Genomic DNA, 57,671 nt, shown 5'->3' with positions numbered 1-57,671 from the left:
GCCGGCGGCGGAATGACCGTGATCTCGACGCATCATCAACTCAACCTGGCCGATACCCCGGTGCAGCGGATCCGGCTGGGAGATTGACGGATGCAGCTCGGACAGGCATTCGTCGCCATGCTGGGGCGGGACCTCCGCCTGGCGATCCGCCAGCGCGGCGAACTGGCGCAACCACTGGTATTCTTCGCCGCCGTGGCGACGCTGTTCCCGCTCGCACTGGGTCCGAAAACCGAGCTGCTGGAGCGGATCGCACCGGGCATCATCTGGGTGGCGGCCCTGCTGGCGGCACTGCTGCCGATGGATCGCATGTTCCGCCCCGACTACGAGGACGGCACGCTCGAACAGATGCTGCTGTCGCCGCACCCGGCGAGTGTGCTGGCGCTGGCCAAGGTTGTGGCACACTGGCTGACTACCGGCGTACCGGTGATCCTGCTGGCGCCGCTGGTCGCACTGTTTCTGCAGTTGCCGATACAGGCGCTGCCGGCGTTGCTCGCGACACTGGCACTGGGCACACCACTGCTGTCGCTGATCGGGGCGATCGGTGTCGCCCTCACCGTCGGGCTGCGCTCGGGCGGCCCACTGCTGGCGCTGCTGCTGCTGCCGCTGTATGTGCCCGTGCTGATTTTCGCGGCGGGGGCGGTCGATCGGGCCGCGACCGGACTGCCGGTCGCCGGGCCGATCTACCTGTTGGCGGCGATGCTGGTACTCGCACTGACGCTGGCGCCGCTGGCGATCTCGGCGTCGCTGCGGATTTCGCTGTCGTAGGGGTGGAACGGGCGTTGTCGAAATATGGGCTGATCCCCATGCCTGCGGGGATCAATGGTCGCGGGCGCTCCCGCGCGGTACGGGCAAAAGTCGATTACCGATGAATCTGGTCTGGTTCCACAAACTCGGTTCGCCGAAATATTTCTATGCGCTCGCGTGGCGGCTGACGCCATGGCTCGGCGGGCTGTCAGTCATCCTGCTCGCCACCGGGCTCTACTGGGGACTGGTCATCGCGCCGCCCGATTACCAGCAGGGCGAGAGCTATCGCATCATCTTCGTGCATGTGCCCTCGGCCTGGATGTCGATGTTCACCTGGATGTTCATGGCCTGCTGCGGTCTGCTGGTGCTGGTGTGGCGCATGAAGGTGGCGGCCTCATTGATGCGCGCGGCGGCACCTCTGGGGGCCAGTTTTACCTTTCTTGCACTGGTAACCGGCTCGCTCTGGGGGAAACCGATGTGGGGCGCGTATTGGGTCTGGGACGCGCGGCTGACCTCGGAACTGATCCTGCTGTTCCTGTACCTCGGCTTCATGGCACTGCAGTCGGCGATCGAGCAGCGCGAGACGGCCGGCCGTGCCGGTGCGGTGCTGGCGCTGGTCGGGGTGATCAATATCCCGATCATTCACTATTCCGTGGAGTGGTGGAACACGCTCCACCAGGGCGCGACGGTCACCAAATTCGACAGCCCGTCGATGCCGATGGAAATGCTGCTGCCGCTGCTGGTGAGCGCGGCGGGATTCATGGCCTACTTCGCGGCAGTCGTGCTCAAACGCGCCCGCTGCGATATCCTAGAGACCGAAGCGGCCAGTGGGTGGGTGCGTGAATGGGTCACCCCGACCGCGACTGAACCCCGGAATCCCTGATGGATTGGCAGAGCTTCCTCGCAATGGGCGGCTACGCGGCCTTCGTGTGGCCGTCATATGCGCTCGTACTGATCGTGCTGATCGCCAACGCGATCATCCCCCACCGGCGTGAACGCGCGCTGCGCGAACGGATATCCCGCCGGGCCGCCGGAAACCGTCGATGACACCTCGCCGAAAGAAAAGACTGACACTGGTCGGACTGCTGGTACTCGGTGTCGGTGGCGCCACCTCGCTTCTGCTCGCCGCGTTCAGCGAGAACCTGGTGTATTTCCATACGCCGACCGAGGTCGCGGAAGGCAAGGCGCCGGCCGATCGCAAATTCCGTATCGGAGGTCTCGTGGCCGAAGACAGTGTGCGGCGCGACGATGACTCGCTCGGCGTCCGGTTCCGGATCACGGATACGGCCGAGGCGGTCATGGTGGAGTACGAGGGCGTACTCCCGGACCTTTTCCGGGAGGGCCAGGGCGTCGTCGCGGACGGTCGTCTGACCGCCGACAACGTATTCCGGGCCGAGCGCGTGCTGGCCAAGCATGACGAGAATTACATGCCGCCGGAGGCCGCCGAGGCACTCGAGCGGGCGAAGACCGGCTATGCCCCCGAATCCGGCACCACCGCGGAGCAGTAATGATCCCCGAACTCGGCAATATCGCCATCTCGCTCGCCCTGGGGCTCGCGCTGGTTCAGGCAACGCTGCCCCTGATCGGCGCCCACCGTGGCAAAGTGGCCTGGATGAACCTGGCCGGACCGGCCGCCTGCGCGCAGTTCGCCTTTGTGGCGTTCGCGTTCGCGGCCCTGTCCTGGAGCTTCTACGTCAGCGATTTCTCCGTCGCCTACGTCGCACAGAACTCGAACCGGATCCTGCCCTGGTATTATCGCCTCACCGCGGTCTGGGGCGGACATGAGGGCTCTATCCTGCTCTGGACCCTGGTCCTTGCCGGCTGGACGATGGCCGTGGCCCTGTGTTCGCGCAGTCTACCGCAGGTGCTCAGCGCCCGCGTGCTCGCGGTGATGGGCATGATCAGCGTCGGATTCCTGCTGTTCATGCTGCTGACTTCCAACCCCTTCGCCCGGCTGAATCCCGCGCCGATGGACGGCGCCGATCTCAATCCCCTGCTGCAGGACATCGGCATGATCATCCATCCGCCGATGCTCTACATGGGCTATGTCGGCATGTCGGTCGCGTTCGGCTTCGCGATCGCGGCGCTGCTCGGCGGTCGCCTCGACGCGGCCTGGGCGCGCTGGGCGCGGCCGTGGGTCGGTGTCGCGTGGGTGTTCCTCACCGCCGGCGTCGCACTCGGCAGCTGGTGGGCCTACTACGAGCTCGGCTGGGGCGGCTGGTGGTTCTGGGATCCGGTCGAGAACGCCTCCTTCATGCCGTGGCTCGTGGGTACCGCCCTCATCCATTCGCTGGCGGTGACGGAGAAACGCGGCGCATTCAAGAGCTGGACGGTGCTGCTCGCGATCACCGCATTTGCGCTGTCGCTGCTGGGGACGTTCATCGTGCGCTCCGGCGTGCTGACCTCGGTCCATGCGTTCGCCACGGATCCGACGCGCGGCGTGTTCATCCTTGGCTTCCTCGGAGTCGTCGTCGGTGGCAGCCTGCTGCTGTACGCGCTGCGAGGGCCGCAGACGCTGGGGGGCAGCCGCTTCGAGGGCGTATCGCGCGAGACCTTCCTGCTCGGCAACAATGTGATCCTGATCGTGAGCATGCTCACGGTCCTGCTGGGAACGCTCTACCCGCTGGTCGTGGAAACACTCGGCTTCGGCAAGCTCTCGGTGGGCCCGCCCTACTTCAATCTGGTGTTCGTGCCGCTGATGATCCTGCTCCTCGCGCTTGTCGGGGTCGGGTCGATGGTCCGCTGGAAGCGGGACAGCGTCGCTCGCCTGTGGGCCCATCTGCGCTACGCGCTGGTCGCCAGCGTGGTACTGGGTATCGCCATGGCCGCGATGGTCGGTGGCGGCAGTATCGAATGGGGTGTCGTGCTCGGCCTCGGACTGGCCGTCTGGGTCGTGCTCGGCAATGTCCAGGCGGTCCGGACGCAGCTATCGGGCCAACGCGGCACCTTCGCGGCATTACGGCGACTGCCGGCGGGGGTATACGGTATGACGCTCGCGCATATCGGCCTGGCCGTCACGGTGGTCGGAATCACCATTTCGAGCGCCTACAACATCGAGTCGCGGCTGCGGATGGAACCCGGGGATACCGCGACGCTTGCCGGCTACACGGTCCGTTTCGAGGGCGTAAAGCAGACCCAGGGACCGAATTACCGTGCCTCGACCGGCGACTTCGTCGTCACCCGCGACAACAGCACGGTCACGACCCTCAAGCCGGAAAAGCGCTTCTACGCCTCGGGCGGCCAGCCCATGACGGAAGCGGGCATCGACCCGGGTTTCACGCACGATCTGTATGCCTCGCTGGGTGAGCCACTCGACGACAATGGCGCCTGGAGCGTGCGGCTATACCACAAACCGTTCGTGCGCTGGATCTGGCTCGGCGCCGCGCTGATGTCGCTCGGCGGCGTGCTCGCCGTCACCGACCGGCGCTACCGCTCCCATCGGCGCCGCCAGGCCGACATGGCGGCGGCACAGCCAGCCGGGGCCTGATCCATGCTGCGCGCCCGGTATCTCATCCCGCTGGTGCTGTTCCTCGTGATCGCCGCATTCCTTGCGGTGGGACTCACGAAAGACCCCTCGCGGGTGCCGTCACCGCTGATCGGAAAACCGGTCCCGGATTTCGACCTGCCACGGCTCGAGGCCGACGCCGGGCGCATCGGGCCCGCGGAGTTGCAGGGCGAGGTGTGGCTGCTGAACATCTGGGCGACCTGGTGTGCCGGCTGCCGCGAGGAACATCATGTACTGATGGAAGCCGCCTCGCGTGACGGCGTCCGCATCCTCGGCCTCGACTACAAGGACGAGCGCGGGGCGGCATTGCGCTGGCTCGAGCAGCGCGGGGATCCGTATTTCGCCAGCGCCTTCGACCCCGAGGGTCGGGTCGGGATCGATCTCGGCGTGTATGGCGTACCCGAGACCTACGTGATCGACGCCGAGGGGATCATCCGCCACAAGACGATCGGCCCCGTGTCCATGGAAAAACTGAAGCGGGAAATCCTGCCCCTCGTGCGCCGCCTCCAGCGGGGAGAGACGTCATGACGGGTGTGTTACGGCCGATCCTGGCATTCGCCTTTGCGCTGTGCGCTGCCGGCCCGCTGATCGCCAGCGAGACGATCCGCGAATTCGACAACGCCGCGGAAGAAAACCGCTACCGCGACCTGCTGGAAGAGATCCGCTGTCTGGTCTGTCAGAACGAGTCACTGGCGAGTTCCGGCGCCGAGCTGGCCCAGGACCTGCGCAGCGAGGTATACCGACTGGTGGTGGTCGAAGACCGCTCGCGCGAAGAAGCGATCGAGTTCCTGACGGCCCGCTACGGCGATTTTGTGCTCTATCGCCCGCCGATGCAGCCGTCGACCTGGTTGCTGTGGTTCGGACCCGCGATCCTGCTGGTATTGGCTGGCGGCATTGCCGTCATGATCGTCCGCCAACGCACGGACTCACGCCCGCTGACCGCCGAGGAACACGAACGCGCCCGGCGCCTGCTCAGCTCCGATGACGACGGCCCGGAGACCTGATGACCGCATTTATCCTGATCGCGCTGATCATGACCGTGCTGGCGATCGGCGCTGTCGCGTGGCCCCTCCGGGCGCGGCGCGTCAGCGGCCGCCGGGATGACGAGTCCGGCCTCGATGTCTACCGCGAACGCGATGCCGAACTCGTGCGCGAATACGAGCGCGGCAATCTGAACGATGCCGAATTCGCCGAGGCCCGCGAGGAGCTTGAACGCGAACTGCTCGCGGTGGCTCCGGAGCGCAACGCTCGCGGGGCGACCATGGGCCATGACCGATCTTGGCCCACCCTGCTGGGCGTCGCCACCACGGTGCCCGTCGTTGCGGTAGCCGTTTATATGGCAACCGGCAGCCCGGGCCTGACCGATGGCGGCGAATCAGGGGGCCTGTCGCCAGCCCAGGTCGAGCGTTTCCGCAGCATGGGGCCAGAGCGCCGCATCGCCGAACTCGAGCCGGTGGTGGAGCGGCAGCCGCAGGCCACCCGCGCCTGGATCCTGCTTGCACAGGCGTACCGGGCCACCGAGCGCTATGGCGATGCGGTGAGTGCTTATGCGCGGGTCCAGTCCCAGGGGGAACCTGACCCATGGTTGATGGCACGCCAGGCCGAGGCGCTCCTGCTGGCAAACGGTCGGCGGTTCACGAGCAGCGTCGAGCGCCTGGTGCAACGCGCACTGGACCTGGACGAGCGTAACCCGCTGGCCCTGATGCTTGCCGGCCATGCGGCGATGGCGCGGGGCGATGACGCACAGGCCGTCAGCTACTGGCGCCGGCTCGCCGAGGATATGCCGGCCGACAGCGAGAACCGCGCGATGCTCGAACGCCTGATCGCCGAGGCGCGGGGCGGCGATCGTGGTGCTGGAGAACCATCAATGGCGTCGGCGCCGTCCGGCTCCAACGCCGAGAAGGCCGACGATGGGGGTGACGCTGCCGTTACGGTACGAGTATCGCTGGCGCCTTCGCTGGCGGATGCCGCTCCAGCCGGAACCACGGTGTTCATTTTCGCCCGCCCGGCCGATGCCAATGGTGGTGCACCGCTCGCCGTGCAGCGTACGACCGTCGATGCGCTGCCGGTCGAAATCACGCTCACCGACGCGCAGGCGATGACCCCGAATCAAACGCTCTCGCAGGCCAACCAGGTCCGGGTCACGGCACGCGCGTCGCTCCAGGGCGGTGTCATGGCGCAGAGCGGTGACCTCCAGGGCGAAAGCGGCACGGTCGAGATCGGGCCCGATGCGCGCGCGACCGTCACGATCGACCAGCGCATCCCCTGATGCTTGATCTAGGCTGAAACCCGCCGCAAGGCGGCATCCGGCCGGCGTTTGATGTCGCGAGGCTCAACCCCGGAACAGCCGTGCCGTCGCCTCGGGGTTCGACGGGAAATACCAGTGCAGGAAAGAGGCGGTGAGCGCGCCGTCGCGGAAGACGGCTTCCGCCGCACCCCGCCCGCGCGGGTTGGTCGCGTGCCCGGACGCCTCCGGCGCCTTTTCGAGCCGCGCGTGATGGAAGGTATGCCCACGCAGCGTTCCACCGGGCAAATCGAACGCCTGCATCCCCAAAGCAGTGAGACGCGGCTGCATCTCGGCCTCACCGGCGACCAGTCCGACCATTGGAGAGGCCGGTTCGTCGAGCGGCTGCAGCCGTTCGAGCAGCCAGAGCATGCCACCACATTCAGCGACGATCGGGCGCCCGCGCGCGTGGAATCCCCGCAGCGAGGCTTTCAGGGACTCGTTCGCCGACAGGGCCGCGGCGTGCAGTTCGGGATATCCCCCGGGCAGATAGACGGCATCCGTATCCGCCGGCAGGTCGGTATCGACAAGCGGCGAAAAGAACGCGAGCTCCGCTCCAAGCGCCTCGAGCAGATCGAGATTCGCGCGGTAGACGAAACAGAATGCGGCATCCCGGGCGACGGCGATGCGCACGCCATCCAGGTGTGTGGCGGCCGCCGGCTCCGGCTCCAGCGGGGGCGGGAAGTCCCCGGAAGCCAACTCCGCCGGCAATAACGGCTCGAGCTGCCCTGCCGCCCGCTCCAGTCTCGAGTCGAGATCTTCGAGTTCACTGGCCAGCACGAGGCCAAGATGCCGCGACGGCAGTTCGACCGCCTGGTCGCGCCGGAGCGCGCCCCACAGGGGAATTCCGGTCGGCATCGATTCGGCCAGGAAATCGCCATGACCGGCGCTGCCAGTCCGATTGGCGATCACGCCGGCGAGCCGTACGCCGTCGCGGAATTGATCGAGTCCGTGGACGATGGCGCCGAACGTCTGCGCCATCGCCGAGGCATCGATGACCGCCAGGATCGGGACGCCAAAACGCACGGCGAGATCCGCGCTCGACGGATTGCCGTCGAACAGACCCATGACACCCTCGATTACGATCAGATCGGCCGCGCCCGCCGCGGCCTGCAGGCGCCGGCGGCAGTCATCCTCGCCGCCCATCCACAGATCCAGCTGGTACACCGGTCGCCCGGTCGCGCATTCGAGGATCGTCGGATCGATGAAATCCGGCCCCGTCTTGAACGCCTGTACGCGCAACCCCCGGTTGCGCCATGCGCGCGCGAGTGCCGCGGTCACGGTGGTCTTGCCCTGCCCCGACGCGGGCGCCGTTACCAGTACTGCCGGGCACGAGCGGGCTCCGGGTTGGTTCATTCGACTTGCCCTTTCGTGATCGCCCCTCACGGGCCGTGCGGTAACGAAACGGCCCGACCCCGCACAATGCGGAGCCGGGCCGTGTTCTCGATTCCGTCCCGGCGGTACCGGGGCGCCGGAATCGCCTTACTTTTACTTACCGGGTTCGAAGACCTTTTCGGTACTGATCTCCCCGTCGCGGATCACCCAATGGGCGAACGTGCCGCTGACATCACCGTTGTCATCGAAGTTGATCGATCCCGAAGCACCGCTGTAGTTGATGTCCTCGCCATCGGCGAGCAGCTGCATGGCCTTTTTCCATTCCCCGGGCAGGATCTGCTCACCGGGCGGATTGGCGACATCGCGCAGGGCATCGCGTACGGCCTCGCCATCGTTGCGGCCGGCCGCCTGGGCCGCGAGTGCAAGCACCCAGGTCGCGTCATAGGCGGTATCGATGAACGGCTTCGGCGGCACCTCGCCGTACTCGCCCTCGTAAGTGCTCCGGAAGTGCTGCGCGGCGTCGGTATCGGTCAGCGCCTCCGGGGCGGTGCCGAAGCTGCCTTCGAGCAGGTCGGCGCCTACCGCATCGATGATCTCCGGCGCTTTCATGCCATCGGTGAACACGAAGCGGTCGAAATGCCCGCCCTGAAGGGCCTGGCGCAGGATGGTCACACCGCTTTCGGGATAACCGATCAGCACGAGTGCCTCGGCGCCGCCATCGGCGGCCTTCGACAGTTCGCCGCGATAGGAAGCATTGCCCTTCTCGTAGGCGATGCGCTCGTCCACCGTGCCGTCACGGCCCTCGAACGCGGCACTGAAGCTGTCCGCCAGCCCCTCGCCGTAGTCGTTGTTCACGTACAGGATCGAAACGTTGCTCAAGCCGTCCGCGGCCACGACCTCGGCCAGCGCCCGACCCTGGAAGGCATCCGAGGGCACGGTGCGGAACATGAAGTCGTTGTCATCGAGGCCCGTGATCACCGGCGAGGTCGAGGCCCCGGAAATCTGCGGAACCCCCTCCTTGCTGGTCACGCTCTGCGCGACCGGGATCGTCACGCCCGAGGAAAGCGCGCCCACGATGCCGGATACGCCATCGATGGAGACCAACTGCTTCGCGGCATCGATCCCCGACTGCGGGTTGGTCTGGGTATCGCCGAGCTCGATCTCCATGTCCTGGCCGTGAACGCCGCCCGCGGCGTTGATCTCCATCGCAGCCAGCTCGATACCGTTGAGCGAGGTCTGGCCGTAGGCCTGCAGATCGCCCGTCATCGGCATCAGCGCACCGAGTTTGAGCGGGCCATCGGCCGCCTGGACGGCCGTACCGCCAGCGACCATGAGGGCCGCGGCGGCCGCGATCGTCGCCGTGCGGCGCACGCCGCGCCGACGATGGGGGATGCTGATCGACATCGTGGACCTCCACAGTGTTGTTTTTGGTGGCTCGTCATTCTTGGCGGACCAGTGCCCGGGTGTCAACGTAAATGCCCGCCATTGCGGAGTCGGGCCGGCGCAGCCCCTTCCATTGCGACTTAAAGAGTACTAGAATCGTACTCAATTAGACGCAGTCTAAGACCGGGTCAAAGGGGGCACATGCTCAGAGTCAGCAAGCTTACCGATTATGCCACGGTGGTACTCGCCACGATGGCCCGCGATCCGGACCGGGTATACACGGCGGCGGACCTGTCGGAGCAGACGCGGCTCGGGCGGCCGACAGTCAGCAAACTGCTCAAGCAGTTCGTGCGCGCCGGCCTGCTGAAATCCTATCGCGGTGCCCACGGCGGCTACCTGCTCGCGGAGGCGCCCGAGGATATCAGCGCCACCCGCATCATCGACCTGGTCGAGGGGCCTATGGCGATGACCGAGTGCGGTCTCAGCGACCGCCACTGCGAGCTTGAAGACATATGTACCGTCGGCCATCACTGGCAGCGGATCAACCGGGCCATCCGGGCGGCCCTGGAAGAAATCAGCCTGGCGGATCTCGCGGCGCCGACCACGGTACCGCTGCAGCGCTTCGATCTGCGGCGGGCAGTTACCGGCGAACTCGAGATCAACCACTAGCAGCGGAGTCGATCGATCATGGCGGCAAATGTCGAAGAATTCGTCACCCAGCGGTACAAGCAGGGTTTCATTACCGATATCGAGACGGACACGGTCCCGCCGGGCCTGAACGAGGACGTCATCCGGCTGATCTCGCACAAGAAGGGCGAGCCGGATTTCATGCTGGAGTGGCGCCTGAAGGCGTACCGGCACTGGCTGACGATGACGGAGCCGAACTGGGCGCATGTGCATTATCCGCCCATCGATTTCCAGGATATTTCGTACTATTCGGCCCCGAAGTCGAAGGAACAGCAGAACGCGGAGGCCCCGCAGAGCCTGGACGAGGTCGATCCGAAGCTGCTGGAAACCTACGAGAAGCTCGGGATTCCGCTCCATGAGCAGGAAAAGCTCGCGGGCGTAGCCGTCGACGCGGTTTTTGACAGCGTGTCGGTCGCGACGACGTTCAAGGACAAGCTGGCCGAGGCCGGCGTGATCTTCTGCTCGATGTCCGAGGCCCTGCAGCACTACCCCGAACTGGTCGAGCAGTACATCGGCAGCGTGGTGCCGTACACCGACAACTTCTATGCGGGGCTCAATTCGGCGGTGTTCACTGACGGCTCGTTCGTGTACGTGCCCGAGGGCGTGACCTGCCCGATGGAGCTGTCGACCTACTTCCGGATCAACGAGGCCAAGACGGGCCAGTTCGAGCGCACGCTGATCATCGCCGAGAAGGGCTCCTACGTGAGCTACCTCGAAGGCTGCACCGCGCCGCAGCGCGACGAGAACCAGCTCCACGCCGCTGTGGTCGAGCTGATCGCGCATGAAGACGCGACCATCAAATACTCGACGGTGCAGAACTGGTATCCCGGCGACGAGGAAGGCAAAGGCGGCATCTACAACTTCGTGACCAAGCGCGGCGAGGCTCGTGGCGACCGATCGAAGATCACCTGGACCCAGGTCGAGACCGGCTCGGCGATCACGATGAAGTATCCGGGCTGCGTGTTGACCGGCAACGACTCGGTGGGCGAATTCTATTCGGTCGCCGTGACCAGCAATTACCAGCAGGCCGACACCGGCACCAAGATGATCCATGTCGGGCGGAACACGCGCAGCACGGTGGTCGCCAAGGGCATCTCCGCGATGCAGGGCGAGCAGTCGTACCGTGGCCTGGTGAAGATCCTGCCGAGCGCCACCGGCGCCCGCAACTACACGCAGTGCGACTCGATGCTGATCGGCGACAAGTGCGGCGCGCACACCTTCCCCTACATCGAGGTGAAGGAACCGGGCGCCGTGGTCGAGCACGAGGCGTCGACCTCCAAGGTCAGCGACGAGCAGCTGTTCTACTGCCGGCAGCGGGGCATCTCCGAAGAGGATGCGGTCAACCTGATCGTCAACGGCTTCTGCAAGGACGTGTTCCGCGAACTGCCCATGGAATTCGCGGTCGAGGCCCAGGCCCTGCTCGGCGTGACGCTGGAAGGTGCGGTCGGCTGAGCGGACGCCAACCCTTCGAATAGACCTGTAGGAGCGAGCTTGCTCGCGATAGTCGTTTCCGGAAGCCCAATCGCGAGCAAGCTCGCTCCTACAGCCGAAGAATTCTGAATTCGGGGCCAAGCCCCACTGGATCAAGGAGTCACAAGTTCCATGACTGAACCGATGCTGAAGATTACCAACCTGCACGCGAAGGCCGAGGACGCGGAAATCCTTCGCGGCCTGAACCTCGAGGTGAACGCCGGCGAGGTGCACGCGATCATGGGGCCGAACGGCTCCGGCAAGTCGACGCTGGCGCATATCCTGGCCGGGCGTGACGACTATGAAGTGACCGAGGGCTCGGTGACGTACAAGGGGCAGAACCTGCTGGAGATGGAACCGGAAGAGCGGGCCCACGAGGGCGTCTTTCTTGCGTTCCAGTACCCGGTCGAAATCCCGGGCGTGAACAACATCTATCTGCTCAAGTCCGCGGTGAATGCCAAGCGCAAGCACCGGGGGCTGGACGAGATCGACTCGGTCGATTTCCTCACCGACGTCAAGCAGAAGATGAAGCTCATGGGCATGGACGAGAGCTTCCTCAAGCGCTCCGTCAACGAGGGCTTCTCCGGCGGCGAGAAAAAGCGCAACGAGGTATTCCAGATGATGGTGCTGGAACCCGAACTGTGCGTCATGGATGAGACCGATTCGGGCCTCGACATCGATGCGCTCAAGATCGTCGCCCAGGGCGTCGAGAAGATGCGCAGTCCGGACCGGGCGATCGTGCTGGTCACGCACTACCAGCGCCTGCTCGACCACATCCAGCCCGACCGCGTCCATGTACTGGCGCGCGGACAGGTGCTGAAGTCCGGTGACAAGCAGCTCGCACATGAACTCGAAGAGCACGGATACGACTGGATCCGCAACGAGGAGGCCGAGTCCGCATGAAGGCCGTAGACGAAACCGCAACCCGACTGCTCGAACGTCTGCAGGGAGAGCGCCCGGGCGACTCCAGCGAGTGGGTCGCAGACCTGCGGCGGGACGCGGTGGCGCGTTTCGCCGAAATGGGCCTGCCGAATCAGCGCATCGAGGACTGGAAGTACACCAGCACCAAGGCGATCGCCAAGCGCGATTTCGCCCGCCCGGATGCGGCGGGCGCCACGGCCGACGCCGAGCGGATCGAAGCGCTGCGCATCCCGGATCTCGATGCGCATCGGCTCGTGTTCATCAACGGCCACTATGCCGCGGCGCTGTCCGACGGCGACATGGCCGACGACGCCGTGCGAGTGCGTAGCCTCGCACAGGTATTGGCCGAGGACCCGGACGCCCTGAAGGACCGGCTCGCCGACGCGGCGCCCACCCACTTCAGCGGCTTTACCGCGCTCAACACCGCCTTCGCGGAGGACGGCGCCGTCATCGAGGTCGCGGCCGACCGCCGGGTCGAGCGCCCGATCGAACTCCTGTTCGTCTCGACGCTGTGCGACGAACCGGTGGCGGCCCATCCGCGCATCCTGATCGATGCCGCCCATCACGGCGAGGCGACGATCATCGAGCACTATGTCGGCATGGACGATCCGCAGAACCTGACCAATGCCGTCACCGAGGCGCGCCTGGCCGAGGGCGCCCGGATCGCTCACTACCGGATCCAGCGCGAGAGCCGCAAGGGCTTCCATATCGGGAGCCTGCACGTGAACCAGGCCGGGAACAGCCGCCTGGAGCAGCACAACGTGCAGATCGGCGCCGCGCTGTGCCGCACCGATATCAACACGGCCCTGAACGCCGAAGGCGCGGAGACACTGTACAACGGCCTCTACCTCGTCAACGGCCGGCAACACGTTGATACGCACACGCGCATCAACCACAACCAGCCGAACACGACCAGCGAGGAGGCCTACCGCGGCATCCTCGACGGGTACGCCCGGGGCGTGTTCAACGGCCGCGTGTATGTGGCACCGCACGCGCAGAAGACGGCCGCGTATCAGTCGAATGACAACCTGCTGCTCTCCGGCAAAGCCGAGATCGACACCAAGCCGGAACTCGAGATCTACGCCGACGACGTGGTCTGCACGCACGGGGCGACGGTGGGCCAGCTCGACACGCGCGCCCTCTTCTATCTGCGCTCACGCGGCGTGGATCACGAGACCGCGCGTGGGCTGCTCCTCTACGCCTTCGCGGAAGCGACAATCGAGCGCATGAGCATCGAACCGCTGCGCGACTGGCTGCAGGGCTTCGTCATCGACGAACTGCCGCATGCGGAGCGTATCCAGGAATTCGTATGACCGCCGTCACCGATACCGCAACCGCCTCCGGGCCGCTCGATATCGAGCGGCTGCGGGACGACTTCCCCATCTTCCGTCAGGAGGTGGGCGGGCACCCGCTCGTGTATCTGGATAATGCGGCGACCTCGCAGAAGCCGACGGCGGTGATCGAGGCGATCGACCGCTACTACCGCGAGACGAATTCGAACATCCATCGCGGTGTGCATACCCTCGCCGAGCGCGCCACCGCGCAGTACGAGGATGCGCGCGCGAAAATCGCCGATTTCATCAATGCCGCGGAATCGCGTGAGCTCGTATTCACACGCGGCACCACCGAATCGGTCAATCTCGTGGCGCAGGCCTACCTGCGGCCGCTGCTGCAGCCGGGGGACGAGATCCTTCTCTCGGAGATGGAGCATCACTCCAACATCGTCCCGTGGCAGCTGGTGGCGGAGCAGACCGGGGCGACGCTCCGGGTGATTCCGTTCGATGACGACGGCGTACTGCAACTCGACGAGTTCGAGCGCCTCATCGGCCCACGGACGCGCCTGCTCGCGATCGGCCATGTCTCCAATGCGCTGGGCACCATCAACCCGGTGGGCGACATGATCGCGAGCGCCCACGCGCACGGTGTACCGGTACTGGTCGACGGGGCACAGTCCGTGCCGCATTTCGCCGTCGACGTGCAGGCGCTCGACGCCGACTTCTACTGCTTTTCCGGGCACAAGATGTTTGGTCCGACCGGCATCGGCGTCCTGTACGCGAAGGCCGATATCCTGGAGGCCATGCCCCCGTACCAGGGCGGCGGCGAGATGATCACCAAAGTCAGCTTCTCCGGCAGCGAGTTCCAGGTGATCCCGAACCGCTTCGAGGCGGGCACCCCGAACATCGCCGGCGCGATCGGTCTCGGAGCCGCGGTCGACTATATCAACGGGATCGGGATCGATCGCATGGCGGCCCAGGAGGCCGACGTGCTCGCCTACGCGCACGAGCGAGCCCACGAGATCGAGGGCCTGCGGATCATCGGGAGGGCGCCGGAGAAGGCCGGCGTGCTCTCGTTCGTCATCGACGGCGTCCACCCCAATGATCTCGGCATGCTGATCGATCAGGAGGGCGTCGCGATCCGTACCGGTCATCACTGCGCCATGCCGGCGATGGAGCATTTCGGGCTCGCGGGGACTGCGCGCGCATCGTTCGCGTTTTACAATACCCGTGCGGACGTCGACCGCCTGATCGAAGGCATCGCAAACGTCCGCGCGATGCTTGCCTGAAGGATTCAACGCCATGATGCAGGGTTACGAACCGATCACGCTCTCGCGCGGTGTCCAGGCGATCCGCGTGCCATCGGGCGACCGGATCATTCTGCCCAAGGGCATGCAGGTCATCATCACCCAGGCACTGGGCGGCAGTTTCACCGTCAACATCGGCGGCAACCTCGCCCGGATCGCCAATGAGGACGCGGATGCGCTTGGCCGCGACCCCATGGAGGGTCCCGCGGTCCCGGACAATCCGAGCGACAAGGACATCGAGGCGGCGGTCTATCGCCAGCTCGAGACCTGCTACGACCCCGAGATCCCCATCAATATCGTTGATCTCGGCCTCGTCTACGACTGCGATGTTCGCCGCGCCACCGACGAGAGCTGGTACGTCGAGATCCGCATGACCCTGACCGCCCCCGGTTGCGGCATGGGCGACGTCATCGCCGATGACGTGCGCTACAGCGTCGAGCTGATCCCCGGCGTCGAGCAGTGCGATGTCGAACTCGTATTCGACCCGCCCTGGGGGCCGGACATGATGTCCGAGACCGCGCGCCTGCAGACGGGCATGATGTAAGTGCGGAATACGGAAATTACGAGACTGCACCGTGGGTAAGCGCCGGACATACGGCGGCCGCCGCCCGGTGGATCTCTGGCGCGGGCAGCGCGAAACCTCACCGAAAACACCAACCGGCGGGAACGACTCGATGTCTGACTGGACGGATGTCGCGAAGAAGGACGAACTGCTACCCGGTGAATACCGCGTGATCGACGTCGACGACGTCGATATCGTCGTATTCAACATCGAGGGTGACTTCTACGCCCTTGAAGACGTCTGCACCCACGACGGCGCCGAACTCTCCGGCGGCGAGATCGAGGACGACTGCATCGTCTGCCCGCGCCACGGTGCGAAGTTCTGCATCAAGACCGGCGAGGCCCTCACCCCGCCCGCCTATGAAGCGACCGAAACCTTCCCGGTGCGCGTCAACGACGAGGGCTGGATCCAGGTCCGCGATCCGAGATGGGACTGAGTGTTTATTCAGGACATCCCTTTATCCCCGTAAGCGGCTGCAATAGGCTGACCTGAACATAGCAATATTCGCGTCAACCTGACGATCACTCCGCACGATATCCCAAGGGATACCGATCCGGCGCCACCAAAACGACCATTACATTGCTGTGCCGATGGCGAGACCCTCCACGATCGGTGCTCGTCCATATCCGTGAAACCTCGGAGCTCCCATGTCCCTGCCGTTACAAGTCCTTGTTTATACACTTTTGCTTGTTCCACTGATGGCATCGATGTGGCCCATCTGGCCGCTACAGACTGCGGTACCGGATTCTGCCGCACTCCTCCTTGCGGCCGTGATCGGCGGCGTCTCACTCCTCCGGATAAACGACGAGACTCTCCATATTCCCCGCCTCGTGTTGCCACTTTCCGCCGTCCTCGGTTCCATGATTCTATCCGGGGCATTGGCCGATTATTCGATAACGACCACTATTCGTTGGCAAATTCTTACCCTGGTCGTATTGATCCTTGCCCTCCCTGGTCTCGGCCGTCTTCGCACGAACCTCGGAAACAGTGCCTATTTACTGTTGGTCGGCCGCGGACTACTTGTACTCGGAATACTCTACTCTTTCTGCTCGCTCGCAGTGCGTTATGGGATTTTTGACGGCGCGGGGCCGACGGTCGAAATCAACCCGCGGTTGGAAGGGCTCTGGAAACAGCCCAATCTGACGACCACAACTATCTGGCTGGCACTGACCGTCGGCTTACTTACCTCTTTTCGAGATGACCATCCGTGGCTCGCAGCAAGCATTACTATCCTGTTCGGCCTTGTTTGTGCCCTCACCGCATCCCGCATAACTGTACTTTTCCTGGTATTAGTCGGCGTCTTAGCCTGGGTGGCCTGCCGTTCTGACGACTCGGCACTCAAGCTAAAAGGCAAATGGCTCGCGGCAGGTTCTGGCATGGTTCTGGCGTGTCTGATTGCATTGCCCCCCGTCGTCCAATCCTTCGAGCGTCATCTGGGATACGAGACCGACCGTGCTGTCTCCGTAATTGACCGTTCAACCGAATCATATCCGCGTCTTGTCGAACACCGAAAAATCGCGTCGTCCATATCTGACTGGGGAGCGCGCGACTGGCTCGTAGGCATCGGGCCAGGCAATTACGGTCATTTCTCATATCACCATCCGTTCGATCCCGATCCCGGCGCCGCCGCTCAGGGGGGATGGCTTCACTCGCACAACATTTTTTCGATGATCCTTGTTGAGCAGGGCGTTATCGGATTCGCTACAGTCCTCTTCTTATTCGTTACCGTTGCAATCGCACTTTGGCGCAAACGACATCATACATATGCGCTTCCGCTTGCGGCTGGACTGGGTGCTCTGTTCCTTCACAGTAATGTAGAGTTCCCACTCTGGTACCCGTGGTTCGCATTCATTTTTGTGGCGCTTGCGATCCCGCTTTTCGACGACTACCGCATCAATATCGAGTCGTCGCGAATAATGTCCCTTTCCGGCGCTCTGATTATATTTATCACTTTGTTCTCCGCCATAAATATCGGCACCCAAGCTCATCGAATCATGGAGGTTGCATCGGAATCGGACCCAGGAAAACAAGACTATCGAACAATCAGAAAACTGAGCACAAGTTCACTAGTCGGGCCGTACGCTACGCTGACGGGGTATCAACAATTCGCTCCCAGCATTTTCGGGCTTGACTCACAAATTAAGCGTGCGGCTAATATGGCGCACTGGCGTCCGCTCGGGGTGGTCAAGATACGTCAAACCATGCTTCTTCTGCGAGCGGGAGATGCTGACGGCGCCTGCCGGATGGCACGAGAGACGAGTTCCTACTATCCGACGGCGGCCCCCGTGATAGTTGAGCAGGCAATTACGGATAGCAAAGCGATCAAGATCGACCTGCCACGCTTGATAGACTGCGTCGAAGACGGTCTTGAGGTTTGGGGCGAAGATCTCGTCTCCATGAGCGCGTCCGATCGATCGTCGAGCCAATAACCACGCCGATCTTTGGCTTTCAGCGCCTTCTGTACAATCTATCCCCGTATACCAAAATAACGCAGAAACGTACATCGGAGGTCCGCAAGCACGCGGCCCCGTTACGGTCGGGCAACTATCGCTGCCGACCGTTCATCCGCGTTGCAGCACCGAGTAAATCCGGTGTTCCGGGATTCCGTGGCGTTCTTTCCTTAACGGATTACGTGGTACGCGACCCTACGCCATTCCCCCGATTCGGCGGACCAGGGATTTCTGCTCGTCACTTAACGGTACCGACCGTAACGGCCGCCCCTGCACCTGGACTATCACCGAGGTAGCAGTCGCTTTGCATTCACCGCTTGCAAAGATAGCGTGGCCAAGGTGAAATGAACTGCCGCCGATATGCCGTACGGCCGTCCCGATGTCGACAGTATCAGGATAATAGAGTTCCTCGATGTAGTCGGCCGCAATGTGCGCCAGGACGAACACCGGGCCGTGTTCGCGATCCGCGGGAGGCCGTCCCAGTTGCTCTAAAAACGCCACGCGGCCTGTCTCGAAGTAGACCATGTACGCCACATTATTGACATGGCCGAGCACGTCGAGATCGCCGAAGCGGATGATATCCTGGCGCCATAGGGTGTGCGTCTCCGGGTTCATCAGCGCCTCACGCTCAGCCGCGGGATCGGGTACGTACATCGCGCGCTCCTCTGATAGGCTTGAATCAACACCAGACAATATCATGCCCAGAGGATTCACTCGCTATGGAACTCTATGCCCGCATCATCGGTGAGGGTCCGCCAATCGTGCTTTTGCACGGACTTTTCGGATCAAATGAAAACCTCGGCGGCGTCGCCCGGGCGCTCGGCGACCGTTACACGGTTTATGGTCTGGATCTTCGCAACCACGGGCGGTCGCCGCAGGCGGAGTCGATGGATTACTCGAGCATGGCGGCGGACGTGAACGAGACTCTCGACCACCATGGCCTGGATGAGGCCATTTTTATCGGACACTCCATGGGTGGCAAGACCGCAATGGAACTCGCGCTCTCGACCCCCAACCGAGTGGCGGCCCTGATCGTCGTCGACATCGCGCCGATTGCGTACGATCGCCGCCACGATCAGGAACTTGACGCGTTACAGGGTCTTGATCCGAGTGATATCCGCTCACGGGGCGAAGCCGACGCAACCCTTGCTGAACGTATACCAAGCGCGGCGGTTCGTCAGTTTCTGCTCAAGAACCTCATCCGTGAAGGTAAGGGATTCGCATGGCGTATCCCCTTGGAAACGATATACCGCCAATATGACAGGATCGCCGCGGCGCCGTCCGCAAAGGGGCCATACAACGGCCCCACGCTCTTCATCCGTGGCGGAAATTCCGACTACCTACCTACAGCTGCCGAAGCGACCGTTAATGAACGTTTCCCGCGTGCGACCATTGTAACGCTTGCCAACCTTGGTCACTGGCCTCACGCGGAATCCCCGCACGAGTTCGTGCATGCGATTACAGGGTTCCTCGATGCCCTGCGCACGAGCGAGCCACGGACACCAAGTCGTTAAGCATGAACATCACCGGAGGATCTACAAGCGCGAGCCCTTCCTGTCAGCACAGGGGCACTCATAATCGTTCCGTGGAGCCTTATTTACTTACCGCTTTACTAGCGCTTCTTGCGCCCCTCCTGCTTCACGCTTCAACGATCCTCGACTATACACCGGAATCACTATGGACTTATGATCTTGCCCGCTGGATGAATGTACCGGTATTGGCAATCGCTATGGTTGCGGCGATTTTGGGTGTTCATAGACTTGAAATCACCATCCCGATGGGAGTACTGGTCGCGCTCAGCGCCAGCCTGACCGGAACGACTCTGGCCCTGCATATCCATATCGGCGGGGCTGCCGAGTGGACCCTTCTCATGACCCTCATGGCGGCTGGTTGGCTACTGGCCAATCTGGCCCGGTTCTCCAGCCCAGGAGAGGTCACGAACCAACTGGCGCTGGCTATTCTCCTGATCTCCACGCTCCTGATCGTCCGCGGATTAGCCGCATGGCTACCACATTGCCTATACGACGGGACCTGTAACGAATTTTACGGTAATTACCTCGCAATAGGTAACCGCCGTGGTTTCAACCATATTCAAACCGGGATAATTCCATTTCTGATTTGGCTGACGTTTACGCGGGATCCGGGGTACGTGCGAAAGCTCGCACTGTTCAACACGGTCATCATGCTTTGGATGGTCGTGACAACGGGTGCGCGCGGTACCTCAGTCGCCCTGATTGCCACCGGTATGATTATCGCCTGGAGTTACCGGTGGACAGGAAGCCAGTGGCGGACCATGGCGTTATCGGTGGCCTTTGCCACAGCCGCCGTGGTCGCGACGGCGAGCAGCCAGTTTCTGATCGGACCGACAACCTCCCCCGGAACCGAGCCTTTTACCATCGATCTCGGCTCTAGTGGTCGGGTCGACTTATGGCGCCAAGCGATTGCTGGAACACTCGACGCACCGGTACTCGGTCAGGGACCTGGAGCCGTCGCTACCCTACCGACCAAGTTGGCGCACGCACATAATCTTTTGCTTGAAGTGTCACATGATTATGGACTCCCGGTTGCGCTATTCACGGTCATTTTTGTAGTACTAAGCGCTGTACTTGCCGTTTTTCGCCTGCCGCAGGAGGCCCAGCCCGTCGCATGGGCAACGTGCGCACTTCTCGTGCATAGTCTCGTCAGCGGCGTCTACTTTTATCCGTTCGGGCAGATTCTGCTCCTGCTTACGCTCGCTCTCACATGGGGCTGGTCCAAAGCTCTGGGTCCTCCTTCGTTGCGGTATGTTGTCTACATGACCCCTGGAGTCCGGATCATTGCGGGGGCGCTGGTCTGCGGTTTGGTTGTGAGCATGGTTTTACTATTTGCGGCCAGCTTTCCGGACTATCGATCAGGCATCGGCTTCGCGCCAAGACTTTGGCTCGGCGGTCGATACAACATCCAATAATGACCGCCGTTGCTATCCAAATCATTACTCTCAACCGCGACCTCACCGACTGCCGATAACTTGGGGGAATGAATGTTAATAAGTGCGGTCAGAATATTGGTGTCCGCGGAGAACTGTGGTTGCCTGGTTATCCTCCAGTGCTTGAGCTTGACCAATCTCAAAAAAACCGGGCGCCCGAAGGCGCCCGTAATCGAGGGAGTCGGCCCCCGTTGATGGTTCAGGCCGTCGCGGCCTCGGCGGTTTCCGAGCGGCGCTCGAAGACCAAGCCATCCGGGCCCGCATCCACGTGGATGGTGTCGCTCGGGCCGAAGCGGCCGGCCAGGATTTCCTGGGCCAGCGGGTTCTCCAGCTGCTGCTGGATGGCCCGCTTGAGCGGCCGGGCCCCGTAGACCGGATCGAAGCCGGCCTCGCCGAGGTGATCCAGCGCCGCGGCGCTGAGTTCGATCGCCATGTCGCGCTCGGCCAGGCGCTTGTGCAGGTGCCCCATCTGGATGCCGGTGATCTCGCGGATCTGTTCACGGCCCAGCGAATGGAACACCACCAGGTCATCGATCCGGTTGATGAACTCGGGCCGGAACGACTTGCCCACGATCTCCATCACCGACGACTTGATCGCGTCATAGTCGCCCTGCCCGGCCATCTCCTGAATGACATCGCTGCCGAGGTTGGACGTCATGATGACGACCGTATTACGGAAGTCGACCGTGCGGCCGTGGCCGTCGGTCAGGCGACCGTCGTCCAGCACCTGCAGCAGGATGTTGAACACATCCCGGTGCGCCTTCTCGATCTCATCCATCAGGATGACCGAGTACGGCTTGCGGCGGACGGCCTCGGTCAGGTAACCGCCTTCCTCATAGCCGACATAGCCCGGCGGCGCACCGATCAGGCGGGCCACGGAGTGCTGCTCCATGAACTCCGACATGTCGATGCGCACCATCGACTCCTCGGTATCGAAGAGGAAGTTGGCGAGCGCCTTTGAGAGCTCCGTCTTGCCTACACCGGTCGGGCCAAGGAACAGGAACGAGCCATTGGGGCGGTTCGGGTCCGCCAGTCCAGCACGCGAGCGGCGGATCGCCGAGGCGACCGCATGGACGGCCTCGTCCTGGCCCACCACCCGTTCGGCCAGCACTTCCTCGAGGCGATTGAGCTTCTCGCGCTCGCCCTCGAGCATCTTCGAGACCGGGATACCGGTCCAGCGCGAGACCACCTCGGCCACCTCTTCCTCGGTGACCTTGTTGCGCAACAGGCGGGACTCCTCCTGGCTGTCTTCCTGCTCCTGGACCTGCTGGAGCTGTTTCTCAAGCTCGGGAATGCGGCCGTACTGGAGCTCGGACATCCGGCCAAGATTACCGGCCCGGCGCGCGGTCTCCAGCTCCTGGCGGGCGCGTTCGAGTTCTTCCTTGATCTGGGTCTCGCCCTGCACCGCCGACTTCTCGGCCTTCCAGATCTCGTCGAGATCCGCGTATTCCTTCTCCAGCCGCTCGATCTCCTCATCGAGATTCTTCCGGCGCTTCTTCGAGGCCTCGTCGGATTCCTTGTTCATGGCCTCGCGTTCGATCTTCAACTGGATCAGACGCCGCTCGAGGCGGTCCATCTCCTCCGGCTTGGAGTCGATCTCCATGCGGATCCGCGAGGCGGCCTCGTCGACCAGGTCGATCGCCTTGTCCGGTTGCTGACGATCGGTGATGTAGCGTGTGGACAGCTGCGCCGCGGCGATGATCGCGGGGTCGGTGATCTGCACCCCGTGGTGCACCTCGTAGCGTTCCTTGAGGCCACGCAGAATCGCGATCGTGTCCTCGACGTTGGGCTCGTCGACCAGCACCTTCTGGAAGCGGCGCTCCAGGGCCGCGTCTTTCTCGATGTTCTTGCGGTATTCATCCAGCGTGGTCGCACCGATGCAGTGCAGTTCGCCGCGAGCGAGTGCCGGCTTGAGCATATTGCCCGCGTCCATGGCGCCCTCGGCCTTGCCGGCCCCGACCACCATGTGCATCTCGTCGATGAACAGGATGATGCGGCCTTCTTCCTTGCCGATCTCATTGAGGACCGATTTCAGGCGTTCCTCGAACTCGCCCCGGTATTTCGCGCCGGAAAGCAGTGAACCGAGGTCCAGCGCCAGCAGGCGCTTATCCTTCAGGCCCTCCGGCACCTCGCCGTTGACGATGCGCTGCGCCAGCCCCTCGACGATCGCGGTCTTGCCGACGCCGGGCTCACCGATCAGCACGGGGTTGTTCTTGGTGCGCCGCTGCAGCACCTGCACGGCACGCCGGATCTCCTCGTCGCGACCGATCACCGGGTCGAGTTTCCCCTGCTCGGCACGCTCCGTGACGTCGGTGCAGTACTTCTCCAGTGCCTGACGCTGCTCTTCGGCGTTCGGGTCGTTGACGTTTTCGCCGCCACGGACGGCATCGATCGACTTCTCGAGCGCGCCCTTGACCGCACCGTGCTCGTGCATCAGCTCGGCGATCCGGCCCTTGCCCTCGACCGCCGCCAGCGCGAACAGCTCGCTCGAGATGTACTGGTCGCCACGCTTCTGGGCGAGCTTGTCGCACTGGTTCAGCAGCTTTGACAGATCGTTGGAGATATGGACCTCGCCTTCGGTCCCGGAGACCTTCGGCAGGCGATCCATTTCGGCACCGAGCGCGGAACGTAGGCCATTCACGTTCACGCCGGCATGGGAAAGCAGATGGCGGGTGCTCCCGCCCTCCTGATCGAGCATCGCCACCATCAGGTGAACGGGCTCGATGAACTGATGATCGCGTCCGACCGCGAGCGACTGCGCGTCGGCCAGCGCCATCTGGAACTTGCTGGTCAGTTTGTCCATCCGCATGAGTTCGACTCCCTCGGGGATTGCATTAATACCCGTTAAATGCGGGCCCATCGGGAATTTTCAAGACTCGGGAGGGGAACAGGCGGCAGGCGGCAGGCGGCAGGCGGCAGGCGGCAGGCGGCAGGCGGCAGATAGAGCGTAGGCCGGCTTGCGACCGAAGGGAGCCAGCCGGCGGGCAGAGTTATGGGCTGAGTTAGGCGGTCCCCAGCCAGGCGAGTGTTGCCATGCGACCGGTGGGGCCGCCGGCGCGTCGATGGGAGAAGAATCTTTCCGGATCGCTGTAGGTGCAGAAGCCGCCGCCCCCGATCGATTGCACGCCGCGGGCACGCAGTCGGCGGCGGGCAAGTTCACAGAGGTCGGCGTGCCAGCGATCGCCGGCGCCCGGCTGGAAGGCCGCCGCCGCGGCTGGATCGACACTCGTGAAGGCATCGCGCACCTCGGGGCCGACCTCGAACGCTGCTGGTCCGATTGCCGGCCCCAGCCACGCGACCAGATCGACCGGCTCAACCGGCAGTGCGGCAACCAGCGCCTCGATCACGCCGTTCGCGAGACCGCGCCAACCGGCATGCGCCACGCCGACGGCGCGGCCCTTGTGGTCCACGAGGGCGACCGGCAGGCAATCCGCGGTCAGCACGGCGCAGACAACGCCGGGCCGTGCGGTCCAGACCGCATCGGCCTCGATCCGGTCGCTGTCTTCATGCCCATGCAGTTCGACACAACGGGTGCCATGCACCTGGCGCAGCCAGACCGGGTCGGCCGGCAGGTCGAGCAGACGCCGCAAGCGCCGCCGGTTGATGGACAACCCGGCTTCCGCGGCTTCGGCGGGCCCACCGAGCGTGAATGTGGACCAGGTACCGGTACCGACCCCACCGCTGCGCGTGGTCGCGAGAACGCGGGCGGACGAGCCGGCGATCGTCCCCGGACCCAGCCAGGTTCCGGCGAACTCAGACATGGGCGTTGAGGTCAGCCTCCAGCCCGTCGAGCACGGCCTGGAAATCGGCCGGCACCGGGGCCTCCCAGGTACACCAGTCGCCCCGCTCCGGATGCGACATCTCCAGCCGGGCGGCATGCAGCGCCTGTCGGTGCAGGGCCTGCAGGGCATCGCGGAGCTCGGGAGCCGGGGAACGCGGCAACTGCGGGCGGCCCCCGTACTGCGGATCGCCGACCAGCGGCAGACCTGCGTGCTGCATGTGCACACGGATCTGATGCGTGCGCCCGGTCTCCAGTCGTACGCGGATGTAGGCGTGCCCACGGTATTTGCGCTCGATGCGGAAGTGCGTCACCGCCGGCCGCCCACCGGTCCGGACCACGGCCTGCCGCTGCCGATCCCTCGGATGTCGGCCGATTGGGGCATCGATCGTGTCGCCCGCGACCGGGACGCCGGTCACGATCGCCCGGTACTCGCGCACGATGGCGCGATCGTGGAGCTGGGTGACCAGGCGATTGTGCGCCGCCAGTGTGCGGGCGACTACCATCAGACCCGTCGTGTCCTTGTCCAGACGATGCACGATGCCAGCCCGCGGCACGGCCGCGAGCGACGGATCGTAGTGCAACAGGCCGTTCTGCAGCGTCCCACCGCGATGGCCCGCGGCCGGATGAACCACCAGACCGGCCGGTTTATTGACGACCAGAATGGCTTCGTCCTCGTGCACGATGCCGAAGTCGACGTCCTCGGCGGCCGCGTCGAGGGTCGGATCGACCTGCTCGGCGATACCGGCATCGAGGACCACCGACTCGCCACCAAGCACCAGCGTGCGGGGGGCGGGACTCATGCCGTTGACATGCAGGTGACCGGCCTTGAGCCACTCCTGCAGCCGGGTGCGCGAATATTCGGGGAACAGGCGCGCGAGCGCGCGGTCGAGACGCTCGCCGGCCTGCCCCGCCGGGATATGACGGATGTCGGGTTCTTGAGTATCCATAGCCTCGGAAGCGTAGCCTTTTGTCGGGTATAATGGGAAGGTTATGTTGAAAATGAATGCGACCATGCGCCCGCTTGCCCTGATAATCGCCCTCGCCGTGCTTGCCGTTACCGGCGGCTGCGCGTCGACCGACCACGACCCGACCGCCGACTGGTCCAAGGAACGCCTCTACGAAGAGGCGAAACGGTCGATGGAAGCCGGCTCCTTTCAGGACGCGATCGATTACTTCGAGAAGCTGGAGGCCCGCTACCCCTTCGGCCCGCTGGCCCTGCAGGCCCAGCTGGACATCGCGTATTCCTATTACCAGTTCGGGGAGGAGCAGTCGGCGATCGCCGCCCTGGACCGCTTCATCAAACTGCACCCCACCCACGAAGGGGTCGCCTACGCCTACTACCTCCGCGGGCTCGTGCGCTACAACCGCGGCCGGACGTTCGTCAACGAGCTGTTCCCGCGCGACATGGCGCAGATGGACCAGCAGCGCCTGCAGCAGGCCTTCGCCGACTTCCGCCGGGTTGTCGAGCAGCACGGGGACTCCCGCTACGCGGATGATGCCCGCCAGCGGATGATCTACCTGCGCAACCAGATGGCGCTCCACGAACTGGAAACGGCGCGCTTCTATTTCGGCCAGAGCGCTTACACGGCAGTGGTCAACCGGATCGAGTACCTGCTCTCGAACTACGATGGAGCCCCCGCCGTCCCGGATGCCCTGGCGCTGCAGGCGCAGGCGTACGACCGCATGGGGCTGGACGACCTGGCGGCGGATTCGCGGCGGGTCCTCCGGCACAACTGGCCGGACCACCCGGTCCCGGGCGACGAAGTCGCGAGCGATTCCTGACCGACGCCGGTTTAGCGCCGTCACCCGTCGACGGCACCGCGGCGCGGTACGCTACATCGAATACCTTGAGGTGATCGGATAACGCCGTTCGCGACCAAAGGCCCGGGGCGATACCTTGGGTCCCGGCGCCGCCTGACGCCGTTTGTACTCGCTCTTCACCAGCATACGCGCCACGCGGCGCACCGTGTCCGCGTTGAAGCCGGCCGCGGCGATGTCCTCGACCGACTCGTCGCGCTCCACTAGCGCCTCCAGGATCGGATCGAGCACGTCATACGGTGGCAGACTGTCCGAATCGGCCTGATCGGCGGCCAGTTCCGCCGATGGCTCACGCGTCAGCACCCGCTCCGGAATCGCGAGCGCCTGCTCGTTGCGCCAGCGCGCCAGGGCATAGACCCGGGTTTTGCTGACGTCCTTCAGCGGCGCGAAGCCCCCGGCCATATCGCCGTACAGCGTGGCGTAGCCCACCGCCATCTCGCTTTTGTTGCCGGTGGCCAGCACGATGGCGTTGTGCTTATTTGCCAGCGCCATCAGCAGAAGCCCCCGGGAGCGGGCCTGGATATTCTCCTCCGTCGTGTCGGGCGCCATGCCCGCAAACGGTCCGGAAAGGATATCGAGAAAGGCCTCATAGGCCGGTTCGATCGACAGCGTCTCACAGCGCACGCCCAGCCGTTCCGCCTCTTCGGCGGCATCGTCGAGGCTCATCTGCGCCGTGTAGCGCGAGGGCATACGGACCGCGGTCACGCGCTCGGGCCCGAGGGCATCGGCGGCGAGCGCCAGTACGAGCGCCGAGTCGATCCCGCCCGACAGTCCCACGAACACGCCCTCGAAACCGTTTTTGGTCACATAATCGCGTACACCCAGTGTGAGGGCGCGGTAGATCGATTCGGCCTGCGGCAGCGACCGCGGCGACGGCGCTACCGCTTCGACCGGCTGCAGTCCGGACCCGGCGCGCCAGGCGACTGCGCCCTCGCCCTCGACGAACGCCGGCAGCCGGAGCGCCTCATTCCCGTAAGCGTCGATCGCGAACGAATCGCCGTCGAACACGAGATCGTCCTGCCCGCCGACCTGGTTCACGTAGACCAGCGGACAGCCCGTTTCCTGAACGCGCCGACGGGCGACGGCGAGGCGCTCCGCCGCCTTGTCGCAATGGTAAGGGGACGCATTGGGACACAGGATCAGCTCGGCCCCGGCCGCCGCGAGATCGGAAGCCGGCTCCGCCTGCCAGATATCCTCGCAGATCATCAGCCCCAGCGTATGGCCGTCGATGGACACGGTGACAGCGCTGTCGCCCGCGCTGAAATACCGTTTTTCGTCGAACACACCGTAGTTGGGCAGACAGCGTTTGCGGACCGCGGCGACGCGCTTGCCTGCGTCCAGCAGCACACCGCCGTTGTAGCAGACGTCATTTTCGAACAGCGGCAAACCAACCAGTGCGGCGATCCCCGTCTCCTCCAGCGCCACGGCGATCTCATCGACCGCCGCATCGATGCGCCCGGGAAGATCGGGGCGCAGCAGGAGATCATCCGGCGGATATCCGAGCAGGCACAGTTCCGGGAAGACGGCAAGGCGGGCACCATGACGGACTTCCAGATTCTGCGCCGCGGCAATCACGCGGCGCGCATTGCCCTCGATATCACCGACGACGGCATCCACCTGCGCCAGCCCGATCTTCAGGGAATCACCTGTGTGCTGCACGAAGTATCTCCGGGAACCACGACGATGCGGATTGTGCGCCCCGTCGACCGCCGGGCCAAGCATCGGACCTTGCCTGGCGGACACGAAATCCCGAGACTACCCGCGCGATGAGTGACCAGCAGATACAACTCATGCCGGATGGACCGGACGAACATCCCGACGCCTCTCTGCGGAGAGAGGACTGGGAGTCCATCCGGATCCTGAACAGCTACCGGCTGTTCATCGCGATCGCCCTGCTCGTGGCTTTTCTCGCGGATGTGCGCACGGTCGAGTTCGGCGTTACGGCTCCCCTGCTGTTCTACACCGCGAGCGCGGTCTACCTCTTCGCAGCGATCGCGTTCGCCTGGACCATCCATCGTCGCGTCCCGGACGCCCGAATACAGGCGTATCTGCACCTCTACACCGACCTGATCCTGCTCACAGTCGCCACCTACGGCTCCGGGGGGGTGGCGAGCGGTCTCGGTACGCTGCTCGTCGTGCCGATCGCCGGCGCCGGCACCCTGCTGGCCGCACGCCACGCCCTGCTGGCCGCCGCACTCGGATCGTTGCTGCTGCTCGGCATTGAATCCATCCGGGCGTTCCGGATCGATGCTGGCGCCGCCGCCTATCCGCAAGCGGCGGTGCTAGGAATCACGCTGTTCGCGGCCGCACTGCTGGCCGCCGCGCTGGCCAGGCGTTCCGCGGAGAGCGCCGAGATCGCTCGCCGCCGATCGGTCGACGTACAGCGGCTCTCCGCCCTCAACGAGCGCATTGTCCAGCACATGGAAGCCGGGATTCTCGTGGTCGACCCTTCGGGCCGAATCTCGCTGGCGAACGCCAGCGCCGGGGTGCTGCTCGACGATCCCGCGACACTCACCGGGCGCCGCGTCGACGATGTCGCTCCCGGTCTCGTGGCGGCACTCGATCGCTGGAGCCGCGACGGGCGCACCAGCCCGGAGCCGCTGACGGCGAAACCGGGCGCGAACCGCCGTCTGCAGGTGCAATTCACGGCGCTCGGCGAACCGGGCACGCTGCTCTCGATCGAGGATGCCCGGTTCATCGAGGAGCAGGTCCAGCAGCTCAAGCTGGCGTCACTCGGGCGGCTCACCGCCAGCATCGCCCATGAAATCCGGAATCCACTCGGGGCGATCAGTCACTCCGCCCAGTTGCTGGAAGAGTCGGAGGCGATTCCGGAGGCCGATCGGCGCCTGACCGGCATCATGCTCGCGCACAGTCGCCGCGTGAATCACATCGTCGAGAGCGTGCTTGAACTCTCGCGTCAGCGTGGCGGCGAGGGCACGACCGTCGAACTCGCAGAGTGGCTGCCGGATTTCGCCCGGCAGTATGCGCACGACCACCAACTCGGGACCGACCGGCTGCGTCACACGGCGCCCGGGACGGCCCTTCGGGTACACTTCGATCCGGGGCAGCTCGATCAGATCGTCCGCAATCTGTGCGATAACAGCCTGCGTCACGGGCGACGGAGCGATGGGGAATCGGTTATCGTCACGCTTTGCGCGGGCACCGATCGTGAGGGGCACACCTGGCTGGACGTCCGTGACGACGGCAATCCGATCGATCGGCGCCAGGTCGATGAGATCTTCGAGCCGTTTTTCACGACCAGTCACTCGGGCACCGGCCTCGGCCTGTTCCTCGCCCGCGAACTCTGTGAGGCGAACAACGCCCGTCTGCATTTCGTGGCATCGGATACCGGCAACTGCTTCCGCGTGACCCTGCAGGCCATCGACGACCGACCGAGGCACCATGGCTGAACAGACCGTCCTGATCGTCGACGACGAACCCGACATCCGCGAACTGTTGGAGATCACGCTCGGCCGCATGGGGCTGGAGACGGTCGCTGTCGGTACACTGGAGTCCGCCCGCTCCGCGCTGGCAGAACGCGGCTACCATCTGTGTCTGACCGATATGCGACTCCCGGACGGCGACGGCCTCGATCTCGTCGACCACATCAATCGCGATTATCCCGGCACCCCGGTCGCCGTCATTACCGCTCACGGAAACATGGACGCCGCGGTGAAGGCGCTCAAATCCGGCGCCTTCGATTTCGTGGCGAAACCGGTCGAACTCGAAGACCTTCGCAGCCTGGTAACCCAGGCCCTCCGCCTGGAACCGGCCGGCGAGCACCGGGCCAGCGACACCGGTACCCGCCTGATCGGACAGTCGCCAGCGATCGAGACGCTCCGCACGCGGATCGCTAAGGTCGCCCGCAGCCAGGCCCCGGTGGTCATAAGTGGCGAATCCGGCTCCGGCAAGGAACTGGTCGCCCGACTGATCCATGAACAGGGCCCGCGAGCCGAGCGCCCCTTTGTGCCGGTCAACTGCGGCGCGATCCCGCGGGAACTCATGGAGAGCGAATTCTTCGGCCACCGCCGCGGCGCCTTCACCGGCGCCAACAGCGACCGCGACGGCCTGTTCGCGGCCGCCCATGGCGGCACCCTGTTCCTCGACGAGGTCGTGGAACTGCCGCCCGATATGCAGGTGAAGCTCCTGCGGGCCATCCAGGAGAAACGCATCCGCCCCGTCGGGGCGACAAGCGAACAGCCCATCGATGCCCGCATCGTCTGTGCCACCCACGCCGATCTCGAACAGGCGGTCCGGGACGGGCGCTTCCGGGAGGACCTCTTCTACCGTATCCACGTGATCGCGCTGCGGGTCCCGCCCCTGCGCGAGCGCGGCGGCGACATCGCCACGATCGCCGACCACATCGTCGGCCGCCTGGCCGAGGAGTATCAGGCCGGAGCGGTTACCCTGACCCAGGACGCGTTCGAAGCCCTCGCCGCCTACCCGTTCCCCGGCAACGTCCGCGAACTCGAGAACATCCTGGAACGCGCCCTGACACTGGTCGACGGCAATCGAATCAGCGCGGAAGACCTCCAGCTTGCCCCCGGTGGCGGTGGTGGTGGCGCGACCAATGGCATGCCCGCGGGCGATATCAGCGAACCTTCCTCACACGCCACGCCAACAGCGGCCACCTCGATCGATGACCAGATCGAGGACAACCAGCGCCGCCTGCTGACGGAAAGCCTGGAGCGCAACCGCTGGAACCGCACCGCCTCGGCGCAGGAACTGGGCCTGACCTACCGGCAGCTGCGTTACCGTCTGAAGAAGCTGGGAATCGACTGACTGACACGACAATCGGCGACGGATCGCGTCACATTTTGACACCGATTCCTCCCGCTACCCCCGAAACGCCCGCAGTGTGCCTCCCCTCGGGGCTGAATACGTTCTGGCACGGTCCCTGCTTGCTAAACAGGCAACGCCGAACAGTCGGCTTGTCCGTGGAGGGGAGCGGCGACCGGCGTCCGTGGATTGACCACACCATTACACGTGGAAGGAGTTCCGCAATGAAAACCATGCAGAAAGGCTTCACGCTCATCGAGCTGATGATCGTTGTAGCGATCATCGGCATCCTGGCGGCAATCGCGATCCCGCAGTATCAGGACTATGTCGCCCGTTCCCAGGTAACTTCGGCTCTCCAGGAAATCAGCCCGCTGAAGACGGCGGCTGAAGAGAAACTGCTTTCGGGGCGGAGTATCTCCGATCCGACGGATCTCGGCGCCGCTGGTACAGCAGGAGGCACAATCACAACCGAGTATGCGACACTCACGCTGAACAATGCCGGCGATGAGGATATGGAAATCGTTGCAACGCTTGACCAGAATGTGCAGCCAGCAGTGAACGGTGCCGTTATCACACTCGCACGGAGCGCGAACGGATCTTGGTCGTGCACGGTGACCGCCGCTGGCTCGAGTGGCTGGGACGACAGCTACGCACCGTCCGGATGTCCGGTCAGCTAAGTCTAAAAGCTGAACTCAAGATGGACGTCCCCGAAAGCCCCGGTCACGTCGACCGGGGCTTTTTTTGTTATTGCCAACTCACGGGTTACAGCCCGACCACCTGTGGACACGCGGCCACGGATATGGGTTAATCTTTGGCGTCCACCGTGCCCCAGAGTCTCGATCCCTGATGGCAACACCCAATCCAAAGCTGGCGCTCGGCGGCATTGTCCGCCGCCTCGTACACGATGGCATTCTGTCCGATGAGGATGCCCGTGCAGCCACTGAAGGCGCACAAAAAGAAAAACAGGCTGTCGTCCGCTACCTCGTTGGCAACAAGCAGGCGACCGGGCGGCAGGTGGCCACGGCCGCGATGCAGGAATTCGGTCTGCCACTCGTCGACCTAGACACGCTGGACCCGGAAGTCCAGCCGGTGAGTCTGGTTGAGCATAAACTGATCGAAAAACACCGGGCGGTCCCCCTCCACAAGCGTGGCAACCGGCTCTATCTGGGCATCGCCGACCCCACCAACATGGTCGCCCTGGACGAGTTCAAATTCGCGACCGGGCTCACGACCGAGCCGGTGCTCGTCGAGGACGACAAGCTCACCCGCCGGATCGACCAGATCCTGAGCGCGCAGGAGATGGGGTCCGGAGTCGAAGACCTCGACGAGGATCTCGAAAATCTGGACGTCGGCGGCGATGATGAGGATGCAGACGCCGGCGACGTCAGCCGCGCCGATGCCGACGACACCCCGGTCGTCCGTTATGTCAACAAGGTCCTACTGGATGCGATCAATCGGGGCGCTTCGGATATCCATATCGAACCCTACGAGAAGTACATGCGGGTCCGGTATCGGATCGACGGCGTCCTTCTGGAGATCGCGAAGCCCCCACTGGCGATGTCCCACCGATTGATTGCCCGGATCAAGGTGATGTCCCGGATGGATATCTCCGAGCGCCGGCTGCCCCAGGACGGCCGGATCAAGATGAAGATCTCGCGCCAGCGGGCCATCGACTTCCGCGTCAATACCTGCCCTACCCTTTTCGGTGAAAAGGTCGTTTTGCGGATCCTCGATCCGAGCAGTGCCCAGATGGGCATCGAGAAGCTCGGCTACGAAGAGGATCAGAAGCAACTCTACATGGATGCCCTGAGCAAACCATACGGAATGATCCTCGTGACCGGCCCCACTGGGTCGGGCAAGACCGTGTCACTGTATACGGGCCTGAATATTCTCAACACGGCCGATCGGAACATCTCGACAGCGGAAGATCCGGCCGAGATCAACCTCGCCGGAATCAACCAGGTCAACGTCAACAACAAGGTCGGACTGACCTTTGCCGAGGCGCTGCGCTCATTCCTGCGGCAGGATCCGGACGTGATCATGGTCGGCGAGGTTCGTGACCTCGAGACGGCGGAGATCGCGATCAAGGCCGCCCAGACCGGCCACATGGTGTTGTCGACACTGCACACCAATGATGCGCCACAGACCCTGTCCCGAATGATCAATATGGGCGTGCCGCCCTTCAATGTTGCCACTGCGGTATCCCTGATCATCGCCCAGCGTCTTGGGCGGCGGCTGTGCGAGCAATGCAAGGCGCTGGACGATATCCCGCGCGAGGCGCTGATTGAGGAAGGGTTCACGGAAGACGAGGTCGATGATCTGAAACTATACAAGGCCGTCGGCTGCAGCCAATGCAACGACACGGGCTATAAAGGGCGCGTGGGCATCTACCAGGTCATGCCGGTAACGGACGCGATTGGACGTATCATGATGGAAGGCGGAAACTCGCTGGATATCGCCGATCAGGCGGAGAAAGAGGGCGTCGCCGATCTGCGCACTTCCGCGCTGAAGAAAGTCCGTGCCGGCGTGATGAGTCTCGAGGAAGCCAACCGCATCACCGTGGACTGAGATCATGGCGGAAGCAGCGACCAGCAAGAAGACGATATTCGACTGGGAGGGCAAGGATGCCAAGGGGAATCGCGTCAAGGGCCAGATGGAGGGCCCAAACGCGGACTGGGTGAAGGCACAGATCCGGCGCAAGGGTACGACGCCGGTCAAGGTCCGGAAGCAGTCTAAGTCCCTGTTCTCGGGCGGCGGGAAAAAGATCAGGACCGAGGATATCGCGATCTTCGCCCGGCAGCTTGCGACCATGCTGAGTGCCGGCGTACCCCTCGTACAGGCTTTCGACATCGTGGGCAACGGTCATGAAAATCCTTCGATGCGTGACCTGATCCTCCGGATCAAGACCGATATCGAGGGTGGCAGCAACCTCAGTCAGGCCCTCGCCCAGCATCCAAATCACTTTGACGACCTTTTCGTAAACCTGGTTGCTGCCGGCGAACAATCAGGGACTCTTGAAACGCTTCTGGATAAAATCGCGACGTATAAAGAGAAATCGGAAGCGCTGAAAGCAAAAATCAAGAAAGCGATGTATTATCCCGCAGCCGTTCTTATTGTTGCATTTGTCGTGACGGCAATCTTGTTGATGTATGTCGTTCCGATGTTCGAGTCCCTGTTTTCGGGTATCGGTGGTGGCCTCCCGGCATTCACACAGTTCGTTGTCGATTTATCCGAAGCATTCCAGCAATACTGGTACATCATTTTCGGGTCAATCGCAGCCGTCATAATCGGATTCCTGCAGGCACACAAAAAATCACGGAAATTCCGTGATCGTATCGATGCATTGGTACTGAAGCTGCCTATTCTTGGTGACATTGCCAAAAAGGCGGCGATTGCGAGATTCGCGAGGACCCTGTCAACCATGTCGACCGCCGGCGTTCCTCTCGTGGAAGCAATGGAATCCGTCGCCGAGACCGTTGGCAATGCCGTATTCCGTCGTGGCGTCTATCAAATGCGGGATGAGGCGTCATCGGGCCAACAGCTCCAGGCGGCCATGGCCCAGACGAACCTGTTTCCGAACATGGTTGTGCAGATGACCGCAATCGGTGAGGAATCGGGATCGCTGGACGGTATGCTTGCGAAGGTCGCCGACTTCTATGAACAAGAAGTCGATAACGCCGTCGACAGCCTGACCAGCCTGATGGAACCGATTATCATGTCATTCCTGGGCATCGTGATCGGTGGCCTCGTAATCGCCATGTATCTCCCCATCTTCCAGATGGGCCAGGCGTTCTGACGCCGGAGATGCTGAATATCATCGGACCAGACTGGCTCATCGTGGTCGCCCTCGTCCTGTTCGGGCTGGTGGTCGGGAGCTTTTTGAACGTCGTGATCCGGCGCCTGCCCGTTATGCTCGAACGGCAGTGGCGCAGTGAGTGTCAGGCGCTGCTGGCGGAGGACGGTGGCGCTGGCGAGGCGATCGCCGCCGAAGAACGATTCGATCTCGTCACTCCCCGCTCGCGGTGCCCGGAATGCGCAACGCCGGTCCGAGCCGTGGACAACATCCCCGTGCTGAGCTGGCTGCTGCTTCGCGGTCGTTGCCGGGGATGTGGTAAACGCATCGGCGTCGAATATCCGATCGTCGAAATCGCGAGCGCCGTCCTCGCGGTGGTGGCAATCTGGCATTTCGGTACGGGCTGGATGGGGCTCTTTGCGATCGTCTTCAGCTGGGGGCTGCTGACCGCGGCGGTCATCGACCTGCACACGACCCTCCTCCCGGACGACCTGACGTTGCCACTCCTCTGGCTCGGTCTGGTCGGAGCGGCCCTTGGCGTGACCGGGGTGACCCCCGTGGATGCCATCATCGGCGCGGCGGTCGGTTATCTGATCCTCTGGGGTCTGTTCCATGCGTTTCGGCTCCTGACCGGCAAGGAAGGGATGGGCTACGGCGATTTCAAGCTGCTGGCCGCGCTCGGCGCGTGGACCGGGTGGCAGGGGCTGCCGGTGACGATCCTGCTCTCGTCGGTGGTCGGTGCAGCGGTCGGAATCGGTCTGATTGTCGCCCTCGGGCGCGACCGGAATATCCCCATACCGTTCGGACCGTACCTCGCCGCCGGCGGCTGGGTCGCCCTGTTCTGGGGCGATGAACTGACGCGTGCCTATCTCACATCGGTGGCCTGATGCTCCGGATCGGCCTGACCGGCGGAGCCGCATCGGGCAAGAGCCTGGTCGCCCGATATTTCGAGGCGTTGGGCGCGCGGGTCATCGATGCCGACGCCGTTTCGCGGGAGGTGGTTCGCCCCGGTACGGACGGTCTGGCCGAGGTCATAGAGGCATTCGGTGAAGGGATACTGGCGGCGGACGGCTCGCTCGACCGTCGGGCCCTGCGTGGACGGATTTTCGAGGATGATGCCGCCCGCCATCGGCTCGAATCGATTCTGCATCCACGGATCCGCGCATGGATGGCGAACGCCTCCGCATCCCTGGAGCAGCAGGGGCATCCGTACCTGCTCTGCGTCATTCCGCTGCTGATCGAAACGGACCAGGCGTCCGACTATGACCGGGTGGTGGTGGTGGATGCCCCCGCCGAGGTCCAGCGCGCCCGTCTTTGCCGGCGCGACGGGATGGACGCCGCCGCCGCGGATGCCATGCTCGCGGCACAGGCGGGCCGATGGCGACGCCTCGCGGCGGCGCACGACGTGGTGGCCAATGGCGACTCGGTCGCCCCGGAAACCGGGGTCGCCTGCCAAATGCTCGCCCTGGACCGGAAATTCCGCCTGCTATCCGGCATCCGGATTTGAATCACCCCCGCGCTTGCCGGAGAATCTGCGGCTCACGGTGGATCGACGAGCGCGGTCGCGACAGGCACCGGACAGACGAGGAGCATGAAACGCGTGGGTGACATACAGACATTCGAACAACCGCTGAACGAGCGTTTCCGCCTGATGCTGCGGCTCGAACAGCTGTTCGAGCGGATCGACGCCCACCTCGGGCACGACGACGTCTGGCAGACCCATGCCGCGCTGCAGGCCGTTCTTGAATTGCTCCAGACGGTGTCGCGCGGCGATTCCAAGCGCGAACTCATCAAGGAACTCGATCGTCAACGGGCGGCCCTGAACCGGTTCGACGATCTCCCGGCCGTGGATCGCGACCGCCTGACTACCCTCGTCGCCGAGCACGAACGCCTTGTGAACGCACTGCACGGGGGCACGGGCGCGCTCGGGGAAGAGCTGCGTGACAACGATCTGCTCGCACAGCTCCAGCAGCGGGCGACGGCCGGCGGCCGGCCCGGCATGCTGGAGCTGCCGTCCTATCAGGAGTGGCTGCAGCGGCCCTCGGCGGAGCGCCACGATGCGATCCGGTCGTGGCTTGAACCGATGGCGGCGGCCCGAGGTGCGATCGACCGCGGGCTGGCCATGGTGCGCGATGCGGGCGAATGGAACCGGGTGACCGCCGCGGGCGGCTTCTTCGAGCAGCCCCTGAAGCACTCCTCGCCCATCCAGCTCCTGCGCCTGAAGCTCGAAGCGCCCGGGCATTATTTCCCGGAGATCAGCGCCGGGCGGCAGCGCTTCACGATCCGTTTCTTCCACCAGGACAGCCCCGCTGCCCGGGCCGTGCAGCTCGATGAGGACATCGATTTCGATCTGGCCTGCTGCGGGTTGTAGCCGCTGCTCGACTGTGCGTATAAACGCCGTCGTAGGCCGGCTTTTGCCGAAGGCAACAGCCGGCATTCGAGACAGGGATGCAGCGATCACGGGGTACCGCCGGCCGGCTCCCTTCGGTCGCAGGCCGGCCTACGGTCATCAGACGGTTTCGGTTCCCGGCCAGAAACCGCGGATACCTGCCACTCCGATCGCCCCCGCATCCCGCGCTCGCACGAGATCGCTCACCTCCAGCCCCCCGAGTGCATACACCGGCAGCGTCGTCCGTGCCGCCAGCCTGGCGAGGCCGTTCCAGCCGAGGGTTGGCGCGCCGGGATGGGTGCCCGTTGGCAGGACCGGGCCGATGAGGGCCTGATCGGCCTCTATCCGCTCCGCGTTCGCGATTTCGGTCGCGTCGTGGCAGGCACAGCTGAGCAGGCGGTCGACCGCAACCGGACGGGATGATATCGACCGGTGTACAGCCGCGGGCAGATGCAGGCCGACCTCTTCCGGCAGGCCCTCGAGCAGTTCCGGGGTCCCGTTTACCATCAGCCTGATGCCGCGCGCGGTGCAGCGCTCGGCAGCCGCGAACACCAGATCCCGCCATGCCGACGACCCGCGATCGCGGCGGCGGATCTGAACCAGTCCGACGGACCAGGTTGCCATCGCTTGATCCAGTCCTGAAAGCAGTTCGTCGGCAGCCGACACGGCATCGATGTCGGGCGTAATCAGGCACAGTGCGGGACGATTCAGGGTAGCGAGTATCGGTCGATTGGCGGCGGGGAAGCGATCCGCCGTCAGTTGCGCGGGATCGGCCCAGTGGATCGCCTGCCCTTCCGCGCCGCCCGGCTCGCCGCGCCATGCGGTTACCAGGAAGGTTTCCAGTTCGACCCGACGATCGTGGTAGTCGTGGCGCACGCGGATCAGCGGCTCCGAGGCGGTCACTTCAATGCCGATCTCTTCCCGCAGTTCCCGGCGCAGCGCATCACGGGCCGACTCCCCCGGATCGCATTTGCCGCCGGGGAACTCGAGCCGTCCGCCCTGGTGCCGCCGTTCATGCCGCTCCGCCACGAGCACCTGACCATCGGAGCGCTGAACGACCCCTACGGCGACCCGCAGCACATCGGCGGCTACCGAGTCAGGCATGGCGCGTAACCTCAGGTACGGTAGTCGGCGTTGATCCGGACGTAGTCGCAGGACAGGTCGCTGGTCCACACGGTCTCGGCCGCCATCCCGCGCCCGAGACCGATACCGATCCGGATCTCATCGCCGCTCATGGCCGCGGCGGCCGCCGTTTCGTCGAAACGCACGGGCTCGCCGGAGGCGACCAGCGCGATATCGCCGAGGGTGACATCGACCCGGTGCACATCGAGATCGTCCACCGGTGCGCGACCCACGGCCGCCAGGATCCGTCCCCAGTTCGGGTCACCGCCGAACGCGGCGGTCTTCACCAGCGGTGAATGGGCGACGGTGAAAGCCACCGCTCGCGCCTCGGAGCGCGTCTCGGCGCCTGTGACGGCGACTTCAATCAGACGCGTGACACCCTCGGCATCACGCACGATCGCCCGCGCAAGAGCGCCACAGACGCTTGTAACGGCTTTCTGCAGTGCGCGCAGGTCCTCGCCACCTTCCGCGGCAATGCCGGACGCCCCCGTCGCGGTCAACGTGACAGCGTCGTTGGTGGATGTATCACCGTCGACGGTAATGCAGTGGAAGGACTCGTCGACGGCCGTCCGCAGCATGGAGTCGACCCGCTCATCCGAGTCGACGGCCGCATCGGTCGCCACGAAGGCCAGCATGGTCGCCATATCGGGGCGGATCATGCCCGAGCCCTTCGCCATGCCGGTGACGGTCACGGCGCCGCCGGCCAGCGTCACACGCACGCTGGCGGTCTTGCTCAGCGTATCGGTGGTCCGGATGGCATCGGCGGCCGCATCCCAGCCGGCGGACGAAAACGCGCCCGCGCACTCGTCGATACCGTGACACAGGCGATCGACCGGCAGCGGCTGACCGATGACCCCTGTGGAGAACGGCAGGACCGCCTCCGCCGTAACACCACAGGCGCTGGCGGCATGGCCGCAGCTCACGACCGCATCGCTATCGCCCGCCGTCCCGGTCCCGGCGTTGGCGCACCCGGAATTGATCAGGAGCACGCGCGGGGCCGCGGCCGCCATGTGGCGCTGCGCCACGTGAACCGGCGCGGCGCGGAAGGCATTCCGGGTGAACACCGCGGCCGTGCGGCTCCCCTCGACGAAGCGCACAAGCGCGACATCCGGGCGCCCGGACGCCTTGATGCCGGCGGTCGCCGCGGCCAGTTCCACACCGGCGACCGGGGCCGCCGCCATCTCCACGTCGGTCATCGGGCTCACTGCAGCTTGCCGTGGCAGTGCTTGTACTTACGCCCGGAACCGCACCAGCACGGCTCATTCCGGCCCATCTTGCGGCCATCCCGCACGTACGGTTCGGCGTTCTCATCCGTTTCCGCCTGCGCGTCGGCCGCCTCGGCACCGCCGGCCGCGGCCGCAGGCGCCGCCGCCTGCGCATTGCGCACCGCATCGCCGGCCTCGGCGTGGCGGTACTCGACCGACTCCTGCGGCGTGCGGTTGTCAGCCTCCACGGCTTCGGCGTCGGCCTCCGTACGCACCTGGACCCGGGCGATCATCTGGACCACCTGGGTTTTCACGCGGTCGAGCATCTCGGCGAACATCTCGAACGCCTCGCGCTTGAACTCCTGCTTCGGGTTCTTCTGGGCGTAGCCCCGCAGGCCGACGCTCTGGCGCAGGTAATCCATCGCCGCCAGATGCTCCTTCCAGTTGTTGTCGAGCACCTGCAGCATCACGGCTTTCTCGAAACGGCGCATCGCGCTCGCGCCCGCGAGCTCTTCCTTGGCCTGATGGTCCGCCTCGAAGCGCTCCATAATGCGCTCGCGCAGCGGTTCCTCGTGCAGATCTTCCTCCTCTTCCAGCCACTGGCGCAGCGGCAGATCCAGTCCGTACTCGCTGCTCAGCGCCTCTTCCAGTCCCTGGACGTCCCATTGCTCCTCGAGCGAGCCCGGCGGGATGTACTGGCTGATGAGGTCGCTGATGACGTCGTGACGGATCGAGCGCACCGTCTCACTGATATCGTCGGCCGCCAGCAGTTCGTCGCGCTGCTTGTAGACCTCCGTGCGCTGATCGTTGGCGACGTCGTCGTACTGCAGCAGTTGCTTTCGCATGTCGAAGTTGTGGCCCTCGACCTTGCGCTGGGCGTTCTCGATCGCGCGCGACACCCAGTTGTGCTCGATCGCCTCGCCTTCCTGCATGCCCAGGCGCTGCATCAGCGTCGACACGCGCTCGGAGGCGAAGATCCGCATCAGCGGGTCTTCCAGCGAGAGATAAAACCGGCTCGAACCGGGATCGCCCTGGCGCCCCGAGCGGCCGCGCAGCTGATTGTCGATGCGCCGCGATTCATGGCGCTCGGTGCCGACGATGTGCAGGCCTCCCGCCTCGATGACCGCGTCGTGCCGCTGCTGCCAGTCGGCACGCACGCGCTCACGCTCTTCCTCGGAGGCATCCTCGCCCAGTGCGGCGAGTTCGCTGTCCAAGTTGCCGCCGAGCACGATGTCGGTACCCCGGCCGGCCATGTTGGTCGCGATCGTCACTTTTCCGGGCCGACCGGCGTTCGCGATGATTTCGGCCTCGCGTTCGTGCTGCTTCGCGTTCAGCACGTCATGCGGGATGTCGCGTTCTTTCAGTGTTGCCGAGAGGCGCTCGGAGCTGTCGATCGACGTAGTGCCGACCAGCACGGGCTGACCGCGCTCCACGCAGTCGGCGATATCCTCGACGACCGCGTCGTATTTGTCGGACTCCGTGAGGAACACCAGATCGGGCCGATCCTCGCGGATCATCGGCCGGTGCGTGGGGACCTGGACGACCTCGAGGCCATAGATCTCGTGGAACTCGGCGGCTTCCGTGTCCGCCGTGCCGGTCATGCCGGCCAGCTTGTCGTACAGGCGGAAGAAATTCTGGAACGTGATCGACGCCAGCGTCTGGTTCTCGTTGCGGACCTCGACCCCTTCCTTGGCCTCGATCGCCTGATGGGTCCCGTCCGACCAGCGGCGTCCCGGCATGGAGCGCCCGGTGAACTGGTCAATGATGACGATCTCACCGTTGCGGACGATGTAGTCGACATCCTTCTGGTACAGCGTGCAGGCGCGCAGCGCGGCGGTGAAATGGTGCACGAGCGCGATATTCGAGGCGTCATACAGCGTCGCGCCCTCCGCCAGCAGCCCCTCGTCGACGAGCATGCGCTCGACGCGCTCATGCCCCGCCTCGGTCAGATGGGCCTGCTTGCTCTTCTCGTCCAGCGAGTAATCGCCCGCATCCTCGGGATCCTCCGGGTCTTCCTGCTGCGTGAGCTGGCGGACCAGCGGGATCATGCGACGATACAGATCGGAGTTCGAGTCGGTCGGCCCCGAGATCACCAGCGGCGTCCGCGCCTCGTCGATCAGGATCGAGTCGACCTCGTCGACGATCGCGTAATGCAGATCCCGCTGGACCTTCTGATCCAGCGAGAACGCCATGTTGTCGCGCAGATAATCGAACCCGAGCTCATTGTTGGTGCCGTAGGTGACATCGGCCGCGTAGGCCTCGCGGCGCTCCTCGGTCGAGAGCCCGTTGACGATCACACCGACCGACAGCCCGAGGAACCGATAGATCCGACCCATCCACTCGGCGTCTCGCCGCGCCAGATAGTCGTTGACCGTGACGACGTGGACGCCACGACCGGTCAGCGCATTGAGGTAGACCGGCAGGGTCGCGACCAGCGTCTTGCCCTCGCCGGTCTTCATTTCGGCGATACGCCCGTCGTGCAGCACCATCGCGCCCATCAACTGGACGTCGAACGGTCGCAGACCGAGTGTGCGCTCGCTGGCCTCCTGGACGACCGCGAAGGCCTCCGGCAAAAGGTCGTCTAGGGACTCGCCGGCATCGAGCCTTTCGCGGAAACGCGCCGTCTGCGCCGCCAGTTCCGTGTCATCAAGCGCGGCGATGCGTTCGGTGTGGCGGTGGACATCGCCGATCTGGCGCCGCAACTGCTTGAGGACACGGTCGTTGCGGGTGCCAAAGACCTTGCGGGTAAGTGAGGCGAGCATGAGCGGTTCCTGCAGAGCGAGCATGGCCGCCCCGTACACACACGCGGCGGGATGGCGATTCGGGTCGTCGAAGCGGGCGCGCGGCGTCTATGGGGCTCCCCGGCAGGCCTGCCCGGCCGGGGCGTCTTGTATCGACCCCTCGGGCGGGCCGATCAGGCCATCCCAGAGGGTATCGACGCCAGCGCCACAAGCGCTCCTGGTCGATGGTTCGCGACTCGAAACGGACCCCGACCGGACGGCCGCGGGACGGATCAACGCGCTATGGTAAATGCAGCGCGGGAGGATTCCAACTGCGGCGCGGAGCGCCGTATTTCAGCGCTCGGCCTGGACGTACTTCCAGGGATTGACGGACTCCCCGTTCTTGAGCACTTCGAGGTGGACATGCGGGCCGGTCGAGCGACCGGTCGAGCCCATTTCCGCCAACTGATCACCGCGGCGCACCACTTCGCCTTCGTCGACCAGGATATCGGCGTTATGACCGTAACGGGTCACATAACCGTCACTATGGGTGATCTCGACCAGATTGCCGTAGCCCCAGCGCTCTCCGGCGTACGTCACGACACCGGCGCCGACCGCATTGACCGGCGAGCCTTCCCGGCCGGCGAAATCGACACCACCATGCCACGCGCGCTCACCGCTGAACGGGTCCTCACGGTAACCGTACGCCGAGGACATCCAGCCTTCCACAATCGGCTCGCCCGCCGGCATCGAGGCCGCATCGAGGCGGCGTTCCGCGAGCACATCGTCCAGCACCGAGAGCTGCCGTTCGCGATCCTCAAGCACCTCGGCGAGCGACGCCACCTCGTCTTCGAGCTCAGCCGCGTCGAGCCCTCGACCCGTGACAGTCTCTGGCCCGCCCATACCCGGTGTACTGCCGAAATCGAATTCGTCCGCGTCGATATTCGACACGTCGACCAGTTTCCGGCCAAGTGCATCCAGGCGGGTAACGTGGCTCTTGAGGTGAGCCAGGCGCCGTGTCATCGCGTTCACCTCGGAGGACGCCTGTTCACGCACCGCCGCGAGTTCATCCTGTTGTCGCGCAAGGCGCGCCTGCCACGCGGCCGGCACGTCGGCACCAGCGGTGCCCGTGCGCTGCCCGACGAAGAAACCGGCGGTGCCGACCACACCCAGCAGCAAGGCGGCAACGGTACCGAGCGCAATGAAGTGCCCGGGCGCGTGCAGCGAACGCCGCACCGAATTGCCCCTGCCATCATGGCGAATGAGTATCAGGTTGAACATCGTTTCACTCCCCCGACCGCCTCGAACGGCACCCGACAGTGTCGGTATATGGCCCGCGGATCGTGTATCCTCTGTTCATTCCGATGCGCGGCCCCATCAATGAAGAGCATCCGCGGCACCATCCCCGCACACATCCGTCAGCAGGTCACGCATCTGCGGGTCCTGGAGGATGCACTTCGGGACTGCCTCCCGGCGGAGTACTGCAACCACTGCCGGGTAGCGGGTATCTACGGCGAAACGCTTCTCCTCGTGGCCGATTCCCCGGCCTGGCGTTCGCGCCTGCATTTTTATACGGACCGGATTGTCAGCCATTTCAGTCACCTGGGCAAATCACCGGTCCATCATGTTCGGATTCGGGTAACCGCCGGGACGGGCATCCAACCCCCCGCGCCGCGCCGTGATCCGCCGCTGCGCCTGCCGGCGGAAGCGGCTCGCGGCTTCGCTTCGCTGGCCCGCGATACCGATGACCGCGATCTGCGCAGAGCACTCGAACGTCTGGCCTCGCGCGCCGGCCGGTCCTGATCCCGCCGCCGCAGCGACCGGAAAACCGGCGCCCGTCGCCCGGTTTACGAGAGAACTTCCGCGGTCTCGGCGTACGAAATCGGAGCCGTGGCGGCATCTTCGTAGGTCACTGCCTCCCACGCGGATTCATCCGACAACAGCTGCCGCAGGAGCTGATTATTGAGCGCGTGCCCCGACTTGTAGCCCTCGAATGCCCCGATCAGGCTGTGCCCGAGCAGGTAGAGGTCGCCGATCACGTCAAGAATCTTGTGTTTGACGAATTCGTCTTCGTACCGAAGGCCGTCTTCATTCAGGACCCGGTAGTCGTCGACCACGATCGCATTATCGAGGCTGCCCCCGAGCGCCAGATTGCGCGCGCGCATCGCCTCGATATCCTTCATGAAACCGAACGTTCGGGCACGGCTGATCTCCTTCACGAACGAGGTCGTCGAGAAATCGATCGCCGCACTCTGGCTGGAGCCGTTGAACAGGGGATGGTCGAATTCCACGGTGAAGTCGACCTTGAAGCCATTGTACGGTGAGAAACGGGCGTACTTGCCGTCCTCGCCATCCACCTGCACCGGCTTACGGATGCGGATGAATTTCTTGGCCGCCTTCTGCTCGACGATGCCCGCCGACTGGATCAGGAAGACGAACGGGCCGGCGCTGCCATCCATGATCGGCACTTCCGGGGCACTCAGGTCGACGTAGGCATTGTCGATGCCCAGCCCGGCCATGGCCGACAGCAGGTGCTCCACCGTGGAGACGCGGACGCCATCGACCAGCAGGGTCGTATTGAGGACGGTTTCGCCGACGTTGTACGGGTCGGCCGGGATGATCCGCGGTTCGTCGAAATCCACGCGCCGGAACACGATACCGGTGTCGACCGCGGCGGGGCGCAGGGTCAGATAGACCTTGTCGCCTGTGTGCAGGCCCACGCCGGTGGCGCGGATGACGTTTTTCAGTGTTCGCTGGCGGATCACTCGACCGCTACTCCCTCGCTTGTTCCGCAACCGGACAATATATGCCGGCCATTGTCAAACGACGCATTATAGAACAGTCATTCGGGATTCACAGCCCGAAAAACTCCCGATCGTCGCGGACGACGTTATCATCCTGTCATGGACAGGGCCGTGAACCGGTTCACACCGCCGCCGGAAACCCGCGCCGTCAGTCGGCCTGACGGCGCAGGAATGCCGGGATATCCAGGTACTCGATATCCTCTTCGCGGCCACCGCTGCTGAGGCCGTCGCCGGCCGCTTTTCGGGCGGTCCGCATCACGGTTGGACGGTCCATTTCGCCGTAATCCACCTGGCCATCGGCCGTGCGGGCGACCGCACGCGGGCGCTGCGCCTGCTGCTGCTGAGGCTGTCCCAGCCCGGTCGCGACCACGGTCACACGGAGCTCGTCCTCGAGTTCCGGATCGATCACGGTGCCGACGACCACCTGGGCATCCTCCGAGGAGAACTGGCGGATGGTCGTACCGACCTCTTCGAACTCGCCGATCGCCATGTTCATGCCCGCGGAGACGTTGACCAGGATACCGCGCGCCCCCGAGAGGTGGACGTCCTCGAGCAGCGGGCTGTTGATCGCGGCCTCGGCGGCCTCGCGGGCCCGCTCCTCGCCGGTACCGACACCGGAGCCCATCATCGCCATACCCATCTCGGACATCACGGTCTTCACGTCCGCGAAGTCGACGTTGATCAGGCCCGGACGGGTGATCAACTCGGCGATCCCCTGCACTGCGCCCTGGAGGACATCATTGGCCGACTTGAACGCGTCGAGCAGGGACGTATTCTTGCCGAGCACGGTCAGGAGCTTCTCGTTCGGGATCGTGATCAGCGAATCCACGTGCTCCTGCAGTTCCGCGATGCCGTCAGTGGCGGTTTTCATCCGCTTCTTGCCCTCAAACGGGAACGGCTTGGTCACCACCGCGACCGTGAGAATCCCCATCTCGCGGGCGAGCTGGGCGACCACCGGTGCGGCTCCGGTGCCAGTCCCACCCCCCATACCGGCGGTGAGGAACAGCATATCGGTGCCCTCGATCAACTCCTGGATCCGCTCGCGGTCCTCGAGCGCGGCCTGCCGCCCGATATCCGGGTTGGCGCCGGCACCGAGGCCCTTGGTCATATTCGCCCCGAGCTGGAGCGTCGTCTTGGACTGGACGTTATTCAGTGCCTGTGCGTCGGTATTCGCACAGATGAAATCCACGCCCTCGATACCGGATCGGACCATGTGATCAACGGCATTACCGCCGCCACCACCGATGCCGATCAGCTTGATTGTCGCCTGCTGATTGTATGAATCCATCAACTCGAACATTGCCGTCTCCTCGCGTGGCTTCTCGCCACTGCTGAACTGCGGTATTCCCCGTTTTCTGCCTCTCGCCACATCGCCCCGTGCGGCCCACCCACCTGATCAGAACTGCCCGTTGAACCAGGCCTTCATCCGGGCCCAGAGTCCCTGCCCGCCGTCATCCGACGACAGCCTCGCGCCGCCGCCGGCCTGGTGTTCCCGTCCAAACAGAAGCAACCCGACACCCGTCGAATGGATCGGATTGCGGACCACGTCGGCGAGACCCGAGATGCCTTTCGGCATCCCGATCCGCACCGGCATGTGAAAAACCTCTTCGGCCAGTTCGCCGACGCCCTCCATCTTGGCGCTGCCGCCGGTCAGGACCACGCCGGCCGCCACCATGTCCTCGAAGCCCGTGCGGCGGAGCTCCGCCTGGACGAGCCCGAGCAGTTCCTCGTAGCGGGGCTCGACCACCTCGGCGAGCGTCTGCCGCGCGAGCCGCCGCGAGGGTCGATCGCCCACGCCCGGCACCTCGATGGTCTCCTCGGCATTGGTCAGCGTGCGCAGTGCGCAGGCGTACTTGACCTTGATCTCCTCGGCGTTCTGGGTCGGTGTCCGCAGGGCCACGGCGATGTCGTTGGTCACCTGGTCACCGGCGATCGGGATCACCGCGGTGTGGCGGATGGAGCCCTCGGTGAACACCGCGATATCCGTCGTACCGCCGCCGATGTCGACCAGGCATACGCCCAGTTCCTTCTCGTCCTCGGTCAGCACCGCGTAGCTCGAGGCGAGCTGCTCGAGGATGATGTCGTCGACATCGAGTCCGCAGCGGCGCACGCACTTGATGATGTTCTGCGCCGCCGACACCGCGCCGGTCACGAGATGCACCTTCGCCTCCAGGCGCACCCCCGACATGCCGATCGGCTCCTTGATGCCCTCCTGGTCATCGATGATGAATTCCTGTGGCAGCACATGGAGGATCCGCTGGTCCGCGGGGATCGCCACCGCCTTGGCCGCATCGATGACCCGCTCGACCTCACCCGGGCCGACCTCGCGCTCCTTGATCGCGACGATTCCGTGGGAGTTGAGGCTCTTCACGTGGCTGCCGGCGATACCGGCATAGACCGCCTGGATCTGGCAGCCGGCCATCAGCTCGGCCTCCTCGATCGCACGCTGGATGGACTGGACCGTGGACTCGATATTCACCACCACGCCCTTCTTGAGACCGCGCGAAGGATGCGAGCCGATACCGATGATCTCGATGTCCCCATCAGGCCCCAGTTCGCCCACGATGGACACGACCTTGGACGTACCGATGTCCAGGCCCACGATCATCCGACGGTCGGATTTCTTCGACATCAAGCCTCCCCTCCAGGCGCTTGCGGTTTCTCGCCGTCACGCCATGCGACGGCGAATCCATTCGTGTAACGCAGATCGATCGCGTCGATTCGTGCGGCGCGCGGTTCCAGCACGCCAGACCAGACGGCCCGGAAACGCCCGAGCCGTTCCGCGACCCGATCCCGCCCGAGCCGCAGGACGATTCCGTTTTCGAGCGTCAGGCGCCAGGCGCGCCGGGCATCCTGCTCAAGCGCCGCGACGTCCAGGTCGAGCGGCGCGAGGCGCTGTTCAAACGCGCGCAGGCGCTCGAGCATGGCGCCGCCCTGCCCGCTCGGCCCCGAAAGCCGTGCCAGACCATCTTCGCTGAAGGTCGCGGGCCGGAATACCGTGCCCTCATCGCTTACCAGCGCATCCCCGTTCCAGACAGCGACCGGTTCATGCTCACGCACTTCGACACGCAGGGTGTCCGGCCAGACGCGCCGCAGCGATGCCTCGCGCACCCAGGGCAATTCCACGAGGTCACGCCGCAGCGCCGTCAGATCCATGGCGGCGAAACCGGCCTCGGCGTGGCGCGCCATGATCGATTTCATGCTCTCGCGGTCGGTATGGCGGACCGGTCCGTCGATCCGCACGACCTCGATCGGCCAGTCGACCGAGCGCGCCCACGAAATCAGGCCTCCGGCCAGAATCGCCAGCGCCAACACGCCGATCAGTGTTTTCCAGGTGCCCGGATGCGCCATGGGCATAATCTCCAGTGGCAGAGTCGCCGCCATCACTCGGCCGCCTCCCGCGGCAGCGTCTGCTCGAGAATCCACACCACGAGCTCATCGAAGCCGATCCCCGCGTGCGCGGCGGCCATTGGCACCAGGCTGTGATCCGTCATCCCGGGCGCCGTGTTGGCCTCGATCAGCCAGGGTTCGCCGACCGCGTCGATCATCAGATCGACCCGGCCCCAGCCGGCGCCGCCCAGCGCGCGGAAGGCCGCGAGCGACAGTTCCTGACAGCGCTTTTCCAGCGTCGCCGACAGACCGCTCGGCAGGTGATACCGCGTCGAATCCGCCTCGTACTTCGCCTCGTAGTCATAAAACGTCCGCGGCGTCTCCAGCCGGATCGCCGGAAGCGCCCGATCGCCGACCAGGGCGACGGTGACCTCCGGGCCGTCGATGAAGCGCTCGGCGATGGCCGGGCCGAACGCCGTCGCCGCCCGCCACGCCCCCTCGATCTGATCGCGCGCGGTAACCTTCGTCATGCCGATACTCGAGCCTTCCAGCGTCGGCTTGACCATCAGCGGCAGTCCGATCGTGTCGACACAGGCCTCGGCGTCGGCGAGCGTATCCAGCGTGCGCCACAGGGGCGTCGGGAAACCCGCGCCGGCCCAGAAGCGTTTGGTCCCGAGCTTGTCCATGGCCAGCGCCGACCCGAGCACGCCACTGCCGGTGTACGGCAGCCCGAGGATTTCGAGGCCGCCCTGGATCTGCCCGTCCTCACCGCCGCGGCCATGCAGGATCAGGAAGACCCGGTCGAATCCGCCGTCCGCCAGCACCCGCAGGATGTCGCGATCGGCATCGATCCCGACCGCGTCCACACCGGCGCGCTGCAGACCGGCGAGGACCTCGCCGCCGCTGCGGAGCGAGACCTCGCGTTCCGCCGACCAGCCGCCATAGACCACGGCCACGCGGCCGAAGCGCGTCGGATCGCCGATGCCGCTCATGCCGGTTCTCCCACGATCTCGACTTCCCGCTGCAGACGGATACCGAAGCGGCGCTCCACCTGCGCCTGAATCCGTTCGATCAAGGTCTCGATGTCCGCGGCCCGGGCGTCGCCGCGATTGAGGATGAAATTCGCGTGTTTCTCCGACACCGCGGCACCGCCGATGCTGGTGCCCTTCAGGCCGGCGGCTTCGATCAGGCGCGCCGCGTGATCGCCGGGCGGATTACGGAACACCGACCCGCAGTTCTTCGTGCCGGTCGGCTGGCGCAGGCCGCGTTCTTCCAGCAGGCGCCGGATACGCTCGCGCGCCGCGCCGCCATCGCCTTCCTCGAACACGAACCGGACGCCCGTGAACCACTCATCGGCCGGTCCTTCAACCGTGCGGTAACCGATCCGGTAATCCTCGGTCGGGCGCTCGCGCTGCACGCCGTGGCGGTCGACGGTCTGGACCACCTCGACATGCGGCCAGGTCTCTCCACCCCATGCGCCGGCATTCATCGCCAGCGCGCCGCCGATCGTGCCCGGGATCCCCGCGAGGAACTCGGCACCGACCAGGTCGTTGCGCGTGCAGAACCGTGCCGCCTTGGCACAGGCCACGCCGGCGCCCGCGTACACCCGGCCACGCCCCAGCGCTTCCAGCCCACCGAGGGCCTGCCGCGTCGAGATCACCGTCCCGCGGATACCGCCATCACGGATCAGGAGATTGCTCCCGAGCCCGAGCCAGAACACGGGCTCCGACACGGGCAGCCCCGCGAGCGCAGCGGCCAGATCGTCGACATCCGCGGGCACATACAGGCGATCAGCCGGACCGCCGATCTGCCAGGACGTATACCGCGCCAGCGGCTCGTTCTCGCGCCACTCGCCCCGCAGCACCGTTGTGTGCTCGGCCGCGCTCATGAGGGCACTCCTTTTGAGAACCACGACCAATTCGCCGGGAGCGAATTGGAGCGCACGCCACGAAGTGGCGAGGCGCAGGGAAGCGCCGAGCAATGAACACGAATGAACACGAATGATGAAAAAGGCGAATTCACTGGCCGCGGTCCAGAAACGTCGCTTCGGTAGAACGCCGGACGGGCCCGACTCACACCAGAGATCGTCTGGATACCGACCCCGAACGCCCGCGGACCTGCACTTGCACGGTTTTGATTCCATTCGTGTTCATTCGTGTTCATTCGTGGTTCCCTCCTTTCTCATCCACACCGAGGCTCTTCGGCAGTTCGCGAGCCACGGCGCCGATGTTGCCGGCGCCAAGGGTGAGCACGAGATCGCCCGGGGCGATCACGGCGCGCAGGGCGGCCGGCAGTTCGTGGATATCGGGGACCAGGACCGGATCGACACCGCCGCGGGCACGGATCGCCCGGCAGAGCGAGCGCGCGTCCGCACCGGCGATCGGGGTCTCGCCCGCGGCATAGACCTCGGCCACCAGCAGCACATCCGGGCCGGCAGCCAGGATGCGGGCGAAGTCATCGAACAGATCCCGCGTGCGGCTGTAACGATGGGGCTGGAACGCCACCACCAGGCGACGCTCCGGCCAGCTCGAGCGCACGGCCTCGAAGGTCGCCGCGAGTTCCGTCGGGTGGTGACCGTAATCGTCCACCAGCACGACCTCGCCGCCATCGAGCGCGACTTCGCCATTGCGCTGCAGACGGCGCCCGATGCCCTCGAAACCGGCCAGACCGGAACGGATCGCCTCCGGCGTGACGCCGAGTTCCCACGCGACGGCGATCGCCGCAAGCGCGTTGTGCACGTTGTGGCGACCCGGCAGGTTCAGGGTGATGTCATCGATCGCGTCCCCCTCGGGGAGTCGCACATCGAACCGCGTGCGCGGGCCATCGGCGCGCACATTACGCGCCATCACATCGGCGTCGGTCTCGATCCCGTAACTGAGCACGGGGCGCGTGATGCGCGGCAGCAGGGCGCGCACGTTGGCGTCGTCGTTGCAGACGACGGCCAGGCCATAAAACGGCAGGTGGTGCAGGAACTCGGCGAAGGTATCGCTGAGCCGTCCGAAGTCGCCCTCGTAGGTCTCGAGATGATCGGCATCGATATTGGTGACGACCGCGATCACGGGCTGGAGGTACAGGAACGACGCGTCGCTCTCGTCCGCCTCCGCCACCAGATAATCGCCGGTGCCCAGGCGCGCGTTGCTCGCGGAGCGATTCAGCTGCCCACCGATCACGTAGGTCGGATCGAGACCGCCCTCGGCGAGCAGGCTCGCGACCAGGCTCGTCGTCGTGGTCTTGCCGTGCGTACCGGCGACGGCGATGCCGTGGCGGAATCGCATCAGCTCCGCGAGCATCTCGGCGCGCGGGATCACCGGGATACGGTGGTCGCGGGCGGCGACCAGTTCCGGATTGCCGGCCGGGATAGCGGCGGAGGCGACCACCACATCCGCCAGCGCGACCCGGTCGGGATCGTGCCCGAGCTGGATATCGGCACCGAGGCCACGCAGGCGCTCGATCAGGGCATTCTCCTGTCGATCCGACCCGCTCACCGTGTAGCCGAGATTGAGCAGCACTTCGGCGATGCCGCCCATGCCCACGCCGCCGATCCCCACGAAATGGATCCGGCGGATCCGGCGCATGGTGGCCGGCGGCGTCGGTTGCAGGTGCGTGTCGCCGCTCATCGCGCCACCTCCTCGACGATATCGGCGACCGTACGGGCCGCATCGGGACGCGCCAGTGCACGCGCACGCTCCGCACGGTCGGCCAGCGTCGCCCGGTCGCCCAGCAGGGTCGTGAGTTCGCGCGTGAGCCGCTCGACATCGAGCTCCCGCTCCTGCACGACGACCGCCGCACCGGCGTCGGCCAGCCAGCGGGCATTCACGGTCTGGTGATCGTCGACCGCATGCGGATACGGGACGAGCAGCGCGCCGACACCGGCGGCCGCCAGTTCCCAGACGCTCATGGCACCGGCGCGGCCGATGACCAGGTCGGCCGCGCCGTACGCGCTGGCCATGTCCTCGATGAAGGGCGTGATCTCGGCGTCGACCCCGGCGGCGGCATACGCGTCGCGGGCCGCTTCGATATGGCGTGCCCCGCACTGGTGATGCACCGCCGGGCGCGCGGCAGCGGGCAGCTGCGCCAGCGCCTGCGGCAGGCGTTCGTTCAGGGCCCGCGCGCCCTGGCTGCCGCCGAGCACCAGCAGCCGCAATGCGCCGGTCCGCCCGGCGAACCGGTCGGCGGGCGCCGGCAGGGCGGCAATGTCCGCACGCACCGGATTGCCCGTGTGGACCGCGGCCCGGCTCGTCGGGAACGTACCCGGCATCGCCTCGAGCACGCGCCGGGCGAACCGCGCGAGGATCCGATTGGTCAAACCGGCGACCGCATTCTGCTCGTGAACGACCAGCGGCACCCGCGCGAGCGGGGCGACCAGCCCGCCGGGTCCGGCCACGAATCCACCCATGCCCAGCAGCGCACGGGGCCGCCGCCGGCGTAACACACGCCATGCCTGCCAGCATGCATGCGCGAGCGCGAACGGCGCGCGCAGGCGGGTGGCCAGGCCCTTGCCACGGACGCCGCCGACATCGAGCCATTCCATGTCGATGCCGGCCGCCGGCACCAACCGCGCTTCCAGACCCGCGCGGGTACCGAGCCATACCACGGGCACGGAACGCGCACGCAGCTCGTGCGCCACGGCGAGCGCCGGGAAAACGTGGCCGCCGGTGCCGCCGGCCGCGATGAGCACGGGCCCCATCATCGTTTCCCTCCGCGCCGTTTGGCCTGGCGCTGCACCGCGGCGACCTCGTACTGGACCCGCAGCAACAGGCCGATCGCGGCACACATCGTCAGCGTGCTGGAACCGCCATAGCTCATCAGCGGCAGGGTCAGGCCCTTGGTGGGCAACAGACCCATGTTCACGCCGATATTGATGAACGCCTGCAGCGCGATCCAGACCCCGAGACCGCTCGCCAGGTAGCCGGCAAAGGCCATGGAGGCGCGGTGCGCGCGCCCGGCAATATCGAAGGCGCGCCCGACCAGCACGAAGTACAGGACGATGACCGCGAGCACGCCCAGCAGCCCCATTTCCTCGGCGAAGATCGCGAACAGGAAATCGGTGTGGGCCTCCGGCAGGTAGAACAGCTTCTGCACGCTGGCGCCGAGTCCGACACCGGTCCATGCACCGCTGCCGATCGCGATCAGCGACTGGGTCAGCTGGAAACCGCTGTTGAATGGATCCGCCCAGGGATCGAGGAAGGCGCTGATCCGCTCCATCCGGTAAGGCGACGAGAATGCCAGCGCCACCAGACCGGCGGTCGCGGTCCCCACCAGGAGGGCAAACCGGGCGAGTGGCACGCCCCCCAGAAACAGGATGGTCAGCGCGCAGGCAACCAGCACGACGGCGGCGCCGAAATCCGGCTCCAGCAGCAGCAGAACCGCCGCCAGCGCGACCAGGGCGAGCGGACTCAGGAAACCGCCCCAGCTCGACTGCACGGCCGTCGACCGGCGAACGACAAAGTCGGACAGGTAGACGATCATCGCCAGTTTGGCAGCCTCCGAGACCTGGAAGCCGATTGCGCCCAGTTCGAGCCAGCGGGTACTGCCGTTGACGGTCCGTCCGAACCCCGGCACCAGAACGAGCGCCAGCAGGACGAGGCTGAGCACCAGCAGCGGGCGCGCGAGCTGCTGCCAGCGCGCCAGCGGCAACTGCACCATCACCCATGCGGTGACAAGGCCGGCGCCTGCGAACACCGCCTGTTTGACAAGGAAGTGCCACGGATCACCAAACTCGCGCGCCGCGACGGTGATCGAGGCGGAGGCGACCATGACCAGTCCCAGCGCAAGCAACACACCCGCGCTCACCAGCAGGACCGGATCGAGCTCGTCCGGGCGCACGAGCCACCGCTGTGTCGTGCGGCCATTTGCGCTTGCGGCGACGGCCGTCATGCAGCCCCCCGCTTACGGACCGCGGCGACGAACACCTCACCGCGCTCATGGTAATCACGGAACATGTCGAAGCTGGCACAGGCCGGCGACAGCAGGACCGCGTCGCCGGGCCGAGCGAGTTCGGCCGCGCGCGTGACGGCGGCGTCCAGATCGGCCGCGCGCTCGATCGGCACGGCGCCTTCCAGCACCGATTCCAGCAACGGCGCATCACGGCCGATCAGGATCACGGCGCGGGCGCGGCGCTCGACCGCCCCGCGCAGCGGTGAAAAATCGGCGTCTTTCGCATCGCCACCCGCGATCAGGACCACCGGGCGATCCATTCCATCAAGGGCCGCCGTCGTCGCGCCGACATTGGTGCCCTTCGAATCGTCGTACCAGCGAACGCCATCGAGTTCCGCCACGAGGCGGGTGCGATGCGGCAGGCCTTCGAAATCGGCCAGTGCCGGCGCCACGGCGGCCGGGTCGACGCCCACCGCAGTCACGAGCGCGAGCGCGGACAGGGCGTTCGCACGGTTATGGGCACCGGCCAGGGGCAGCCGCCCGGCCTCCAGCAACGGCGCGTTGCCGCGAGCGAGCCAGAGCGCCCCTTGGCGCTCAATCACGCCGAAATCGTCATCGGTCGGCTCACCGGCCGTAAATCCGATCCGGGTAGCGACGCGGCTCGCGAGTCGGGCGGCACCGGGATCGTCGCGGTTGACCACCGCCGCATGGCTCCCGTTATAGATCCGGCCTTTCGCCGCCGCGTATTCGGCCAGCGAACGGTAGCGGTCCATGTGATCGGCGCTGACATTGAGCACGGTCGCCGCCGCGGCCTGCAGACTGAACGTCGTCTCGAGCTGGAAACTCGAGAGCTCGAGCACGTAGAAGTCGGGCGCCTCGGCGCCATCCGCGAGCAGGTCCAGAGCCGGCGGACCGAGATTGCCGCCCACCCGGACCCGGTACCCCGCCGCTTCCAGCAGCGTGCCGACCATCGTCGTCACCGTGCTCTTGCCATTCGAGCCCGTAATGGCGATCACCGGCGCGTCCGCCGCGCGCGCGAACAGCTCGATATCGCCGATGCATTCGACACCCGCCTGGGCCGCGGCCGCGATCGCCGGTTCGTGCGGCGACACCCCCGGGCTCATCACGATGCGCCGGGCCCGCGCGAAGCGGCGGCTGTCGAACGCCCCGAGACTGATCCGCACATCCGGCCAGCGGGCCTGGAATTCGGCCAGGCCCGGCGGATCCGCGCGATTATCGACTACTTCGAACGGCTCGCCCGCACGCTCGAAGAAGCGCGCGCACGACAGCCCGGTCGCGCCGAGGCCGACGATCAGTACGGGTTCCGGTTTGCGGGTCGCGGCAGTCATCGGATCTTCAGCGTTGCAAGGCCGACCAGGACAAGAATCACGGTCACGATCCAGAAGCGCACGATTACGCGCGGTTCCGGCCAGCCGCTGAGTTCAAAGTGGTGATGCAGCGGCGCCATGCGGAATACGCGGCGCCCCGTCAGCTTGTAGCTGGCCACCTGGACGATCACCGAAAGCGTTTCGACCACGAATACGCCGCCCATGATCACGAGGACCAGCTCGTGGCGCGCGATCACCGCCAGCAGGCCGAGCGCGGCGCCAAGCGACAATGAACCGACATCGCCCATGAACACCTGGGCGGGATAGGTGTTGAACCAGAGGAACCCGAGCCCGGCGCCGACCATCGTGCCGGCGAACACCACCAGTTCTCCCACGCCCGGCACATAGGGGATCTGCAGATAGGCCGAGAATTCGGTGTGGCCGGCGGCGTACACGATCACGCCGAGCGCGCCGGCGACCATGACCGTCGGCAGGATCGCCAGTCCGTCGAGCCCATCCGTCAGATTGACCGCGTTGCTGCTGCCCACGACGACGAAATACACGAACGGGACGAACGCGATCCCCATCGGGATGGCGATATCCTTGAAGAACGGCACGATCAGTTCGGTTTCCGCCGGAATCTGGGCCGCCCCATACAGATAGACGGCTACCGCGAGTGCAATTACTGACTGGGCGGTGTATTTGAGCGCCGCCGGCAGCCCCTTCGAGTTGCCGTAGCGGAGCTTGCGCCAATCGTCGATACCCCCGACCAGGCCGAACGCGAGCGTGGTCAGCAGCACGACCCAGACGCGATGATTGGCCAGGTCACACCAGGCCAGCGTGCCGAGCGCCATCGACACGAGGATCAGTACGCCGCCCATGGTCGGCGTACCGGTTTTCGTCATATGCGTCTGCGGGCCATCGCTGCGCACGTACTGGCCAACCTTCGCCACCGTGAGGAAACGGATCACGAGCGGCCCGACCAGCAGCGCCAGCACGAGTGCGGTCAACACGCCCAGAATCGCCCGCAGCGTGAGATAGCGGAATACGTCGAAGCCGGAGTGATACTGCGCCAGCCACTCGGTCAGCTCATACAGCATGACTGCCCTCCTCCGCCCCTTCGCCGAGCGCGGCGACGAGGCGTTCGAGGCGATTGCTGCGCGAGCCTTTCACCAGCAGCGCGGTGTCGGCATCCAGCATTTCCCGCAACGAGGCCGCCAGCGTATCGAGGTCGTCGACCGGCTCGGCCCCGGACCCGAAGGCCTGACAGGTCACTTCCCGGCTCGGCCCGAAAGCCCAGAGCCGTTCGATCCCGGCCGCCCGGGCCCGCTGGCCGAGCGTGCGGTGGGCCGACTCGGTCTCGTCGCCGAGTTCGCCCATCTCGCCAACCACGGCCCAGCGCCGCGGGGCGGCCTCCGCAAGCACCGCGAAAGCCGCGGCGAAGGAGCCCGGATTGGCGTTGTAGCTGTCGTCGAAGAGCGTGCTCCCGCGCGGGCCGGTGCACCGGCGCAGACGGCCGCCGATCGCCGCCACCGCGGCCAGTCCGGCCACGATGGCATCGGTATCGATGCCGGCCGCGTGCGCGGCGGCGGCTGCCGCCGCGGCATTCGTCCGGTTGTGGGCGCCCGGCAACGGACACTCGATCCGCTCGACGCGGTCGCCGATGGCGAGTTCGAACGGGTCCTCGTTCACGATCCGGACGTCCGCGTCCGCGGCACGGCCAAAAGTCAGACGGCGGCGCTCACCGGCGAAACCGCGCCAGAGATCCACCCACGGCTCATCCGCCGCGATGACGGCGATCGCATGCTCCGGCAACGCCTTGAAGAGTTCGCCCTTGG

52 protein-coding genes (2 of these 52 only partly in view) are annotated in these 57,671 nt (G+C 65.2%); 29 read left to right on the top strand and 23 right to left on the bottom strand.

Annotation, left to right across the window (positions count from 1 at the left end; translation table 11 throughout):
* From ccmA to ccmI, 9 genes are all read left to right on the top strand, one after another.
* Positions 1-87, top strand: the 3' end of a protein-coding gene (ccmA, locus tag A0W70_RS01605; RefSeq protein ID WP_075109812.1) for a cytochrome c biogenesis heme-transporting ATPase CcmA. Its footprint begins 588 nt before the window's first position; the window shows 87 of its 675 coding nt (coding positions 589-675); its start codon lies off the left edge, out of view; it ends in the stop codon at positions 85-87.
* Positions 88-90: 3 nt separating this feature from the next.
* Positions 91-765 carry a heme exporter protein CcmB gene (gene ccmB, locus A0W70_RS01600; protein WP_070987688.1) on the top strand — a complete coding sequence of 225 codons (675 nt, stop codon included), beginning with the start codon at positions 91-93 and terminating at the stop codon, positions 763-765.
* A 100-nt stretch (positions 766-865) separates the two neighbouring features.
* On the top strand, positions 866-1,627 hold the full coding sequence (locus tag A0W70_RS01595; protein WP_070987685.1) for a heme ABC transporter permease: 762 nt from the start codon (positions 866-868) through the stop codon (positions 1,625-1,627).
* Positions 1,627-1,791, top strand: coding sequence for a heme exporter protein CcmD (ccmD, locus tag A0W70_RS01590; RefSeq protein ID WP_070987684.1), 165 nt, complete (start codon positions 1,627-1,629; stop codon positions 1,789-1,791). The genes A0W70_RS01595 and ccmD overlap by 1 nt, the downstream gene beginning before the upstream one ends.
* Positions 1,788-2,252: a cytochrome c maturation protein CcmE gene (ccmE, locus tag A0W70_RS01585; RefSeq protein ID WP_070987682.1), complete on the top strand. Its 465-nt coding sequence runs from the start codon at positions 1,788-1,790 to the stop codon at positions 2,250-2,252. Before ccmD ends, ccmE begins: the two co-directional genes overlap by 4 nt.
* On the top strand, positions 2,252-4,231 hold the full coding sequence (locus A0W70_RS01580) for a heme lyase CcmF/NrfE family subunit (RefSeq protein ID WP_070987680.1): 1,980 nt from the start codon (positions 2,252-2,254) through the stop codon (positions 4,229-4,231). The genes ccmE and A0W70_RS01580 overlap by 1 nt, the downstream gene beginning before the upstream one ends.
* 3 nt (positions 4,232-4,234) lie before the next feature.
* Complete coding sequence (locus A0W70_RS01575) at positions 4,235-4,777, top strand: DsbE family thiol:disulfide interchange protein (RefSeq protein ID WP_070987677.1); 543 nt, start codon at positions 4,235-4,237, stop codon at positions 4,775-4,777.
* Complete coding sequence (locus A0W70_RS01570) at positions 4,774-5,253, top strand: cytochrome c-type biogenesis protein (protein ID WP_083330687.1); 480 nt, start codon at positions 4,774-4,776, stop codon at positions 5,251-5,253. The genes A0W70_RS01575 and A0W70_RS01570 overlap by 4 nt, the downstream gene beginning before the upstream one ends.
* On the top strand, positions 5,253-6,518 hold the full coding sequence (gene ccmI, locus A0W70_RS01565) for a c-type cytochrome biogenesis protein CcmI (protein WP_070987675.1): 1,266 nt from the start codon (positions 5,253-5,255) through the stop codon (positions 6,516-6,518). The genes A0W70_RS01570 and ccmI overlap by 1 nt, the downstream gene beginning before the upstream one ends.
* Positions 6,519-6,581: 63 nt before the next feature.
* On the opposite strand, the gene A0W70_RS01560 is transcribed toward ccmI, so the two are convergent.
* Together A0W70_RS01560 and A0W70_RS01555 are read right to left on the bottom strand one after the other, a co-directional pair.
* Positions 6,582-7,889 (bottom strand): cobyrinic acid a,c-diamide synthase CobB, encoded by a 1,308-nt coding sequence (locus A0W70_RS01560; protein WP_070987673.1) that lies wholly within the window; start codon positions 7,887-7,889, stop codon positions 6,582-6,584.
* Positions 7,890-8,021: 132 nt separating this feature from the next.
* Positions 8,022-9,272, bottom strand: a complete 1,251-nt coding sequence (locus tag A0W70_RS01555; RefSeq protein WP_070987671.1) for an ABC transporter substrate-binding protein — start codon at positions 9,270-9,272, stop codon at positions 8,022-8,024.
* Positions 9,273-9,452: 180 nt separating this feature from the next.
* Here A0W70_RS01555 and A0W70_RS01550 point away from each other — a divergent pair, with 180 nt between their 5' ends.
* The 8 genes from A0W70_RS01550 (at position 9,453) to A0W70_RS01515 (ending at position 17,901) form a co-directional block, all read left to right on the top strand.
* Positions 9,453-9,920, top strand: a complete 468-nt coding sequence (locus A0W70_RS01550; RefSeq protein WP_070987664.1) for an SUF system Fe-S cluster assembly regulator — start codon at positions 9,453-9,455, stop codon at positions 9,918-9,920.
* Positions 9,921-9,938: 18 nt separating this feature from the next.
* Entirely contained in the window at positions 9,939-11,390 is a 1,452-nt protein-coding gene (sufB, locus tag A0W70_RS01545; protein ID WP_083330686.1) for a Fe-S cluster assembly protein SufB, read from the top strand.
* A 162-nt stretch (positions 11,391-11,552) separates the two neighbouring features.
* On the top strand, positions 11,553-12,311 hold the full coding sequence (gene sufC, locus A0W70_RS01540) for a Fe-S cluster assembly ATPase SufC (RefSeq protein ID WP_070988254.1): 759 nt from the start codon (positions 11,553-11,555) through the stop codon (positions 12,309-12,311).
* Positions 12,308-13,642: a Fe-S cluster assembly protein SufD gene (gene sufD, locus A0W70_RS01535; protein WP_070987660.1), complete on the top strand. Its 1,335-nt coding sequence runs from the start codon at positions 12,308-12,310 to the stop codon at positions 13,640-13,642. Before sufC ends, sufD begins: the two co-directional genes overlap by 4 nt.
* Positions 13,639-14,892, top strand: coding sequence for a cysteine desulfurase (locus tag A0W70_RS01530; RefSeq protein WP_070987658.1), 1,254 nt, complete (start codon positions 13,639-13,641; stop codon positions 14,890-14,892). Before sufD ends, A0W70_RS01530 begins: the two co-directional genes overlap by 4 nt.
* A 16-nt stretch (positions 14,893-14,908) precedes the next feature.
* Positions 14,909-15,454 (top strand): putative Fe-S cluster assembly protein SufT, encoded by a 546-nt coding sequence (sufT, locus tag A0W70_RS01525; protein WP_070988253.1) that lies wholly within the window; start codon positions 14,909-14,911, stop codon positions 15,452-15,454.
* A gap of 130 nt (positions 15,455-15,584) precedes the next feature.
* Entirely contained in the window at positions 15,585-15,908 is a 324-nt protein-coding gene (locus A0W70_RS01520; protein ID WP_070988252.1) for a non-heme iron oxygenase ferredoxin subunit, read from the top strand.
* A gap of 211 nt (positions 15,909-16,119) precedes the next feature.
* On the top strand, positions 16,120-17,901 hold the full coding sequence (locus A0W70_RS01515; RefSeq protein WP_083330685.1) for an O-antigen ligase family protein: 1,782 nt from the start codon (positions 16,120-16,122) through the stop codon (positions 17,899-17,901).
* A gap of 216 nt (positions 17,902-18,117) precedes the next feature.
* Here A0W70_RS01515 and A0W70_RS01510 read toward each other — a convergent pair whose 3' ends face one another.
* Entirely contained in the window at positions 18,118-18,576 is a 459-nt protein-coding gene (locus A0W70_RS01510; RefSeq protein WP_175443034.1) for an acyl-CoA thioesterase, read from the bottom strand.
* A gap of 65 nt (positions 18,577-18,641) precedes the next feature.
* Here A0W70_RS01510 and A0W70_RS01505 point away from each other — a divergent pair, with 65 nt between their 5' ends.
* Together A0W70_RS01505 and A0W70_RS01500 are read left to right on the top strand one after the other, a co-directional pair.
* Positions 18,642-19,436 carry an alpha/beta fold hydrolase gene (locus tag A0W70_RS01505; RefSeq protein ID WP_070987654.1) on the top strand — a complete coding sequence of 265 codons (795 nt, stop codon included), beginning with the start codon at positions 18,642-18,644 and terminating at the stop codon, positions 19,434-19,436.
* Positions 19,437-19,438: 2 nt separating this feature from the next.
* Positions 19,439-20,869: an O-antigen ligase family protein gene (locus A0W70_RS01500; protein WP_083330683.1), complete on the top strand. Its 1,431-nt coding sequence runs from the start codon at positions 19,439-19,441 to the stop codon at positions 20,867-20,869.
* 217 nt (positions 20,870-21,086) lie between these two features.
* Here A0W70_RS01500 and clpB read toward each other — a convergent pair whose 3' ends face one another.
* From clpB to rluD, 3 genes are all read right to left on the bottom strand, one after another.
* Positions 21,087-23,690 (bottom strand): ATP-dependent chaperone ClpB, encoded by a 2,604-nt coding sequence (clpB, locus tag A0W70_RS01495; RefSeq protein ID WP_175443055.1) that lies wholly within the window; start codon positions 23,688-23,690, stop codon positions 21,087-21,089.
* A 199-nt stretch (positions 23,691-23,889) separates the two neighbouring features.
* Complete coding sequence (pgeF, locus tag A0W70_RS01490) at positions 23,890-24,648, bottom strand: peptidoglycan editing factor PgeF (protein ID WP_083330682.1); 759 nt, start codon at positions 24,646-24,648, stop codon at positions 23,890-23,892.
* Positions 24,641-25,615 carry a 23S rRNA pseudouridine(1911/1915/1917) synthase RluD gene (gene rluD, locus A0W70_RS01485; RefSeq protein ID WP_070987648.1) on the bottom strand — a complete coding sequence of 325 codons (975 nt, stop codon included), beginning with the start codon at positions 25,613-25,615 and terminating at the stop codon, positions 24,641-24,643. Before rluD ends, pgeF begins: the two co-directional genes overlap by 8 nt.
* 52 nt (positions 25,616-25,667) lie before the next feature.
* Between rluD and A0W70_RS01480 the strand changes: the two genes are divergently transcribed.
* Complete coding sequence (locus tag A0W70_RS01480; RefSeq protein ID WP_175443033.1) at positions 25,668-26,450, top strand: outer membrane protein assembly factor BamD; 783 nt, start codon at positions 25,668-25,670, stop codon at positions 26,448-26,450.
* A gap of 51 nt (positions 26,451-26,501) precedes the next feature.
* Here the strand turns inward: A0W70_RS01480 and A0W70_RS01475 are convergent, their stop codons facing one another.
* On the bottom strand, positions 26,502-28,145 hold the full coding sequence (locus tag A0W70_RS01475) for an NAD+ synthase (RefSeq protein ID WP_070988248.1): 1,644 nt from the start codon (positions 28,143-28,145) through the stop codon (positions 26,502-26,504).
* A gap of 107 nt (positions 28,146-28,252) precedes the next feature.
* Here A0W70_RS01475 and A0W70_RS01470 point away from each other — a divergent pair, with 107 nt between their 5' ends.
* From A0W70_RS01470 to zapD, 8 genes are all read left to right on the top strand, one after another.
* Complete coding sequence (locus A0W70_RS01470; protein WP_083330679.1) at positions 28,253-29,896, top strand: sensor histidine kinase; 1,644 nt, start codon at positions 28,253-28,255, stop codon at positions 29,894-29,896.
* Positions 29,889-31,268, top strand: coding sequence for a sigma-54-dependent transcriptional regulator (locus A0W70_RS01465; RefSeq protein ID WP_070987645.1), 1,380 nt, complete (start codon positions 29,889-29,891; stop codon positions 31,266-31,268). The genes A0W70_RS01470 and A0W70_RS01465 overlap by 8 nt, the downstream gene beginning before the upstream one ends.
* A 221-nt stretch (positions 31,269-31,489) precedes the next feature.
* Positions 31,490-31,942 carry a pilin gene (locus A0W70_RS01460; RefSeq protein WP_070987643.1) on the top strand — a complete coding sequence of 151 codons (453 nt, stop codon included), beginning with the start codon at positions 31,490-31,492 and terminating at the stop codon, positions 31,940-31,942.
* A 169-nt stretch (positions 31,943-32,111) separates the two neighbouring features.
* Positions 32,112-33,833, top strand: a complete 1,722-nt coding sequence (pilB, locus tag A0W70_RS01455) for a type IV-A pilus assembly ATPase PilB (protein ID WP_070987641.1) — start codon at positions 32,112-32,114, stop codon at positions 33,831-33,833.
* Positions 33,834-33,837: 4 nt separating this feature from the next.
* The gene (locus A0W70_RS01450) at positions 33,838-35,061 is read left to right on the top strand and encodes a type II secretion system F family protein (RefSeq protein WP_070987639.1); all 1,224 of its coding nucleotides are present in this window, start codon (positions 33,838-33,840) and stop codon (positions 35,059-35,061) included.
* 8 nt (positions 35,062-35,069) lie between these two features.
* Positions 35,070-35,945, top strand: coding sequence for a prepilin peptidase (locus A0W70_RS01445; protein ID WP_070987637.1), 876 nt, complete (start codon positions 35,070-35,072; stop codon positions 35,943-35,945).
* Entirely contained in the window at positions 35,945-36,565 is a 621-nt protein-coding gene (gene coaE / locus A0W70_RS01440) for a dephospho-CoA kinase (protein ID WP_070987635.1), read from the top strand. Before A0W70_RS01445 ends, coaE begins: the two co-directional genes overlap by 1 nt.
* Positions 36,566-36,658: 93 nt before the next feature.
* Positions 36,659-37,429: a cell division protein ZapD gene (zapD, locus tag A0W70_RS01435; RefSeq protein WP_175443032.1), complete on the top strand. Its 771-nt coding sequence runs from the start codon at positions 36,659-36,661 to the stop codon at positions 37,427-37,429.
* Positions 37,430-37,567: 138 nt separating this feature from the next.
* Here zapD and A0W70_RS01430 read toward each other — a convergent pair whose 3' ends face one another.
* The 4 genes from A0W70_RS01430 to A0W70_RS16910 form a co-directional block, all read right to left on the bottom strand.
* Positions 37,568-38,551, bottom strand: coding sequence for a Nudix family hydrolase (locus tag A0W70_RS01430; protein WP_070987631.1), 984 nt, complete (start codon positions 38,549-38,551; stop codon positions 37,568-37,570).
* An 11-nt stretch (positions 38,552-38,562) separates the two neighbouring features.
* Positions 38,563-39,765 carry a bifunctional glutamate N-acetyltransferase/amino-acid acetyltransferase ArgJ gene (gene argJ / locus A0W70_RS01425; protein WP_070987630.1) on the bottom strand — a complete coding sequence of 401 codons (1,203 nt, stop codon included), beginning with the start codon at positions 39,763-39,765 and terminating at the stop codon, positions 38,563-38,565.
* 5 nt (positions 39,766-39,770) lie between these two features.
* Positions 39,771-42,536 carry a preprotein translocase subunit SecA gene (gene secA / locus A0W70_RS01420; protein ID WP_070988246.1) on the bottom strand — a complete coding sequence of 922 codons (2,766 nt, stop codon included), beginning with the start codon at positions 42,534-42,536 and terminating at the stop codon, positions 39,771-39,773.
* A gap of 312 nt (positions 42,537-42,848) precedes the next feature.
* Entirely contained in the window at positions 42,849-43,775 is a 927-nt protein-coding gene (locus A0W70_RS16910) for a M23 family metallopeptidase (protein WP_070987629.1), read from the bottom strand.
* A gap of 99 nt (positions 43,776-43,874) precedes the next feature.
* On the opposite strand from A0W70_RS16910, the gene A0W70_RS16905 reads away from it, so the two are divergent.
* Positions 43,875-44,297 (top strand): DciA family protein, encoded by a 423-nt coding sequence (locus A0W70_RS16905; protein ID WP_070987627.1) that lies wholly within the window; start codon positions 43,875-43,877, stop codon positions 44,295-44,297.
* A gap of 44 nt (positions 44,298-44,341) precedes the next feature.
* Here A0W70_RS16905 and lpxC read toward each other — a convergent pair whose 3' ends face one another.
* The 12 genes from lpxC to A0W70_RS01350 form a co-directional block, all read right to left on the bottom strand.
* Positions 44,342-45,259, bottom strand: coding sequence for a UDP-3-O-acyl-N-acetylglucosamine deacetylase (lpxC, locus tag A0W70_RS01405; RefSeq protein ID WP_070987624.1), 918 nt, complete (start codon positions 45,257-45,259; stop codon positions 44,342-44,344).
* A gap of 187 nt (positions 45,260-45,446) precedes the next feature.
* Positions 45,447-46,598 (bottom strand): cell division protein FtsZ, encoded by a 1,152-nt coding sequence (ftsZ, locus tag A0W70_RS01400; protein WP_070987622.1) that lies wholly within the window; start codon positions 46,596-46,598, stop codon positions 45,447-45,449.
* A 96-nt stretch (positions 46,599-46,694) separates the two neighbouring features.
* Positions 46,695-47,930 carry a cell division protein FtsA gene (gene ftsA / locus A0W70_RS01395; RefSeq protein WP_070987620.1) on the bottom strand — a complete coding sequence of 412 codons (1,236 nt, stop codon included), beginning with the start codon at positions 47,928-47,930 and terminating at the stop codon, positions 46,695-46,697.
* Entirely contained in the window at positions 47,930-48,649 is a 720-nt protein-coding gene (locus A0W70_RS01390) for a cell division protein FtsQ/DivIB (RefSeq protein ID WP_175443031.1), read from the bottom strand. Before A0W70_RS01390 ends, ftsA begins: the two co-directional genes overlap by 1 nt.
* Positions 48,650-48,681: 32 nt before the next feature.
* The gene (locus A0W70_RS01385) at positions 48,682-49,620 is read right to left on the bottom strand and encodes a D-alanine--D-alanine ligase (protein ID WP_070987615.1); all 939 of its coding nucleotides are present in this window, start codon (positions 49,618-49,620) and stop codon (positions 48,682-48,684) included.
* Entirely contained in the window at positions 49,617-50,516 is a 900-nt protein-coding gene (gene murB, locus A0W70_RS01380; protein ID WP_139150656.1) for a UDP-N-acetylmuramate dehydrogenase, read from the bottom strand. The genes A0W70_RS01385 and murB overlap by 4 nt, the downstream gene beginning before the upstream one ends.
* A gap of 271 nt (positions 50,517-50,787) precedes the next feature.
* Positions 50,788-52,245, bottom strand: a complete 1,458-nt coding sequence (gene murC / locus A0W70_RS01375) for a UDP-N-acetylmuramate--L-alanine ligase (RefSeq protein WP_245675783.1) — start codon at positions 52,243-52,245, stop codon at positions 50,788-50,790.
* Entirely contained in the window at positions 52,242-53,318 is a 1,077-nt protein-coding gene (murG, locus tag A0W70_RS01370; RefSeq protein WP_070987613.1) for an undecaprenyldiphospho-muramoylpentapeptide beta-N-acetylglucosaminyltransferase, read from the bottom strand. The genes murC and murG overlap by 4 nt, the downstream gene beginning before the upstream one ends.
* Positions 53,315-54,505 (bottom strand): putative lipid II flippase FtsW, encoded by a 1,191-nt coding sequence (gene ftsW / locus A0W70_RS01365; RefSeq protein ID WP_070987611.1) that lies wholly within the window; start codon positions 54,503-54,505, stop codon positions 53,315-53,317. Before ftsW ends, murG begins: the two co-directional genes overlap by 4 nt.
* Positions 54,502-55,854: a UDP-N-acetylmuramoyl-L-alanine--D-glutamate ligase gene (gene murD, locus A0W70_RS01360; protein WP_070987609.1), complete on the bottom strand. Its 1,353-nt coding sequence runs from the start codon at positions 55,852-55,854 to the stop codon at positions 54,502-54,504. The genes ftsW and murD overlap by 4 nt, the downstream gene beginning before the upstream one ends.
* On the bottom strand, positions 55,851-56,933 hold the full coding sequence (mraY, locus tag A0W70_RS01355; protein WP_070987607.1) for a phospho-N-acetylmuramoyl-pentapeptide-transferase: 1,083 nt from the start codon (positions 56,931-56,933) through the stop codon (positions 55,851-55,853). The genes murD and mraY overlap by 4 nt, the downstream gene beginning before the upstream one ends.
* Positions 56,923-57,671, bottom strand: partial view of a UDP-N-acetylmuramoyl-tripeptide--D-alanyl-D-alanine ligase gene (locus tag A0W70_RS01350; RefSeq protein ID WP_070987605.1) — the 3' portion only. Its footprint extends 607 nt past the window's final position; only the last 749 of its 1,356 coding nucleotides appear in the window; its start codon lies off the right edge, out of view; the stop codon is at positions 56,923-56,925. The genes mraY and A0W70_RS01350 overlap by 11 nt, the downstream gene beginning before the upstream one ends.

The sequence above is a fragment of the Halofilum ochraceum genome, assembly GCF_001614315.2.
GTDB lineage: Bacteria > Pseudomonadota > Gammaproteobacteria > XJ16 > Halofilaceae > Halofilum > Halofilum ochraceum.
This window is presented reverse-complemented; position numbering and strand designations above follow the sequence as displayed.

Bases quoted from the DNA above. Each gene is read 5' to 3' on its own strand.
- ccmB (WP_070987688.1), top strand. From the start codon at position 91: ATGCAGCTCGGACAGGCATTCGTCGCCATGCTGGGGCGGGACCTCCGC.
- A0W70_RS01595 (WP_070987685.1), top strand. From the start codon at position 866: ATGAATCTGGTCTGGTTCCACAAACTCGGTTCGCCGAAATATTTCTAT.
- ccmD (WP_070987684.1), top strand. From the start codon at position 1,627: ATGGATTGGCAGAGCTTCCTCGCAATGGGCGGCTACGCGGCCTTCGTG.
- ccmE (WP_070987682.1), top strand. From the start codon at position 1,788: ATGACACCTCGCCGAAAGAAAAGACTGACACTGGTCGGACTGCTGGTA.
- A0W70_RS01580 (WP_070987680.1), top strand. From the start codon at position 2,252: ATGATCCCCGAACTCGGCAATATCGCCATCTCGCTCGCCCTGGGGCTC.
- A0W70_RS01575 (WP_070987677.1), top strand. From the start codon at position 4,235: ATGCTGCGCGCCCGGTATCTCATCCCGCTGGTGCTGTTCCTCGTGATC.
- A0W70_RS01570 (WP_083330687.1), top strand. From the start codon at position 4,774: ATGACGGGTGTGTTACGGCCGATCCTGGCATTCGCCTTTGCGCTGTGC.
- ccmI (WP_070987675.1), top strand. From the start codon at position 5,253: ATGACCGCATTTATCCTGATCGCGCTGATCATGACCGTGCTGGCGATC.
- A0W70_RS01560 (WP_070987673.1), bottom strand. From the start codon at position 7,889: ATGAACCAACCCGGAGCCCGCTCGTGCCCGGCAGTACTGGTAACGGCG.
- A0W70_RS01555 (WP_070987671.1), bottom strand. From the start codon at position 9,272: ATGTCGATCAGCATCCCCCATCGTCGGCGCGGCGTGCGCCGCACGGCG.
- A0W70_RS01550 (WP_070987664.1), top strand. From the start codon at position 9,453: ATGCTCAGAGTCAGCAAGCTTACCGATTATGCCACGGTGGTACTCGCC.
- sufB (WP_083330686.1), top strand. From the start codon at position 9,939: ATGGCGGCAAATGTCGAAGAATTCGTCACCCAGCGGTACAAGCAGGGT.
- sufC (WP_070988254.1), top strand. From the start codon at position 11,553: ATGCTGAAGATTACCAACCTGCACGCGAAGGCCGAGGACGCGGAAATC.
- sufD (WP_070987660.1), top strand. From the start codon at position 12,308: ATGAAGGCCGTAGACGAAACCGCAACCCGACTGCTCGAACGTCTGCAG.
- A0W70_RS01530 (WP_070987658.1), top strand. From the start codon at position 13,639: ATGACCGCCGTCACCGATACCGCAACCGCCTCCGGGCCGCTCGATATC.
- sufT (WP_070988253.1), top strand. From the start codon at position 14,909: ATGCAGGGTTACGAACCGATCACGCTCTCGCGCGGTGTCCAGGCGATC.
- A0W70_RS01520 (WP_070988252.1), top strand. From the start codon at position 15,585: ATGTCTGACTGGACGGATGTCGCGAAGAAGGACGAACTGCTACCCGGT.
- A0W70_RS01515 (WP_083330685.1), top strand. From the start codon at position 16,120: ATGTCCCTGCCGTTACAAGTCCTTGTTTATACACTTTTGCTTGTTCCA.
- A0W70_RS01510 (WP_175443034.1), bottom strand. From the start codon at position 18,576: ATGTACGTACCCGATCCCGCGGCTGAGCGTGAGGCGCTGATGAACCCG.
- A0W70_RS01505 (WP_070987654.1), top strand. From the start codon at position 18,642: ATGGAACTCTATGCCCGCATCATCGGTGAGGGTCCGCCAATCGTGCTT.
- A0W70_RS01500 (WP_083330683.1), top strand. From the start codon at position 19,439: ATGAACATCACCGGAGGATCTACAAGCGCGAGCCCTTCCTGTCAGCAC.
- clpB (WP_175443055.1), bottom strand. From the start codon at position 23,690: ATGGACAAACTGACCAGCAAGTTCCAGATGGCGCTGGCCGACGCGCAG.
- pgeF (WP_083330682.1), bottom strand. From the start codon at position 24,648: ATGTCTGAGTTCGCCGGAACCTGGCTGGGTCCGGGGACGATCGCCGGC.
- rluD (WP_070987648.1), bottom strand. From the start codon at position 25,615: ATGGATACTCAAGAACCCGACATCCGTCATATCCCGGCGGGGCAGGCC.
- A0W70_RS01480 (WP_175443033.1), top strand. From the start codon at position 25,668: ATGAATGCGACCATGCGCCCGCTTGCCCTGATAATCGCCCTCGCCGTG.
- A0W70_RS01470 (WP_083330679.1), top strand. From the start codon at position 28,253: ATGAGTGACCAGCAGATACAACTCATGCCGGATGGACCGGACGAACAT.
- A0W70_RS01465 (WP_070987645.1), top strand. From the start codon at position 29,889: ATGGCTGAACAGACCGTCCTGATCGTCGACGACGAACCCGACATCCGC.
- A0W70_RS01460 (WP_070987643.1), top strand. From the start codon at position 31,490: ATGAAAACCATGCAGAAAGGCTTCACGCTCATCGAGCTGATGATCGTT.
- pilB (WP_070987641.1), top strand. From the start codon at position 32,112: ATGGCAACACCCAATCCAAAGCTGGCGCTCGGCGGCATTGTCCGCCGC.
- A0W70_RS01450 (WP_070987639.1), top strand. From the start codon at position 33,838: ATGGCGGAAGCAGCGACCAGCAAGAAGACGATATTCGACTGGGAGGGC.
- A0W70_RS01445 (WP_070987637.1), top strand. From the start codon at position 35,070: ATGCTGAATATCATCGGACCAGACTGGCTCATCGTGGTCGCCCTCGTC.
- coaE (WP_070987635.1), top strand. From the start codon at position 35,945: ATGCTCCGGATCGGCCTGACCGGCGGAGCCGCATCGGGCAAGAGCCTG.
- A0W70_RS01430 (WP_070987631.1), bottom strand. From the start codon at position 38,551: ATGCCTGACTCGGTAGCCGCCGATGTGCTGCGGGTCGCCGTAGGGGTC.
- argJ (WP_070987630.1), bottom strand. From the start codon at position 39,765: ATGACCGACGTGGAGATGGCGGCGGCCCCGGTCGCCGGTGTGGAACTG.
- secA (WP_070988246.1), bottom strand. From the start codon at position 42,536: ATGCTCGCCTCACTTACCCGCAAGGTCTTTGGCACCCGCAACGACCGT.
- A0W70_RS16910 (WP_070987629.1), bottom strand. From the start codon at position 43,775: ATGTTCAACCTGATACTCATTCGCCATGATGGCAGGGGCAATTCGGTG.
- A0W70_RS16905 (WP_070987627.1), top strand. From the start codon at position 43,875: ATGAAGAGCATCCGCGGCACCATCCCCGCACACATCCGTCAGCAGGTC.
- ftsZ (WP_070987622.1), bottom strand. From the start codon at position 46,598: ATGTTCGAGTTGATGGATTCATACAATCAGCAGGCGACAATCAAGCTG.
- ftsA (WP_070987620.1), bottom strand. From the start codon at position 47,930: ATGTCGAAGAAATCCGACCGTCGGATGATCGTGGGCCTGGACATCGGT.
- A0W70_RS01390 (WP_175443031.1), bottom strand. From the start codon at position 48,649: ATGGCGCATCCGGGCACCTGGAAAACACTGATCGGCGTGTTGGCGCTG.
- A0W70_RS01385 (WP_070987615.1), bottom strand. From the start codon at position 49,620: ATGAGCGGCATCGGCGATCCGACGCGCTTCGGCCGCGTGGCCGTGGTC.
- murB (WP_139150656.1), bottom strand. From the start codon at position 50,516: ATGAGCGCGGCCGAGCACACAACGGTGCTGCGGGGCGAGTGGCGCGAG.
- murC (WP_245675783.1), bottom strand. From the start codon at position 52,245: ATGAGCGGCGACACGCACCTGCAACCGACGCCGCCGGCCACCATGCGC.
- murG (WP_070987613.1), bottom strand. From the start codon at position 53,318: ATGATGGGGCCCGTGCTCATCGCGGCCGGCGGCACCGGCGGCCACGTT.
- ftsW (WP_070987611.1), bottom strand. From the start codon at position 54,505: ATGACGGCCGTCGCCGCAAGCGCAAATGGCCGCACGACACAGCGGTGG.
- murD (WP_070987609.1), bottom strand. From the start codon at position 55,854: ATGACTGCCGCGACCCGCAAACCGGAACCCGTACTGATCGTCGGCCTC.
- mraY (WP_070987607.1), bottom strand. From the start codon at position 56,933: ATGCTGTATGAGCTGACCGAGTGGCTGGCGCAGTATCACTCCGGCTTC.